The following is a 53,587-nucleotide window of genomic DNA, read 5'->3' as shown; positions in this document are numbered from 1 at the left end:
GCCCACGAGGACGAGCAGCGGCGTGCTCATCGGATCGGCAGCGCGTCGAGGTACGCCTGCGCGTTGCGGCGCGTCTCGGGCACCGAGTCTCCGCCGAACTTCTCCAGCACGGCGTCGGCGAGGACCAGCGCCACCATCGCCTCCATGACGACGCTGCCGCGGGGAACCGCGCACGCGTCGCTGCGCTGGTTGATCGCGACGGCCGGCTCGAGGGTGGCGGTGTCGACGGTCGCCAGCGCGCGCGGCACGGTGGAGATGGGCTTCATCGCCGCGCGCACCCGGAGGACCCCACCGTTGGTCATGCCGCCCTCGATGCCACCGGCCCGGTCGGTGCGCCGTTGCACGCGGTGCTGCCCGTCCGCGATCTCGGCGTAGTCGATCTCGTCATGGGCCACCGAGCCCCGTCGACGGGCGGTCTCCAGCCCGTCGCCGACCTCGACGGACTTGACCGACTGGACGCCCATGAGCGCCCCGGCCAGCCGCGAGTCCAGCCGGCGGTCCCAGTGGACGTGGCTGCCGAGACCCGGCGGCAGGCCGTGGACGACCACCTCGATGACGCCGCCGAGGGTGTCCCCGTTCTTCCGCACGTCGTCGATCTCGGCGATCATCGCCGCGCTGGTCGCCGGGTCGGCGCAGCGGACCGGGTCCTCGTCGATGCGCGCGTTGTCCTGCGGCCCGGGAGCACGCCGTCGGGCACGACGACCGGCCCGATCGCGACGACGTGGCTGACCACCTCGACGTCGAGCACCTGGCGCAGGAACGCCTGGGCGATCGCCCCGAGCGCTACCCGCGCCGCCGTCTCGCGGGCGCTGGCCCGCTCCAGCACCGGGCGGGCGTCGTCGAAGCCGTACTTCTGCATGCCCGCGAGGTCGGCGTGACCGGGGCGGGGGCGGGTGAGGGGGCGTTCCGGGCCTGCCCGGCCAGCACCTCGGGGGCGACCGGATCGGCCGACATCACCGTCGACCACTTGGGCCACTCGGTGTTGCCCACCTGGACGGCGATGGGGCCGCCCTGGGTGCGGCCGTGCCGCACGCCGCCGGTGAGGGTGACCTCGTCCTGCTCGAACGACATCCGGGCGCCGCGGCCGTGCCCGAGCCGCCGGCGGGCGAGCTGCAGGTCGATGTCGGAGGTCTGCACCTGCACCCCCGCGGGAAGACCCTCCAGGATCGCGGTGAGCTGCTGACCGTGCGATTCCCCTGCGGTCAACCAGCGCAACATGCGGCCGATTCTGCCAGCAGCAGGACCTGCCCCTCCCGCGGCCGTCCGCTCAGGTCAGCGAGACGGCGCCCAGGGCGAGGGTCAGCACGGCCCCGGTCAGCAACGGCGGGCCGAACGGGATCGCCGTCCGCCAGCCCGCCCGCCGCGTGGCCAGCAGGAGCAACGACACGAGCGCGCCGGCCACCAGCCCCAGGAAGACCCCGGTGAGGAGGACGCCCCACCCGAACCACCCGAGCACCAGCCCGAGCAGCCCCAGCAGCTTCACGTCACCGAAGCCGAACCCGTCGGGCGACACCGCGGCGGCGCCGGCACCGACGGCGAAGGACACGCCCGCGGCCAGCAGGCTCCGCAGCAGCGCGGTCCAGGTGCCGAGCAGCACCGCGTCGACGAGGAACGCGGCGGCGCACACCACGGCCGCCGGATAGGTCACCCGGTCGGGCAGCCGGTGGCTGAGGAAGTCCACCGCCCCCAGGACGACGGCGGCCCCCGCCGCCCACGCAAGGGCGGCCGTCGCGGGACGCGGGCCGAGGAGGTGGACGCTCCCGACGAGCAGGGCAGCGAGCAGCGCCGTCATCGCCACGACACGGGCCGTCGTCGGCCGGGTCGCGTCCTCCCTGCTCGCCAGTCGTACCGCGATCCGCGCCAGCAACGGCCCGACGACGACGGCGACGACGAGCGCGGCGCCGACGAGCACCGCCCGGGACACCTCCACCGGACCGCCCGTCAGGGGTGGCGAGAGCGGCGTCGAGGGCGGTGCGCATGGCCTCGATCGGGGCCGGGAGCCCGGTCATCAGCTCGACCTGCGCCGTCGCCTGCCAGAACAGCACGTCCAGCCCGCCGGCGACCGTGCCGCCGGCAGCCGCCACATGCGAGGCGAGCGCCGTGGGCCAGGGCGCGTAGAGCACGTCCAGCAGAGTGTGGTCGGGACGCCAGGGCAGCGCGAGCAGCGCGGGCTGCGCGTCGACCGGCACGGTGCTGATGACCAGCGGGGCGTCGAGGGTCGCCCGGGGAATCGGGGTGATGGTGGCCGGCACGTCGAGCGCGGCCAGGACGCGCACGACCTCGCGGGCCCTCGTCGGCTCGCGGACGACGACGTCGACGTGCTCGGCACCCAGCGAGGCGAGCGCCACCGCGGCCGCGGACGCGGTCCCGCCCGCGCCGATGACCACCGCTGCGCCGACCTGGTCGATGCCGGCCAGCTGCAGCGCCATGCCGATCCCGGTGACATCGGTGTTCTCCGCCCGCCACCCTCGGGGGTGCGTACGAGCGTGTTCGCCGCGTGGAGCAGCCGCGGCAGCGGCTCGACCACGTCGGCGACGTCGACCGCCGCCTGCTTGCACGGCATGGTCACCGAGAAACCCCGCCACTCCTCCCCGAGCCCGGCGAGGAGCACCGGCAGGTCCTCCGCGCCGATGTCGAGGGCGTCGTAGGTCCAGTCGCCGAGCCCGAGCGCCGCGTAGGCGGCCCGGTGCAGCGCCGGGGAGAGGGAGTGGCTGACCGGCCGACCGAGGACCGCCGCTCGCATCCCGCTCAACTCATCCCTCGGGGTTCTCCCGCAGCCACTGCCGGAAGAGCTCCACGTTCTGGTCGTGCTCCGCCTTGGTGGCCGCGAACCGGGTGTCGCCGGTGTCCGGGTCGACGACCACGAAGAACCGCCAGTCGCCCGGAGTGGGGTTCAGGACGGCGCGCAGCGCGTCCTCCCCGGGTTGTTGATGGCCCCCGGAGGCAGTCCCGGATAGAGGTAGGTGTTGTACGGCGAGGGGTTGGCCCGGTCGTCGGCCGTCGTGGTGATGCCGCCCTTGTCGTTGGCGTAGTTGACCGTCGTGTCGAGCTGGAGGGCCATGCCGTCGGCCAGCCGGTTCTCGAGCACGCGGGCGACCTTGCCCATGTCCTCGACGTTCCCGGCCTCGGCCTGCACCAGGCTGGCCTTGGTGACCACCGCGAGCCGGTCGGCCTCCGGGATGCCCAGGTTGGTGAGGACCTCGGTGCCGCGGCTGACCATCTGGCGCAGCACGTCGGCCGGCGCGTCGTCGGGCTCGACGTCGTAGGTGGCCGGGAAGAGGAAGCCCTCCAGCTGGCCGTTGGCGTAGGCGGGCAGGCCCAGGGCCGCGGGGTCGGCTGCGGCGGCCTGGAACTCCTCGACCGGTCGCCCGGTCTCCTCGGCGAGGCGGGCCAGGGTGCGCTCGACGGTGAGCCCTCGGGCACCGTCACCCGGGACAGCAACCGTGTGGCGGGGTCGAGCAGGTGGTCGAGGGCCGCCTGCCCGCTCATCTGCAGCCGCATCGCGTAGACGCCCGGTTGGATGCCCACCGAAGCGGCATTGCTCTCCGCCGCCTCGACGAACGGCCCCACCGAGGCCACGACGTCGGCCTCCACCAGGGTGCGGCCGATGGCGCTGAGCGTGTCGCCTTCCTGGACGCGGATCGAGATCTCCCCGGTGCCCTGGCCGGTGTAGTCCTTCGCGGTCGGGTCGATGAGCGCGATCAGCTTCTGTCCGCCGAGCACGATGCCGACGACGATGCCGGCCAGCACGAGCAGCGACCCGATGACCGCCACGGGGTTCCGGCGGCGGCGGGCGCGGCCGGTGCGGGGTCGTACGGCTTGACCGGGATGTCCTCGCCGAACGCCGGATCGTGCACGCGCGCCTCGTCGTCGAGCCCAGCGCCGTCGAGTACGGCCCCTCGGCCGTCGTCGGTGCGCTCCTCGGCCCGTGCCCGGCGGCCACGGCGACCACGGCGGCGGGGGCGTCCTCCTCGACGTGGGCCCCGATGACCTCCAGGCCCCCGGTCTGGTCATCCCAGCCGTGCCCGTCGTCATGACCACCCGGGACGTGCGCGTCCGTGACGCCGTCGTCCTCGGGCTGGTGGCTGCCGCCCACGGGACGGGGAGTCTGCCCGTTCCGCGCCGGCGTGTCGAGGGGGTGCCCGGGAGGAGGGGGTCGCGACGGTCTCGTCGTCGGCCATGTCCTGCCGGGGTGCAGCCGGTCCCACACACCCGTCGGGCGGGGCGGGAGCGGCGCGGAGGGGTGGGTCGCAGGCAGGTCGTCGCCGCCCCTGGCGTCGGAGCTCCAGGAGCTCCAGGCGTCGGGAGCCTGGCTGCCGTCGCCGTGGCGGGCGCTCAGGGGATGGTCGGGGTGGTCGCTCGACGCGTAGGACCACCAGTCGGGCTCGACGAGCGGCCCGGTCCGGTCGTCGGTGTGCTGGGCGCGGCGGTCGAGGACGCCGGGCACCCGGGGGTAGCGGAGGCGGGCCGGCCGGTCGGCTCGAAGCCGCCGGTGACGTACGGCGGCACCTCGTAGCGGGCCGGCTCGTACCGCGGCAGGCTGAATCCGTAGCCGTCCGTCGGGGGCAGGGAACCGCCGGGCGAGGAGTGCCGCCCCCGCCGACGTCCGTCACGAATCCACCTCGCTGGCGCTCGCCGGATCCGTGCCGGTCCGTGCTGTGCCTCCGCGTGACCTCGCAAGCTCGGTCACGTGCGCGGCCGCCGGCTGTCGAGGAACTGTTGCAGGATGACCACGGCGGCCGCCTGGTCGATCACCGCTCGCTGCTTGCGGCTGTCGATGCCGCCCTCGCGCAGGTGACTGGCTGCGGTCACGGTGGAAAGCCTTTCGTCGATCAGGATCACCGGCACATCCGGAATGCGGTCGGCTAGTTCCTGAGCGTAATCGGCAGCGTCCTGCGCCGAAGCGCCCGACGCACCCGACAGGTGCACCGGCTCCCCCACCACCACCTCCGTCACCTCGTGTTCCACCACCAGGGCGGCGAGGCGGTCCAGATCGGACTTGTTCCTGGCCCGGCGCAACGTCTCCAGCGGGCTGGCGAGGGTGCCCGAGGGGTCCGACAGCGCCAGCCCGACGCGCACGGTGCCGACGTCGACACCGAGCACCCGTCCCGCGGCCCGCTGCGCCGACGGGCGGCGCGGCGGCACCTTGAGGTGGTCGGGCCAGCCGCCGCTGAGGTCGATCTCGCTGGTCTCGTTGGAGACCGGCGGGAAGCCGCGGCCGAGGTCGAGCTCCGTCGTCGGGTGGTACTGCGGCTGTGACGGGTTCGTACGAGGCCGCGCCGGTGGCACGGCCGGCAGCTCGCGCCGCCGCCCGCCGACCGGGCCGGTGTCCTCGGGGTTGTACTCGGATCCGGACACGTTGGTCACCTTCCCGTGGCGGTCACGACCGCCTGCTCGCCGGCCTGCAGTGCTGCGGGGATACCCGCGGGGTCCGTGCCGCCGCCCTGGGCGACGTCCGCCTTGCCTCCGCCGCGGCCGCCGACCGGCGCCGCAGCAGCCCGCAGCACGTCGTTGGCCGACAGCCCACGCTCGAGGGCCGCCGGGTTCAGCGCGGCCACCAGTGCCACCTTGCCACCGGACTCCGATGCCAGCAGGACCACGGCCGGCCGGTCGGCGAGTCGACCCCGCACGTCGAGGGCGAGCGTGCGGAGATCGCCCCGCCCAGACCGGCGGGCGAGCCGGTCACCACGGCGACGCCGTCGACGTCCGTCGCGGCGGCGGCCAGCTGACCGGCCGCCGCGACGGACTGCTGCGACCGCAGCTCGGCGAGCTCCTTGTCGGCGTCCCGCAGACGGGCCAGCATCCCGCTGACCCGGTCGACGAGCCCGTCCTGCGGGGACTTGAGCAGGTCCCCCAGCTGGCGGACGAGGTCGCGCTCACGGGCGAGGTAGCGGAAGCCCTCGAGGCCGACGACGGCCTCCACGCGGCGCGCACCCGAGCCGACGGACGACTCGCCGGTCAGCGCCAGCGTGCCGATCTGCGCGCTGCCGCGCACGTGGGTGCCACCGCAGAGCTCGCGCGACCAGGGGCCGCCGATCTCGACGACGCGCACCTGCTCGCCGTAGGTCTCGCCGAAGAGCGCGATCGCGCCGAACGCCTGTGCCTCGGGCAGCGTCATGTACGACGCCGTCACCGTGTGGTCGGCCCGGACGGCCGCGTTGGCGACGTCCTCGATGTCGGTGCGCTGCTGCTGGGTCAGCGCGCCCTGCCAGGCGAAGTCCAGCCGCAGGTAGCCCGGCCGGTTGTAGGAACCGGACTGCAGCGCCTGCGGCCCGAGCACCTGCCGCAGCGCGGCGTGCACGACGTGCGTGCCCGAGTGCGCCTGGCAGGCCGACAGCCGCCACTCGTAGTCCACCTCGGCGGTCAGCTCGGCGCCCTCGCGGAGCTCACCGTCGAGCACCCGCACCTGGTGGGCGACCAGGCCCTTGACCGGCCGCTGGACGTCGAGCACCTCGGCGCGCCCGCCGTCCCAGGTGAGGATCCCGGCGTCGGCGACCTGACCGCCGGACTCGGCGTAGAACGGCGTGCGGTCCAGGACGACGCGGACGAGCTCGCCGGGGCCGGCGACCGCTCCGCCGTCCTCCTCGTCGGCGACGAGCGCCAGGACCCGCGAGTCGGTGCGCAGCGTGTCGTACGCCTGCCAGTCGGTGGGGCCGTGCTCGGCGAGCAGCCGCCGGTAGGCGAGGACGTCGACCGAGCCGGTGCGCTTCGCGCGGGCATCGGCGCGGGCGCGGTCGCGCTGCTCCTTCATGAGCGCGCGGAACCCCTCCTCGTCGACGGTCACGCCCTGCTCGGCGGCCATCTCGAGGGTGACGTCGATCGGGAAGCCGTAGGTGTCGTGCAGGCTGAACGCCTGCTCACCGGAGAGCGCGGGAGTGCCGACCTTCTTGGCCTGGGCGACGGCGGTGTCGAACAGCGTCGTCCCGGAGGTCAGGGTGCGGCGGAAGGCCTCCTCCTCGGCGTACGCGACGGCGGAGATCCGGTCGAAATCGGTGACGAGCTCGGGGTAGCTGGCACCCATCGCGTCACGGGACACCGGGAGCAGCTCGGGGAGGGTCGCCTCGTCGATACCGAGCAGCTTCATCGAGCGGACGGCGCGGCGCAGCAGCCGGCGCAGGATGTAGCCCCGGCCTTCGTTGCCCGGGGTGATCCCGTCGCCGATGAGCATCAGGCCGCTGCGCACGTGGTCGGCCACGACGCGGAGCCGGACGTCGGCCTCGTGATCGCGACCGTAGGTGACGCCGGCCAGCTCGGCGGCGCGGCGCAGCACCGGCGCGACCTCGTCGATCTCGTACATGTTGTCGACGCCCTGCATCAGGTAGGCGACGCGCTCCAGGCCCATGCCGGTGTCGATGTTCTTCTTCGGCAGCTCGCCGAGGACCCGGAACTCCTCCTTGCTGCGGACCTCGTCGAGCTCGTACTGCATGAAGACGAGGTTCCAGATCTCCAGGAACCGGTCACCGGCGAGGTCGACGGCCGGGCCTCCGTCGGGGCCGAACTCCGAACCCCGGTCGACGTAGATCTCCGAGCACGGACCCCCGGGCCGGGGGCGCCGGTGTGCCAGTAGTTGTCCTTCTTGCCCAGCCGCTGGATGCGGTCGGTGGGCAGGCCGGCGATCCGGTGCCAGGCGTCGGCCCCTCGTCGTCGTCCAGGTAGACCGTCGCCCAGATCTGCTCGGGGTCGAAGCCGAGCCCGCCGTCCTCCAGCCGCCCGGTGATCAGCTCCCACGCGTACTGGATCGCCCCTCCTTGAAGTAGTCACCGAAGGAGAAGTTGCCGTTCATCTGGAAGAACGTGCCGTGCCGGGTGGTCTTGCCCACCTCCTCGATGTCGAGGGTGCGGACGCACTTCTGGACGCTGGTCGCGCGCGGGTAGGGCGCGGGCTCCCGCCCCGTCAGGTACGGGATGAACGGGACCATGCCGGCGACGGTGAACAGCAGCGACGGGTCCGGGGACACCAGCGAGGCGCTGGGGACGACGGTGTGCCCGCGCTCGGCGAAGTGCTCGAGGAAGCGGCGGCGGATCTCGGCGGTCTGCATCAGGATCTACTCAGTTCTGCGAATCGGGTGCCCCAGGCGGCGCCCACGGCGGGCGTCAGCTGTCGGCCCTGTCATTCAGCGCTGTGGGCGCCGTGCCGTCCGGGCAGTTGCACCTGGTCGCCGCTGGGCAGGGGTGCATCCAGACCGGTCCCGGCCCGGAGCTCCTGCTCGCGCTCGGCCATCGCGTCCCGGATGTCGGCACCGAAGTCGCCGATCGCATCGGCGAGGTCGCGCAGTCCCTCGGCGATGGAGCCCCGATGCCGGCCGGCGTCATCTTCTCCGCGGCCCGGCTGAGCTTGCGCACGACGAGGGCGCCGATGGTGATGCCCATGGCGAGCCAGAACAGCCGGCGCATCAGGCTGCCCGCCGTGCGGCACGGCGGGCACGGCGCTCGGCCTTGTCCCGCGCCGCTGCGTCGGCCAGTGCTGCGCCCTCGCGCTTCTTCTTCGTCGCGCTGCGCACGCCGTAGCTGAAGGCGGCGACCTTGATCAGCGGGCTGCCCAGGGTGGCGGCGACGACGCTGGTCAGGGCGGCCACGTTGCTGGACACGTTCGCCGCGTTGCCGGTGATGTCGTCGACCCGCTCGAGGTTGCTGTTCACGTGGGCGACCGTGGTGCTGGCCTGGCCCAGGATCGGCGCGCTCTGCTCACGGACCTGCCGGATGGTCAGCGTGGTCTCGTCGAGCGTGCGCCCGAGCTTGAGCAGCGGCACGGCCACCAGCACCACCAGCAGTACGAAGGCGCCGGCTGCGACCAGCCCGGCGATCTCTCCTACGGACACGCGCGCTCCTGTTCTCGGTCTGAAGATCGGCCGGGCTCGGATGTGGGAGTTCGGCCCGGCGGGGTCACAGTAGTCGCGCGGCCGCGGCACCCCGGACCTGTATCGGCAGCCCGCTCAGCGCCCGCGACGGATGATCGCCCGCAGCTTGGCCAGCCGCTCGCCCAGCCGCGCCTCCGCGCCGCGGGAGGTCGGCCGGTAGTAGTCCTTGCCCACCAGCGCGTCGGGCGGGTACTGCTGCGGGACCACGCCGTCGGGATGGGCGTGCGGGTAGACGTAGGTCTGCGCGTTGCCGAGCTTCTTGGCGCCGGCGTAGTGCCCGTCGCGCAGGCCCGGCGGAACCGGGCCGGCCTGGCCGGCGCGGACGTCGGCCACGGACTCCCCATGGCCGCCGTGACGGCATTCGACTTGGGCGCCGTCGCCAGGTGCACCACCGCCTGCGCCAGCGGAAGTGGCCCTCGGGCATCCCGATGAAGGCCACCGCGTCGGCGGCCGCGACCGCGGTGAGCAGCGCCGTCGGGTCGGCCATGCCGATGTCCTCGCTGGCCGAGATGACCAGCCGGCGGGCGATGAACCGCGGGTCCTCCCCGCCTCCACCATGCGGGCCAGGTAGTGCAGGGCGGCGTCCACGTCGCTGCCGCGGATGCTCTTGATCAACGCGCTGGCGACGTCGTAGTGCTGGTCGCCCTGGCGGTCGTAGCGCACCGCGGCCTGGGCGACGGCGGTCTCGAGGGTGGCCAGGTCCAGGACGTCGCTGCCGACCGCCCTCGCCGCCCCCGCGCCGGATTCAAGGGCGGTGAGCGCCTTGCGCGCGTCACCGCCGGCAACCCGCACCAGGTGCAGCTCCGCCTCCTCGGTCAGGGTGACGGCGCCGTCGAGGCCACGCTCGCTGGTCAGCGCACGGTGCAGGACTGCGCGGACGTCGTCGTCGGACAGCGGCTGCAGGGCGAGGACGAGGCTGCGCGACAGCAGCGGGCTGACCACGGAGAAGAACGGGTTCTCGGTGGTGGCGGCGATGAGGCTGACGATGCGGTCCTCCACCGCGCTGAGCAGCGAGTCCTGCTGGGTCTTGGAGAAGCGGTGCACCTCGTCGATGAACAGGACCGTGCGGCGCCCGGCGTAGGTGAGCTCCCGCTTGGCGGCGGTGATGACCGCCCGCACCTCCTTCACGCCGGAGTCCAGGGCCGAGAGCTGGACGAACTGCCGCTTCGTGGCCAGGGAGATGACGTGTGCCAGCGTCGTCTTCCCCGTGCCGGGCGGGCCGTAGAGGACCAGCGACATCGGCTCGTCGGATTCGACCAGCCGGCGCAGCGGTGCCCGGTCGCCCAGCAGGTGCCGCTGACCCACGACCTCGTCGAGCGCACGAGGCCGCATGCGGACCGCCAAGGGGCCCCGGCGTCGACCGCCGCCTCGGCAGCCGCCTCGGCCGGATCGTCGAACAGCGAGCTCATACCGTCAGTTCGCTTCCGCGGCGCGCTCCGCTCCTCACTCGTTCCGTTCCCATGGGTCGCCTCCGCGCTCGCTCCGCTCCTCGCTCGCTGGCGCTCGCTGCGATGCTCACTCGCTGTCGGCTCCCGACGCCGCGATGCTCACGCGCCTGTCCGCTCACGGTTCAGACGCTACCCGCGGGGCACGACACCCTCCGTGCAGCAGCGAAGCATCGGGAACGACACCGTCGGCCGGCTCGACGTCGGGGCCATCGGCCTGGGCGCCATGCCCCTGTCCTCGAAGGAGGACCGGCCGAGACCCGCCGAGGCCGACGCCACCGTCCACGCCGCCCTGGACGCCGGGGTCACCCTCATCGACACCGCGGACGCCTACGCCCACGACGAGAGCGAGTTCGGGCACAACGAAGAACTGGTCGCGCGTGCCCTGCGCAGCTACGGCGACACGTCGTCCGTGCTGGTGGCGACCAAGGGCGGCCACACCCGGGACGGCAGCGCCTGGGGGCTCGACGGGTCGCCGTCCTACCTCAGGAAGGCGTGCGAGGCGTCGCTGCGGCGACTGGGAGTGGAGGCGATCGGGCTCTACCAGTTCCACCGGCCCGACCCTCGACGCCGTGGGAGGTGTCGATGGCCGCGCTGCGCGAGCTGTTCGACGACGGCCTGGTGCGCATGGTGGGCATCTCCAACGCCTCCGTCCCGCAGATCGACTCGGCCCGCGCGGTCCTCGGGGACGCGCTGGTGAGCGTGCAGAACCAGTTCTCCCCGGCTACCGGTCCTCGGCGGTCGAGCTGGCGCACTGCGCGGAGCACGGACTGGCGTGGCTGCCCTGGAGCCCGTTCGGCGGAGTGCCGGCGGCGGGCTCGCTCGACACCGCGGCGCCCGCGTTCGCCGAGGTCGCCGCCGAGCTCGGCGTCTCGGTCCACCAGGTGACGCTCGCCTGGCACCTGGCGCAGGCCGACGTCGTCCTGCCGATCCCGGGCGCCTCCCGGCCCGCATCGATCCGGGACTCCGCCGCCGCGACCCACCTCACCCTCAGCGCCGACCAGCTCGCCCGCCTGAACCCGAGTTGATCATCGTCTGCGTGCACGCAACACGGCAGGGCTCGCCGCTCGGTCGTGCACGCAGCCGATGATCGACGCGGCAGGGTGCCCCATCCACAGGGACGGCGCCCGTCCACCGATGAGCCGGCGACCGGCCGGAGGGCCCGGTCACCGGCGAGCGTCCACCCGTGGACGGAATCCCTCTCGACGAGAGCTACACCTGGGCCGAGGCGCGGGCGCTCGGCGTGACCCGACGGCAGATCTCCTCGGACGGCGTCCGGCTGAACCGCGGGCTGTACGTGTCCCGGTCGGCGGCCCTGGACCTGCCGACACGATGCCGGGCGTGGCGCCGGGTCCTACCGGCCGACGCCGCGTTCGGGCTGCACACCGCCTCGGCGCTCTACGGGTGCGCCGCCTCGAGGGCGGAGGACGTCCACGTCGTCCTGACCCCGCGTCACGTGCTTCCCCAGCACGCGGGGCTGAGGGTGCACACCCGCACCCTGGAGGACCAGGACACATCCGAGATCGAGGGACTGGCCGTCACGTCCGGCGCGCAGACCTTCCTCGACCTGGCAGCCGCGCTGCGGCCGCCGGCTCTCCTGGCGCTCGGCGACGCGCTCGCGCGAGCGGGTCACCTCGACCTCGGAGCGCTGGAGGACAGGCTCACCCGCGCGGCCCGCGTCCGCGGCGTCGTCCGCGCCAGGCGCTGGGCACCCTACGTCGACGGACGCGCCGCCTCCCCGCGGGAGAGCGAACTGCGGTACTGGTTGCTGGCCAGCGACCTGCCCGACCCGCAGCTGCAGATACCCATCCGCGACCGCCGGGGGCGCGAGGTCGCCCACGCCGACCTGGGCTACGAGCAGTGGAAGGTCGCCCTCGAATACGAAGGCCGCCAGCACGCCGAGCACGAACAGTTCGACCGGGACATCGACCGCTACTCGCTCATGTCCGCCGACGGATGGCTGACCCTGCGGTTCGCCAACCGGCACCTCGGCCGGGCCGGTGTCGTAGTGGACCGGACCCGGCGCGCCCTCCAGCAGCGCGGCTGGACGCCAGGCCCCGGTTGATCATCGTCTGCCTGCACGGGACACGGGCCGGCGCGCCGCAGAAACGCGCACGCAGACGATGATCAACGGGTGGTACCGCCTCAGCGGCCGAGGACGTCCTTCAGCGCCGCCAGCACCAGCGCCACCTTGTCGGGCGCGGCGTTGGGTCCCATGAGGCCGATGCGCCAGACCGTCGCCGCGTAGGCCCCGACTCCCCGCCGATCTCGAGGTCGTAGCGCTCCAGCAGCTCCTTGCGGACGGCGGCCGAGTCGACGCCGTCCGGCACCTCCACCGTCGTCAGCTCGGGCAGCCGGTGCCCTCGGAGGCGAACAGCTCCAGCCCCAGCTCGCCGAGCCCCTCGTGCAGCAGCCGGCCGGCCTCGGCGTGGCGGGCGTGTACGGCGTCCAGCCCTCCTCGAGGATCCGGCCGAGTCCGGCGTGCAGCGACACGACCATGCCCGTCGGCGCGGTGTGGTGGTAGGTCCGGCCCGACCCTGCCGCCTCGCCGGCGTAGCCGCCGAGCAGGCCGAGGTCGAGGTACCAGCTCTGCGGCTTCTCGATCCGCCGCTCCCATGCCCGGTCGTTGATCGCGAACGGTGCGAGGCCGGGGGCCACGCCGAGGCACTTCTGCGAGCCTGCGTACGCCAGGTCCACGCCCCAGTCGTCGAGCCGCACCGGGATGCCGCCGAGCGAGGTCACGCAGTCGGCCAGGAGGAGCGCGTCGCCCTTGCCGGCCGCCAGCGGCTCGAGGTCCGAGCGCACGCCGGTCGAGGTCTCCGCGTGGACGGCGGCGATCAGCTTGGGCGCGGGGTGGGCGGCCAGCACGCGGTCGGCGTCGACCGGCCGACCCCACTCGTGCTCGACCGCGACCACCTCGGCCCCGCAGCGCGAGGCGACCTCCACCATCCGCTGCCCGAACAGGCCGTTGACGGCGACCACGACGACGTCGCCGGGGCCCACGGTGTTGACGAACGCCGCCTCCATGCCCGCCGAACCGGTCGCGGACAACGGCAGGGTGCGCCGGTTCGCCGTCCCGAAGACCTGGCGCAGCCGCTCCGACGTCTCGTCCAGGATCCGGAGGAACTCCGGGTCGAGGTGGCCGAGCAGCGGCTGCCCGAGGGCGACGGTGGCCTCCGGGTAGGGGTTGGAGGGACCGGGTCCGAGCAGGGTGCGGGCACGCAGCGGCATGTCGAGCAAACTACCGGCGTGAGCACCGACCAGCCGGGCGACCTGGACCGCCCCGCCGCCCTCGCCATGTGGCGCGAGTACGTCGCCACCCTCCCCGCACCCCCGCTCGAGGAGCCCGCCGTCGAGCGGTTCGGCGACGGCGCCGCGCTCGCCGACGAGCTGATCGGCCTGGTGCTCGCCGGCACGAAGCGGGCGACCGCCGGGCTGGTCGCCGACTTCGCCGCCGAGGGGAGCCGCTCCCCGGATCGGCGGCCACTGGATCCCCTGCGACGGAGCGGGTGCGCCGCGGTGCGTCCTCCGCAGCGTGGAGCTCCGCCTCGGCCGGCTGGACAGCGTCGACGACGCGTTCGCCTGGGACGAGGGCGAGGGCGACCGCACCCGCGCGAGCTGGCTCGAGGAGCACGAGCGCTACTTCCGGCGGACGCAGCCGCGCGGGGCGAGGAGTGGTCAGACGAGCTGGAGGTCGTCTTCGAGCGCCTCCGGGTGGTGTGGCCGCTCGACGTCGCGGACTGAACCGCGCCGTCGATCATCGGCGAGTGGCTGTCCGACACGCCGGTCGGGCCGGCCATCCGCCGATGATCGACTCGGGACAGGACTCAGCGGGCGGAATTCGTCGGGCCGGGAGCGCCGGGCTCGCCGGGGAGCGCCGGCTCCTCCGGCTTCGCGTCGATGCCCGCTTCCTTCCGCTGGGCGTCGGTGACCGGCGTGGGCGCACCGGTCAGCGGGTCGAACCCGGCGCCGGTCTTGGGGAAGGCGATGACCTCGCGGATCGACTCCACCCCGGTGAGCAGCGCTGCGAGCCGGTCCCAGCCGAGCGCGGCACCCGCGTGCGGCGGCGGGCCGTACGCGAAGGCCTCCAGGAAGAAGCCGAACCGCTCGCGGGCCTCCTCCCGGGACATGCCGAGCGTCTCGAACACCCGCTCCTGCAGGTCGGCGTCGTGGATACGGACCGAGCCGCTCATGACCTCGTTGCCGTTGATCACCATGTCGTAGGCGTCCGACAGCGCCGCGCCCTTGTCGTCGGCGAAGGTCTCCCGCCACTCCGGGGTGGGCGAGGTGAACGGGTGGTGCATGAACGTCCAGGAGCCGTCCTCGGTCTCCTCGAACATGGGGAAGTCCACGACGAACAGGAACGACCAGGTGCCCTCCTCGATGAGGTCCAGGCGCTTGGCGATCTCGTTGCGGGCGGCCCCGAGGAGCTCCTGGGCGGAGCGGCGCGCGCCTGCGGCGAAGAAGACGCAGTCGCCCGGCTTCGCCCCGACGGCGTCGACCAGGCCCTCGCGCTCGGCGTCGGAGATGTTCTTGGCGACCGGCCCGCCCAGCGTGCCGTCCTCGCCGACGGTCACGTACGCCAGGCCGCGGTAACCGCGCGACTTGGCCCAGTCCTGCCACGCGTCGAACGCCCGCCGCGGCTGCGACCCGCCACCGGGCATGACGACGGCGCCGACGTAGGGCGCCTGGAAGACACGGAACGGGGTGTCCGAGAAGTACGCCGTCAGCTCGGTCAGCTCGATGCCGAACCGCAGGTCCGGCTTGTCGGAACCGAACCGGTCCATCGCCTCGCGGTAGGTCATCCGCGGGATCTCCGGCACCTCGTAGGACGCCAGCTCGCGCCACAGCGCGCGGACGACGTCCTCGGCGACGGCGAGCACGTCGTCACGGTCGACGAAGCTCATCTCGAAGTCCAGCTGGGTGAACTCCGGCTGCCGGTCGGCGCGGAAGTCCTCGTCCCGGAAGCAGCGGGCGATCTGGTAGTAGCGCTCGAGCCCACCGATCATGAGCAGCTGCTTGAACAGCTGCGGCGACTGGGGCAGGGCGTACCACTTGCCCGGTTGCAGGCGGACCGGGACGACGAAGTCGCGCGCCCCCTCGGGCGTCGACCGGGTGAGGTTCGGCGTCTCCACCTCGGCGAAGCCGTGCCGGTGCATCACCTCGCGGGCCACCCGGCTGATCTCGGAGCGGACCCGCATCGCCCGGGCCGGGCCCTGCCGGCGCAGGTCGAGGTAGCGGTACTTGTAGCGGACGTCGTCCGAGGCGGCCTGCTCGCTCTCGATGGGGAAGGGCAGCGGCGCCGCGGCCGACAGCACCTGCAGCGTCGTCGTCGCCACCTCGATGTCCCCCGTCGGCAGCTCCGGGTTCTCGTTCCCCTCGGGCCGCCGCCGCACCTCCCCGGTCACGAGCACGCAGTACTCGTTGCGGAGGTGGTGGGCCTCCTCCTCGCGGACGACGACCTGCACGTACCCCGAGGCGTCGCGCAGGTCGAGGAAGACCACGCCGCCGTGGTCGCGGCGGCGGGCCACCCAGCCGGCGAGGGTGACGGTGGATCCGGCGTCGGACGCGCGCAGCGTTCCGGCGTCGTGGGAGCGGAGCACGGGTCAGTGCCTTTCGTCGGGAGGAAGGTTCACCAGCGGTCGTGGACGTGCGCGCGGATGCGCTCGTCGTACACCCGCTCGAGGTCGGCGAGCTGGGCGTCGGACGGGGTGCCATCGATGCGGCCGCGACGTTGCCGCGCACCTGCGTGACGTTGCGGGCGCCGGGGATGACCGTGGTGACGCCGGGCTGGTCGATGACCCAGCGCAGCGCGAAGGCGGCCGTGGGGACGCTGTCGCCGGCGATCTCGGCGACCTCCCGGGCCGCGGCGACGCCGACCTCGAACGGCACACCGGCGAAGGTCTCGCCCACGTCGAAGGCCTCGCCGTTGCGGTTGAAGTTCCGGTGGTCGTCGGCCGGGAACTCCGTCGACTCGTCGTACTTGCCGGTCAGCAGCCCGCTGGCCAGGGGCACGCGGGCGAGGATCCCGACGTCGGCACGGCGGGCGGCCGGGAGAAGTTCCTCCAGCGGCTTGCGCCGGAAGACGTTGAGGATGACCTGGATGGTGGCCACCCCCGGGTGCTGCAGGGCGGTGAGGCCCTCCTCGACGGTCTCCACGGAGACGCCGTAGGCAGCGATCGAACCATCGGCCACGAAGCCGTCGAGCGTGTCGTACACCCGCTGGTCGGAGTACACGGCCGGCGGCGGGCAGTGCAGTTGGACGAGGTCGAGCGTCTGGACACCGAGGTTGCGGCGGGACCGGTCGATCCAGGCCCGCAGATTCTCCGGCGTGTACTGCTCCGCCTCGAAGGGGTCGGCGCGGCGGCCGGCCTTGGTGGCGACGAACGGCCGCTCGTCGCGCGCGGCCAGCGCCTTGCGGATCCGCTCCTCCGAGCGCCCGTCGCCGTAGACGTCGGCGGTGTCCAGCAGCGTCACGCCGGCGTCCAGCGCGGCGTCGAGGACCTCGGCGGCGGCGTCGTCGTCGACGTCGCCCCAGTCACCGCCCAGCTGCCAGGTGCCGAGGCCGATCACGCTGACGTCGGCACCGGTTCGCCCGAGTGGTCGCAGTTCCATGCTCATGCCCCCACAGTTCCACGCAGCGTCTCGAACAGCTCTCCCACCGGGACGGGCCGCTGCTCGCCGCTGCGCATGTCCTTCAGCTGGCCCACGCCCTCGGCGAGGTCGCGGTCACCGACGACGACCACATGGGTGGCGCCGGAGCGGTCGGCGGCCTTCATCGACCCCTTGAGCCCGCGATCGCCGTAGACGGTGTCCGCGGAGATCCCGGCCTCCCGCAGCTGCCCGACCAGCCGGACGGCGAGCCGCTTGGCCTCCACCCCCAGCGGGACGACGAACGCCTGCACGCCCGCCTGAGCCCCGAGGTCGAGTCCCTCGGCCTGGACGGCGAGCAGGGTGCGGTCGACGCCGACGGCGTACCCGATGCCCGAGACGTCCGGGCCCCCGAGCGCCGCCGACAGCCCGTCGTAGCGGCCTCCGCCGCCGATGGCCGACTGCGCACCCAGCCCGGAGTGCACGAACTCGAAGGTCGTCTTCGTGTAGTAGTCCAGCCCGCGGACCAGTCGCGGCGCCTCCGTCCAGGTCACCCCGAGGTCGGTGAGGTGCTGGCGGACGGCGTCGTAGTGCGCCCTGGTGGAGTCCGAGAGGTGGTCGACCATCAGCGGCGCGTCGTCGAGCTGGGCCTGCACCTCGGGGCGCTTGTCGTCGAGCACCCGCAGCGGGTTGATCGCCGCGCGCCGCCGGGTCTCCTCGTCGAGGTCGAGCTTGTCCAGGTAGGCGACGAGCAGCTCCCGGTACTGCGGCCGGCAGGTCGCGTCACCCAGCGACGTGAGCAGCAGCTCGAAGTCGGTCAGGCCGAGGTCGCGGAAGCCCCGGACGCCGAGCGCCACCACCTCGGCGTCGAGCGCCGGGTCGTCGGTGCCGAGCGCCTCCATGTCGACCTGGGTGAAGTGCCGGTAGCGGCCGGCCTGCGGGCGCTCGTACCGGAACGCGGAGCCCACCGTCCACAGCTTCACCGGCAGGGCGCCATCGTGCAGCCGGTGCTCGATGAAGGCGCGCATCAGCCCGGCGGTCAGCTCCGGGCGGAGGGTGAGCGAGCGGCCGCCGCGGTCGTCGAAGGTGTACATCTCCTTCGTCACGACGTCGGTCGACTCACCCACCCCGCGGGAGAAGACGGCGGTCTCCTCGAAGACCGGCGTCTCGACGTAGCCGTATCCGGCCCGGCGCAGCGGCGCCGTGAGCGTGTCGCGGACGGCGAGGAAGCGCGCGGAGTCCGGCGGCAGCGTGTCGAAGGTGCCCTTCGGGGCGGTCAGGCCCGAGCTCACAAGCCTCTCCCTTCGGTGCGGCAGCCGCCTCGGCCAGGTACGGGTTCGTGGCCCGCTCCCGCCCGATCGTCGTGGCCGGGCCGTGGCCGGGCAGCACCACCGTCTCGTCGTCCAGCGGCAGGACGACGTCGCGCAGCGAGGTCAGCATGGCGTCCCACGACCCGCCGGGCAGGTCCACCCGGCCGACCGAGCCGGCGAACAGGACGTCACCGGCCAGCAGACCGGGCGCCTCTCCCAGGTCGACGGAGAACATGACCGAGCCCTGCGTGTGGCCGGGCGCATGCCGGACGGTCAGCTCGACGCCCGCGAGGGAGAGCACCGCGCCGTCGTCGAGGGCGCGCACCTCCGACGGGTCGGGCAGCCGCACGCCGGTGATCAGCGGGGCCAGCTGCGGCCCGTGCCACCGCGCGGGGTCGGCGAGCATGCCGTTGTCGGCCGGGTGCAGGTACGCGGGGATGTCGTAGCCGTCGCACACCGGCAGCACCGAGAAGGTGTGGTCCAGGTGCCCGTGGGTGAGGACGACGGCGACCGGCTTGAGCCCGTCGTCGGCCAGCATCCGGGCCAGGGGCTCGACGGCGTCCATGCCGGGATCGACGACGACGCACTCCTGCCCGGGCCCCGAGGCCACGGCGTAGCAGTTGGTGCCGAACGCGCCGGCGGGGAAGGAGCGGATGAGCACCCGTGCAGGTTACGCGGGAGGTTGGCGCGCCCCGGGCGCCGCCAGGGAACCCGCAGCTTCGGCACCTAGACTCGCCGCCGAGCAGCGGGCGAACGGTTCACCGATCGCGCCCGCGCACCGTCCGTCCGAGGAGTACCGAACCCGTGCCCACGAACAAGCAGCGGCGCCAGGCCGCCCAGCGTCACCTGCAGCGCCAGCTGGAGCGCCGTGCCGAGCAGGCCAAGAAGCGCCGCCGCAACCTGGGCATCATCGCCAGCGCGGTCGCCGTCCTCGCGGTGGTCGTCGCCGCGCTGCTGATCACCGGGGTGTTCTCGGACGACGACACCGAGGCCGCGGCCGACCCCACGCCGACCGCGCCCACCAGCGAGACGAGCGCCGCCGCGCCCTCGACGAACGCCGACGGCACCGTCACCTGCACGTACGCGCCCGACGCCTCGGGGAACCCCAACCTCACCGACGTGGGCACGCCGCCCACGCCCGAGTCGACCCCGGCCCAGGGCACCAGCACGCTGCTCATGAGCACCGACCAGGGCGACCTCACCCTGACCCTCGACCGGGCGAAGGCCCCTGCGCCGCCGCCAGCTTCACCTACCTGGCGCAGCAGTCGTTCTTCGACGGCAGCACCTGCCACCGCCTGGTCGTGCAGCCCAGCTTCGGCGTCCTGCAGTGCGGCGACCCGACCGGCACCGGTTCCGGCGGCCCCAGCTACAAGTACGCCGAGGAGGTCACGCCGGAGACGACCTATCCGCGGGGCACCATCGCGATGGCGAAGACCGCGGCGCCCGGCACCACCGGCAGCCAGTTCTTCCTGACCTTCACCGACACCACGCTGCCGCCGGAGTACACCGTCGTCGGCACGGTGGACGAGGCAGGTCTCGCCGTTCTGGACCAGGTCGCAGCCGGCGGCATCGAGGACGTCGGCCCCGAGGGCGACGGCGCCCCGGCGATCCCGGTGACGATCGACTCCCTGTCCGTCCAGAGTTGACCGGGGCATAGGTACCTATACCTGCGTTCCGAGGGCGGGGATGCAGGTATAGGTACCTATGCCGGGGGCGGCGAGGACGTCAGGCGGTGACGCGCTCGACGTCGAAGACGCCGTCCACGTTGCGCACGGTCTGCAGCACGGCGCCCAGGTGGGCCGGGTCGGCGAGCTCGAAGGTGAACCGGCTGACGGCCACCCGGTCGCGGCTGGTCTGCACCGAGGCGGACAGGATGTTGACCCGCTCGTCGGCCAGTGCCTTGGTGACGTCGGACAGCAGCCTGTGCCGGTCGAGCGCCTCGACCTGGATGGCGACCAGGAACACCGAGCCGGGCTGGGACGCCCACTCGACCTCCACCAGCCGCTCCGGCTTGCGCTGCAGGTCGGCCGCGTTGGTGCAGTCGGTGCGGTGCACGCTCACGCCGCCGCCGCGGGTGACGAAGCCGAGGATGTCGTCGCCGGGCACCGGGGTGCAGCACTTGGCCAGCTTGGCCCAGACGTCGCTCATGCCGTGGACGACGACGCCCGGGTCGCCTCCGGCCGCCCGCCGGGGAACCGACCGGCGGGTCGGGATCGCCGTCTCGGCGATGTCCTCGACCGCGCCCTCGCTGCCACCCATCGCGGTGATGAGTTTCTCCACGACCGAAGCGGCCGAGATCTGGTTCTCCCCACCGCCGCGTACAGCGCCGTGACGTCGGCGTAGCGCAGGTCCTTGGCCAGGGTGCTCAGCGCCTCACCGCCGAGCAGCCGCTGGAGCGGCAGGCCGGCCTTGCGCATGGCGCGGGTGAGGGCTTCCTTGCCGGCCTCGACCGCGTCCTCGCGGCGCTCCTTGGTGAACCACTGCCGGATCTTCGTGCGCGCCCGCGACGAGCCGACGAACTGCAGCCAGTCCTGAGAGGGACCGGCCGTCGGTGAGCGGGAGGTGAAGACCTCCACGACGTCGCCGTTGGCGAGCTTGCTGTCCAGCGACACCAGCGAGCCGTTCACCCGGGCACCGATCGTGCGGTAGCCCACCTCGGTGTGCACGGCGAAGGCGAAGTCGACCGGCGTGGACTCCCCGGGCAGGCTGATCACGTCGCCCTTGGGCGTGAAGACGAAGACCTCCTGCGGACCGAGGTCGTAGCGCAGCGTCTCGAGGAACTCGCCGGGCTCCTGCGCCTCCCGCTGCCAGTCCAGCAACTGACGCAGCCACAGCATGTCGTCGGGCGAGCCGACCTTCGGGGGCGCGCCGAACTCGCCGGCGCTCGGCTTGCCGCCGGCCCGCGCGCTCTCCTTGTACTTCCAGTGCGCCGCGATGCCGAAGTCGGCGGTGCGGTGCATGTCGTGGGTGCGGATCTGCAGCTCGACCGGCTTGCCGTGCGGGCCGATCACCGTCGTGTGCAGCGACTGGTACATGTTGAACTTCGGCATCGCCACGAAGTCCTTGAAGCGGCCGGGCAGCGGCTGCCAGTGCGCGTGCATGATGCCGAGTGCGGCGTAGCAGTCGCGTACCGAGTCGACCAGGATCCGGATGCCGACCAGGTCCCAGATGTCGGTGAAGTCGCGGCCGCGGACGATCATCTTCTGGTAGATCGAGTAGTAGTGCTTGGGCCGGCCGGTGACGACGGCGTCGATCTTCGCCGCCTTGAGCTGCTCGCTGACCTGCGAGGTCACCTCGGCCAGGTAGGTGTCCCGCGACGGCGCGCGCTCGGCGACCAGCCGGACGATCTCGTCGTAGCGCTTGGGGTAGAGCGTGGCGAACGCGAGGTCCTCGAGCTCCCACTTGATCGTGTTCATGCCCAGCCGGTGGGCGAGCGGGGCGAGGATCTCCAGCGTCTCGCGCGCCTTCTTCTCCTGCTTCTCGGGCGGGAGGAAGCGCAGCGTGCGCATGTTGTGGAGCCGGTCGGCCAGCTTGATGACGAGGACCCGCGGGTCGCGGGCCATGGCCACGATCATCTTGCGGATGGTCTCGGCCTGGGCGGCGTCGCCCAGCTTCACCTTGTCGATCTTGGTGACGCCGTCGACGAGGTGGGTGACCTCCGAGCCGAAGTCGGCGGTGATCGACTCCAGCGTGACGCCGGTGTCCTCCACCGTGTCGTGCAGCAGGGCGGCGACCAGGGTCGTGGTGTCCATCCCGAGGCCGGCGAGGATCGTGGCGACGGCGAGCGGGTGCGTGATGTAGGGGTCGCCGCTCTTGCGCTTCTGGGCGGCGTGCGCGGCCTCGGCCACGTCGTAGGCCCGCTGCAGCAGCGCCAGGTCCGCCTTCGGATGGCTCTGCCGGTGCAGGGCGGCGAGCGGCTCGAGGACCGGGCGCACGACAGGGGTGCGCGGGCTGGCGACGATGCGGCGGGCCAGCCGGTCGCGAACCCGGCGACGAGGAGCCTCGGTGGCGCCCGGCTCGGACCCCACGTCGTCGGGGCGGCGCACCGCGGGCCGGTCGGGCAGCGGTGGCCGGCGCGGCGGACCGGCCTGGGGGCCGGCCGCCTCGTCGGTGGCGGGCTCGCCCGGCCGCGTGGGAGCCGCGTCTGCGGCTACGTCCGAGGCCACGGCGACTCCTGCCCGACAGAGGAGAGATGACCCGTTCCATGCTAGCGGGACCTGCGGTCACCCGGCGCCGCCCGACCCCGAACGAGGTCGACGTCTCCCCGGTCAGGTAGCCCAGAGCGCGTGCACGGTGTGCGGCGCGAGCCGCTCGCGACCGCCGAGTGCGGTCAGCTCCACGACCACGGAGACGGCGGCCACCACGCCGCCGAGCCGCTCGACCAGCTCGACGGTGGCGCCCAGCGTCCCCCGGTCGCGAGCACGTCGTCGACGACGAGCACCCGCGCGCCCCGGCGGATGGAGTCGGCGTGCAGCTCGAGCGTCGCCGTCCCGTACTCGAGCACGTAGTCGGCGGCGACGCGATCGCGCGGCAGCTTGCCCGCCTTGCGCACCGGTACCACGCCGACCCCGCGGTCGAAGGCGACCGCCGCCGCGAGGAGGAAGCCGCGAGCCTCGACACCGACGACGACGTCGAAGTCCCGGGCCGACGACTCGGCCACGGCTGCCGCCCGTGGATCCGACGATGCCGGTGCGGCGAGCCCTCGACCATCCGGCGGAAGGCGACCCCGTCGGCGAAGACGGGCGTGAGGTCCCGGAACAGGACCCCCGGTTCCGGGTGGTCGGGGACGTCGACGGTCAGCGACGCGATCAGCACGTCCAGCGGCACGTCGCCCTGAGGGGCACCTGACACCGGTGCCGCGCTCACCGGCGCTTCTTGGCGGCGGACCGACCCTTGCCGTCGGGCCGCTGCGGCCGGGCACCGGGACGCGGCGCCGCAGGGGCGCTTCCCGGTTCGCGACGCACCGAGTCCGGCGACTCGACGACGACGTCGGCCTGGACGGAGTCCGGCAGCTCGGCCACCGCGACACCGCCGCGGGCCGGTCGCGCGCGCCGGGCACTGGCCACCGGGCCGGCGGGAGCGGCCGACCGCGCACCGCCCTGACGCGCCGCGGAGGAGCGACGGGCCTGGACGCGCCGGCGCAGGGCCTGCACCTCCGGCTCCCGCTCCTTGAGATCGGCCACGATCGGCGTGGCCAGGATGATCGAGGAGTAGGTCCCCGCCGCGAGGCCGACGAACAGCACCAGGGCGAGGTCCTTGAGCGTGCCGACACCCAGGAGGCCCGCCCCGACGAACAGCAGCCCCGCCACCGGGAGCAGCGCGATCACCGACGTGTTGATCGAGCGCATGAGCGTCTGGTTGACCGCGAGGTTGGCCGCCTCGCTCCAGGTCATGCGGGCGCTGCGCTCGAGGTCCTTCACGTTCTCGTCGACCTTGTCGAAGACGACGACGGTGTCGTAGAGCGAGAACCCCAGGATCGTCAGGAAGCCGATCACCGTCGACGGTGTGACCTCGAAGCCGACAAGGGCGTAGATGCCCGCCGTCACGACGATGTCGTGCGCCAGTGCACCCATCGCACCGATCGCCATCTTCGGCTGGAAGCGCACGGCGAGGAACAGCACCACGGCGACCAGGAAGACCACGAGGGCGATCAGCGCCTGGTCGGTGATGTCCTGGCCCCACTCGGCACTGACCGACTCGGGGCTCACCTGGTTCGGCTCCACCCCGGCCGCCTCGGCGACCGCCTCGACGACGGCCCGTTCGGTGTCGTTGTCGAGGGCGGCGGTGCGCAGTAGCACGGTGTCGCCGCCCACGACCTGGACGGTGGACACGTCCGCACCGGCCGTCTCGGCGGCCTCCCGGACGTCCGTGAGCTGCTGCTCCGTGCCGGGCAGCCGGAGACTGTTGCCGCCGGCGAAGTCGATGCCGAAGTTGAAGCCGCGGAAGACCATCGACAGCAGGCAGAGCAGGATGACCACCGCGGTGATGCGGTAGATGAGCCGGCTGTTGCCGACGACGTCGAGCCCGGCCTCGCCGTTGTAGAGCCGGTGGCCCAGGCCCGCGAACCGGCGCCCCTTCCGGGTGGACGCCCCCGGAGCGGGCCCCACGTCCTGGGACAGCCCGGCGTCGGCGAGGCTCTGCTCGTCCGACGTCTGCTCGACCGGTCCGTCGAGCAGCTCGTCGTCGGGCGTGCGGGTCATGACGTGCTCCTGTCTGCGCTGCCGCCGGACCGGGCGCCGACGAGGTCGCGCTCGACCGCTGCGCCGCTGGACGGCCTCCGGGTGTGCTCGACCCGGCCGAGTCCGGACATCCGGCTGCTCCCGAACGACTTGAACCGGGCGAGGACCACCATCAGCGGGTGGGTGAAGAGGAAGACGACCACGAGGTCGAGCACCGTGGACAGGCCGAGGGTGAAGGCGAAGCCCTTCACGTCACCGATGGCCAGCAGGTACAGGATCGCCGCGGCCAGGAAGCTGACCGCGTCGGCCGACAGGATCGTCCGGCGGGCCCGGACCCAGGCGCGGGGCACCGCCGACCGGAAGCTGCGGCCCTCGCGGATCTCGTCCTTGAGCCGTTCGAAGTACACGACGAACGAGTCGGCCGTGATGCCCAGGGACACGATGAACCCGGCGATGCCGGCGAGGCTGAGCGTGAAGCCGATCTGCCGGCCCAGCAGCACCAGCGCCGCGTAGACCACGACGCCGGACAGGATGAGGCTGGCGATCATCACCAGGCCGAGGAGCCGGTAGTAGATCAGCGAGTAGACGAAGACCAGGGCGACCCCGAGGGCGCCGGCGATGAGGCCGGCACGCAACTGCTCCGCCCCCAGCTCCGTCGAGATCGACTGCGCGGTGGCCTGGGTGAAGCTCAGCGGCAGCGCGCCGTACTTGAGCTGGTTGGCCAGCTCCGTGGCCGACTCCTGGTCGAAGCTGCCCGAGATCTCCGTACCGCCGCCGGGGATGGCGTTGTTGATCGTCGGCGCGGAGATGATCCGGCCGTCGAGGGTGATCCCGACGCTCTGGCCGATGTTGGCGGCGGTGTAGGCCGCCCAGGCCGTCGAGCCCTCGTTGTTGAAGTCGAGGTTGACGACCCACTCGCCGGTACCGGCACGGGTACCGGCGGACGCGTCGGTGACATCGGTGCCCTCGACGACGGCCTGGCCGAGCAGGTACTTGGCCGTGCCGTCCTCGCTGCAGGCGGCGACGAAGTCGTCGGTGCGGTCCACCGTGCCCGCGTCGTCGCCGTCGCAGGTCAGCGTCGCGTACTCCGCGGCCGCCTCCTCCTGCGTCACCGGCGGCCGGGACTCGTCCGTCGCCGGATCGGACACCGCGTCGCCGGACGGAGCGGCCGACTCCGTCGGTGTGGCCGGATCGGTCGGCGCGGCGCTGTCGGTCGCCGCCGCGTCGTCCGTGGGCGCGGCGCTGTCGGTCGCCGGGCTCTCCGAGGCCGGGCTCTCCGACGCGGGGATGACCGGCTCGGGGCCGCCCAGGACGGGACGGAACCGCAGCTGGGCCGTCTGCCCGAGCTCGCGGGCCTGATCGCCGTCGTCACCCGGGACGGAGATGACGATGTTCGATTCGCCCTCGGTCACCACCTCGGCCTCGGCGACGCCGAGACCGTTGACCCGCTGCTCGATGATCTGGCGGGCCAGCTCCAGGTCCTCGGGGGCCGGCGCCTGACCGTCCGGGGTCCGGGCGGTGAGCGTCACCGTCGTACCGCCGCGCAGGTCGAGACCGAGCTGCGGGGTGCGGACGGCCCCCGTGAAGTAGATGAGCCCGTAGAGGATCGCGACGATCAGCAGGAAGGCAGCGAAGTACCGGCCTGCCGGCAGCGAACGGTTGGCCACAGGAGTCCCCGGCTCAGACGGTGCCGTCGGCCGGTCGTCCGCCGGTCGAGCCGGGCGTCCCGGAGTCGGTGCCGTCGTCGTCCACGGTGCCGAGCGGCTTGCGGATCTCCATGATCGCCGGCCGCGCGAAGGTGGCGACGACCCCTGGCGCGATCTCGAGGTCGACGGTCGCGTCGTACAGGGCGGCGACCGTGCCGTGCAGACCGCTCGTGGTCATGACGGGCGTGCCGACGGTCAGGGAGTTCTGCAGCTCCTGCTGCTGGGCCTGCATGCGCTTGCGCTGCCGGGCCGGCAGGACGAACAGCAGGATCGCCAGCAGGGCCAGCATGAGAATGGGAAAGTACTGCTCCACGACAGGTGTGCCTCTCTACCGCGCGTTGCGCTCCGCGGTGGGTGCGGGCCCGGGGCCGGACCCGCTCGAATGCCTCGGTCATCTCTGCTGCACGGCCCACGGGCGACCGGACGGGACGCGCACGGCCGCGGCCGGACGAGTTGCGCGCCAGCGGCTCGTGAGTCTATGCGTCGAACAGGGGCTCTGACGACGGACCCGGGGTCGTCGGTGTGCCGGTTCCCCGCCGAGCACCCCGCCGGCCCCGCTGAGCAGCGCTCCGCCGCGCGGCAGCGGGTGCCCCAGGTGGTGCCACGCGGCCTCGGTCGCCACCCGGCCACGCGGCGTGCGGGCCAGCAGCCCGGCCCGCACGAGGAAGGGCTCGCAGACCTCCTCGACCGTGTTCGGCTCCTCCCCACCGCGACCGCCAAGGTGGCGACGCCGACCGGCCCGCCCCGAACCGCACGACGAGGGCCTCCAGCACGGCCCGGTCGAGCCGGTCCAGGCCCAGCACGTCGACGTCGTAGAGCGCGAGCGCCGCCTGGGCGACGTCACGGGTGACCCGCCCGTCGGCCTCGACCTCGGCGTAGTCACGCACCCGGCGCAGCAGCCGGTTGGCGATGCGGGGCGTGCCACGGGAGCGGCCGGCGATCTCCACGGAGCCGTCCTCGGTGAGGTCGACGCCGAGCAGGTCGGCGCTGCGGCGCAGCACCTGCTGCAGCTCCGCCACGTCGTAGAACTCCATCTGGCCGACGAAACCGAACCGGTCGCGCAGCGGGCCGGTGAGCAGACCGGCCCGGGTGGTGGCGCCGACCAGGGTGAAGGGGCTGATCTCGAGCGGGATGGCCGTCGCGCCGGGCCCCTTGCCGACCACCACGTCGACCCGGAAGTCCTCCATCGCCATGTACAGCAGCTCCTCGGCGGGCCGGGCGATGCGGTGGATCTCGTCGATGAAGAGGACATCACCGGGCGCCAGGTTGGACAGCATCGCGGCGAGGTCGCCGGAGCGCTCGATCGCCGGGCCGCTGGTGATCTTCACCGCGGTGCCCAGCTCGGAGCCGATGATGAGCGCGAGGCTGGTCTTCCCCAGCCCGGGCGGCCCGGACAGCAGCACGTGGTCCGGCGGCCGGCCCCGTCGCTTCGCGCCTTCCAGCACGAGCGCCAGCTGGCGGGAGACCTTGGGCTGGCCGATGAAGTCGTGCAGCGAGTGCGGGCGCAGCGCGGACTCGACCACCCGCTCCTCGTCGCCGGCCAGCGGCGAGACCCCGGCGTCCTGGCCCAGGCTGCCGTCGACCTCCCCGGCCAGCGGCCGGTCGAACGGCGAGCTCATGATCTACCCAGCAGCTGCAGCGCCTGGCGCAGGAGGACCGCGACCTCCACCGAGCCGGTGGCCGCGATCTGCTCGTCGGCGACCGGGGCGAGCTGGGTCAGGGCGGTGTCGGCCTCCCTGCCCGACCAGCCGAGGCCGACCAGGGCCGACGTGAGCTGGTCCCGCCACGGCGCGACCGGCGTCACCGACGGCAGGCCGGACGGCGCGTCGAGGACGGTGTCGGAGGTGAGGAGCCGAGCCGGTCGCGCAGTTCCAGGATCAGCCGTTCGGCGCCCTTCTTGCCGATGCCCGGCACCTGCATCAGCGCCGTGACGTCGGCCATCGAGACCGCACGGCGCACCTCGCGCGGCGGGTGGATGGCCAGGACCGCCTGGGCGAGCCGCGGACCGACCCCGTTGGCGGTCTGCAGCAGCTCGAAGAGCTGGCGCTCGTCGTCGTCGGCGAAGCCGTAGAGGGTGAGCGAGTCCTCCCGGACGACCAGGCTGGTGGACAGGCGGGCGTTCTCCCGACCTGCAGCCGGGCGATGGTGCCCGGCGTGCACTGCACGGCCAGCCCGATGCCGCCGACCTCCACGACAGCGCCGTCCGGGGACACCGCGGCCACCCGGCCGGAGAGCGAGGCGATCATCGTGCGGCCACCCCCGTCCACCGCGGCAGGGTCGTCCGGCGGATCGGCGCCCCGATCCCGCCCGCGAGCGCGGCGGCCCGCAGCCGCTGCTGGGCGGGGCCCCGCCAGGCGTGGCAGACCGCCAGGGCCAGCGCGTCGGCCGCGTCGGCGGGCTTGGGTGCCTCGGTGAGACCCAGCACACGGGTGACCATGAGGGTGACTTGCTCCTTGTCTGCGCGGCCGTTGCCCGAGATGGCCGCCTTGACCTCGCTGGGGGTGTGCCAGGCGACCGGACGGTCGGCCTGCGCGGCGGCGAGCGCCGCCACACCCGCGGCCTGCGCCGTCCCCATGGCGGTGCCCTTGTTGTTCTGGGTGAAGACGCGCTCGATCGCCACCACGTCGGGCCGGTGCTCGCGCAGCAGGGCGGTCACCCCGGTGTGCAGCTCGAGCAGCCGCAGTTCGAGATCGAGTTCGGCCATCGTCCGGAGCACACCGACCCCGACCGCCGTCGGCCGCGCGCCGGGGCGGCCGTCGACGACCCCCACCCGCACCGGGTGAGGCCCGGGTCGATACCGAGCACCCGCATGGAAAGCCTCCCCGCCGACCGAACGCCTGTTCGACCGAGGCTAGCCCGGCCATCCGTCAGCACGGCAGCACGACACGCACCCAGCCGTCGGCCCCTCCAGAGGCTGGCCCCGAGCGTGCGAGGGGTGAGGAGGAGGGGGTCCTATATCTTCTCCAGCACCTCGTCGGACACGTCGTAGTTCGCGTACACGTTCTGCACGTCGTCGAGGTCCTCGAGCGCGTCGATGAGCCGGAAGACCTTGCCCGCGCCGTCCTCGTCGAGCTCGACGGTCACGCTGGGCGCGAACCCGGCCTCGGCCGAGTCGTAGTCGATCCCGGCGTCCTGCAGCGCCGTGCGGACGGCCACCAGGTCGCCGGGCTCGCTGACCACCTCGAAGGTGTCGCCGAGGTCGCGCACCTCCTCGGCGCCGGCGTCCAGGACCGCCATGAGCACGCCGTCCTCGTCGACCCCGTCGGCCTTCGGCACGACCACCACGCCCTTGCGGGAGAAGAGGTAGGAGACCGAGCCGGGGTCGGCCATGTTCCCGCCGTTGCGGGTCATGGCGGTGCGGACCTCCATGGCCGAGCGGTTCTTGTTGTCCGTCAGGCACTCGATGAGGACGGCGACACCGCCCGCGGCGTAGCCCTCGTAGGTGATGCCCTGGTAGTCGACGCCGCCGGCCTCGAGCCCCGCGCCGCGCTTGACGGCGCGGTCGATGTTGTCGTTGGGGACCGAGCTCTTCTTCGCCTTCTGGACCGCGTCGAAGAGCGTCGGGTTCCCGGAGAGGTCACCGCCACCGGTGCGGGCGGCGACCTCGATGTTCTTGATCAGCTTGGCGAAGAGCTTGCCGCGCTTGGCGTCGATCCCGGCCTTCTTGTGCTTCGTCGTCGCCCACTTGGAATGGCCGCTCACGAGTCCTCCTCGCTGGCGCTCGTCGGCCGCGTTCGCGGCCCCGCTGCTCTGCTCATCGCTGAGCTCGCAAGCTCGCTCACGGCTAACCCCTCTCGTCCCCGGCAGCGGTGCCGGCCTGCTCGGCCGGGTGAGCTGCCGCCACCGACGACCTGACGATGTCGACGAACAGCGCGTGCACCCGGCGGTCCCCGGTCAGTTCGGGGTGGAAGCTCGTGGCCACCAGGTTCCCCTGGCGGACCGCGACGATCCTACCGTCGGCCGCTCCGCCCACGACGCGCCCGAGCACCTCGACCCCCTCGCCGGCCTCCTCCACCCACGGCGCGCGGATGAAGACCGCGTGCAGCGGGCCACCGTCGAGCCCGAGGTCGACCACGGACTCGAACGAGTCGATCTGGCGGCCGAAGGCGTTGCGGCGGACGGTCACGTCGATCCCGCCGATCGTCTCCTGGTCCGGCGGTGCGTCGAGGATCCGGTCGGCCAGCAGGATCATCCCGGCGCAGGAGCCGTACGCAGGGAGACCCGAGCGGACGGCGGAACGGAGCGGGCCGAGCAGGCCGGACCGGGCGGCCAGCTTGACGATCGTCGTCGACTCACCACCGGGCAGCACCACCCCGTCGACGGCGGCCAGCTCCTCGGGGCGACGGACCGCGACCGGGTCCGCGCCCAGCTCGAGCAGCGCCGCCAGGTGCTCCCGGACGTCGCCCTGGAGCGCGAGGACCCCGATGACGGGCCGGTCGGTTCCGCTGAGCACGACTGCGCAGGCTACGGCCCGCCTCACACCGCCGGGGACGACGGGGCGAGCCCGGCCGCCCTGCTCGACGTCCAGGTGAGCAGCCACTCCAGCGGTCCGCGGCCCACCGTGCGCCGCCAGACGGTGGCGCCGACCAGCGCGCACAGGGTGAACCACAGCCACGCGACCGGCCCCTGCGCCGTCCCCGGAGCGATGTCCATGAGGACCCGGATGGCCACGACGTGGACGGTGTACACGGTCAGCGCGAGCGCCCCCACCGCGGCGAGCGGCGCGGTGGCCCGCGGCAGCCGCTCCGCCGCCAGCAGGCACGCGACCAGCACCAGGACGGCGAACCCGGTGGAGCCGACCGCCTCGAAGGTCGTGCCGCTGTGCGGTTCGGCGCCGGTCAGCCAGCGGACGCTGAACACGTCCGGGACGGTGAAGCCCGTCTCGGGACCCGCGGACGGCACCCCGTCGGCGAGCAGCCGGGTGCTCAGCCAGCCCCGCCGTAGCCGACGACCGCGGCCGCCGCTCCCGCCGCTGCCAGCCGGCGTCGTACCGCGACGGAGGCCAGGTCCAGGCGCCCCACCGCCAGGCCGACCAGGACGAAGGCGAGCCACAGCAGCGCCGGGTAGTAGCCGGTGACCAGCAGGTCCGCGGCGAGCGCACCGTCCATGTCGGCCACGGTGAGCGCCTGGCCGAGGACCACGAGCAGCGGCGGAACGGCGGCCGCGACGACGGCCGCGGTGACGAGGAGGCGGCGCACCGGCCAGCGCAGGAACGGCAGCACCAGGACGAAGAGCACCCCGTAGACGCCCAGGATCACCGCCACGAACGTGTCGAGCTGCTGCAGGGCCCAGCCGATCGCGAACACCCACAGGGCCCGGATGAAGATCCGCAGCCGCACCCGCGACAGGTCCAGGCCTTCGGGCGGCTCGGCGCGCCCCGAGAGGAGCGCGACCGAGACGCCGGCCAGGGTGGCGAAGACGATCGACGAGCGGCCGTCGACCAGCGCGGACCAGGTCTGCGGATCCGGTCGGAGCTCACCGCCCACGCGCATGTGGGCGGCGAACATGCCGAGGACGGCGAGCCCGCGTGCGACGTCCAGCCCGGGGATGCGGCGCCGGAGGTCCGGGCTCACCAACGGCGGTTCACCACCCGCGGGTGGCGTACCGCTCGCTCTCCGAGAGCGTGGCGACGTTGATGCCGACCATCGGTTCGCCCAGCCCGCGGGAGACCTTGGCGATGACGTCGGGGTCGTCGTGGAACGTGGTCGCCTGCACGATGGCGGCGGCGCGCTGCGCCGGGTCGCCGGACTTGAAGATGCCCGAACCCACGAACACGCCCTCGGCGCCCAGCTGCATCATCATCGCCGCGTCGGCCGGGGTCGCGATGCCGCCGGCGGTGAACAGGACGACCGGCAGCTTGCCCAGCCGCGCCACCTCGGCGACGAGGTCGTACGGCGCGCGCAGCTCCTTGGCCGCCACGAACAGCTCGGTCTCGTCGAGCGTGCCGAGCGCCTTGATGCCGGCGCGGATGGACCGCATGTGCCGGGTGGCCTCGACGACGTTGCCGGTACCCGCCTCGCCCTTCGAGCGGATCATCGCCGCGCCCTCGGAGATGCGGCGCAGGGCCTCACCGAGGTCGGTGGCGCCGCACACGAACGGCACGGTGAACTCGCTCTTGGCGATGTGGTGCGCCTCGTCGGCCGGGGTCAGCACCTCGGACTCGTCGATGTAGTCGACGCCCAGGGCCTGCAGCACCCGCGCCTCGACGAAGTGGCCGATGCGCGCCTTGGCCATCACCGGGATGGAGACCGCCGAGATGATCCCGTCGATCATGTCGGGGTCGCTCATCCGCGAGACCCCGCCCTCGGCGCGGATGTCGGCGGGCACCCGTTCCAGCGCCATGACGGCGACGGCGCCGGCGTCCTCGGCGATCTTCGCCTGCTCGGGGGTGACGACGTCCATGATGACGCCGCCCTTGAGCTGTTCGGCCATGCCGCGCTTGACGCGCTCGGTGCCGGTGGAGGGGTCTGCGCTGACACGGGATGCTGCCTCTGGTCGACGGACGATCGTGGAACAGCGATCTTACGGCGGATCAGGAGCCGTGCTGCCCGGCACCGGCGACCTGCTCCAGTCGGTCGTCGATGTCGAAGTAGCGGGGCAGCGGACGGCGGGCGTGCAGACCGAGCAGCCGGGGCATCCGCTGACCGCGCAGCGCACAGGTGTCGCGCACCGCGTCGTTGTAGAAGCGGCGGGCCAGTCCCACGCGCGTGGCGGTGCCCTCCAGGTCGGTCTGCAGCGCCGCGGGCACCCCGGGCAGGTCGGCCGGCAGCTCGCGCAGCTCCCGGCCCAGGGCGTTCTCCGACAGCTCCCGGTCGCCGTCGAGGGGTTGCGCGCGTCGACCGCGAAGGCGGCGAGGTAGGCGGCCCGGTCCTCCCCACGGCGGCGGGGTAGGTGCGGGCCAGCTCCTCGGCGAGCCCGGCCCGCCGTTGCAGCTGCGTGTCCAGCGCGGTCCACGCGCGGGCCACCCGGGCCTCGAGCCGGCTGAGCCGGCTGAGCGTCCAGGCCACCCAGGCGGTCAGGAACAGCGCGAGGACGCCGCCGAGCAGCAACCAGGCGTCGGGCGTCACGGGGCATCAGGCTAGCGGGACGCCCGTCGCCGTAGGGACGTCCGCACCTGCTTGCGTGCGGGCGGCACCCCGGGAAGTCGTCGTCCTCGGCGGCCAGGACGACGCCGCCGTCGGGCGGCACGACCATCTCGTACACAGCCAGGATGCGGCGGGCGAGGACCTGCCAGTCGTAGGCGGCGGCCGCGCCGGGCCCTCCGGTCGAGAGTGCGGCCAGGCGGTCAGGATCTGCGAGGAGGTCGCAGAGGGCGCGGCCCAGCGCGGCGGCGTCGCCCCGACGCACCAGCACCCCGGCCACGCCGTCCTCGAGCACGCGGGCGAACGCGTCGAGATCGCTGGCGACGATGGGAGCACCCGCGGCGAGGGCCTCGATGAGGATGACGCCGAAGGACTCGCCCAGCAGGTTCGGGGCGCAGTACACGTCGACCGAGCGCAGGAACGCCGCCTTGTCGGTCTCGGAGACCTCGCCGAGCAGGGTGATGTGCGGCCGGAGGTCGTTCCCGACCAGCTGCCACAGATCGTCGGCATCGCCCCGGCCGGCGATCAGGAGGCGGGCTCCGGGGTGCTCCCGGACGACGGTCCGCAGGGCCTCGAGCAGGACGGGCAGCCCCTTCCGCGGCTCCAGGTAGCGGCCGATGAAGCCGATGGTCGGACCGTCGACCCCTCGGCAGAACCCGGGCAGCGGCGGTCCTCGCCGAAGGCGTCCACGTGCACGCCGTTGGGGATGATCACCGCGTCCCCGCCGAGGTGCTCGACCTGCACGCGCCGGGCGAAGTCGGAGACCGCGATCCGGCCGCTGATCCGCTCGAGCCACGGTCGCGCCCACGGGCCGACGACGGCCAGCCACTTCGACCGCGTCGTCGCCGCGTGAAAGGTGGCCACGACGGGACCCTGCGCGATCATGCAGACCAGCAGGGACACCGACGGCGAGGCCGGCTCGTGCACGTGGACGACGTCGAAGTGCCCGTCGCGCAGCCAGCGGCGCACCCGGGCAGCCGACACCGGGCCGAACTGCATGCTCGCCATCGAGCCGTTGTAGGGAACCGGCACGGTGCGGCCGGCGAAGGTCGCATACGGCGGCAGCGTGTCCTCGCGCTCGGCGGGGGTCAGGACCTCGACGTGGTGGCCCAGGCCGAGCAGGGTCTCGGCCAGGTCGCGCACGTGGTACTGGACCCCGCCGGGCACGTCCCAGCGGTAGGGGCAGACGATGCCGATGCGCATCAGCGGCCGGCCGGCGTCGAAGCCGGGCCGGGCAGGTCCGGCGGCACGTCGGTCCAGATCCGGCCCAGCATGTGCCAGTCCTCCGGCCGGTCGGCGATGGAGGCGGCGAACGAGTCGGCGACGGACTGCATGGCAGCTGTCACCCGGTCCTTCAGCCGCCCGGGACCGGCGACGGGCACCTCGGGCGAGAACACCAGCCGCCAGCCGCGCTCGGTGAACTGGCAGACGGTCGGGACCATCGCCGCGCCGGTCTGCGCGGCGAGCAGCGCCGCGCCGCCGGGCAGGGTCGCGGCGCGGCCGAAGAACTCGACCGGGACGCCGCCGGTACCGAGGTTCCGGTCGACCAGCAGGCAGGTGGCACCGCCCTCGCCCAGCCACTCCCTGAGCACCTCCGTGCTGGGCCGGGGGCCGCCGGTCAGCGGCACCACCCGGAAGCCCAGGGACTCCCGGAAGGCCACGAACCGCTCGTAGAGCGACTCGGGCTCGAGCCGCTCCGCGACGGTCATGAACGGACCGCCGAGCCAGTCGATGAACCAGACCCCGGCGGCGTCCCAGTTGCCGCTGTGCGGCAGGGCCATGATCACCGGACGCCCGCCGGCGCGGGCCTTCTCCAGGTGCTCGAGGCCGACGACCTCGGTGCCGGCGACGATGCGCTCGCTGCTCAACGCCGGCAGCCGGAACGCCTCCTGCCAGTAGCGCGCATAGGAGCGCACGGCCCGGGTGGTGAGGGAGGCCAGTTCGGGCTCGCTCAGCCGCCCGCCGGTGACCACACGGAGGTTGGCCCGCAGCTGGCGGGTGCCCTTGCCGTCCCGGCGGGCCGCCCAGCGGCCGGCCCGGTCGAAGAGCCCGCGGGCCACCGGCTCGGGCAGGAGCCGGACGGCGTGCCAACCGGCCGCGAAGCCGGCGTCGGTCAGCCGTGCCGCGAGTCCCCGTTCACGGCGCCGGCGGGGCCGGTGGGACAGGGAGTGGCCGGTCGGCAGCGGCACGGCGGACGGCGAGGAAGCGCTGGGCCACCGTGACCGCGCTGCCGGCCAGCAGGACCCACAGCGCCACGTGCACCGCGTATGGGATGCCGAGCCCGGTGAATCCGGCGCCGACCAGCACCAGGATCAGCCGCTCGGTGCGCTCGACCACGCCGACGTCGCAGGAGAGCCCCACGCCCTCGGCCCGCGCCTTGATGTAGGAGGTGAGGATCCCGAGCACGAGGCAGACGAGCGCGAGCAGGACCAGGAGCCGGTTGTCGCCGTCCCCGGAGTACCACCAGACCAGCGCGCCGAAGATCGCCGCGTCGGCCGCGCGGTCACCGGTGGAGTCGAGGACCGCGCCCCAGACCGAGCCACCGCCGCGGGCGCGGGCCAGCGCGCCGTCGAGCATGTCGAGCAGCACGAAGACGGTGACGGCGAACGAGCCCCAGAAGAGCCACCCGTTCCCGATCAGGACGACCGCGGACGCGACCGCGCCGACGGTTCCGGTGATCGTCACCATGTCCGGGGTCACGCCGACGCGCGCGAGCCGCGCGACGACCGGCGCCCAGAAGCGGGCGACGGCGGGCCGGGCGTTGCTGCCGAGCACCTCAGCCTCCCCGAACCGCGACGGCGTGCTCGATCCACGCGCCGGCGAGGAGCGCCCGCGTCTCCTTGAGCACCTGGGGCAGCACCCGCGTCAGCCCGATGACCGGCATGAAGTTGGTGTCGCCGCCCCAGCGCGGCACGGCGTGCTGGTGCAGGTGGTCAGCGATGCCGGCACCGGCCACCGAGCCCTGGTTCATGCCGATGTTGAAGCCGTGTGCCCCGCTGACCGTCCGCACCGTGCGCATCGCCGTCTGGGTGAAGGCACCGAGTTCGGCGACCTCCTCGTCGGTGAGATCGGTGTAGTCGGGCACGTGGCGGTACGGGACCAGCATCAGGTGCCCGGCGTTGTACGGGTAGAGGTTGAGGACGGCGAACACCGTCGTCCCCGGGCCACGATCAGTCCCTCCTCGTCGTCCATGGTGGGGATGACGCAGAACGGGCAGTCGTGGGCACCGGTCGGCTTGCCCTCGCCGCGGATGTAGGCCATCCGGTAGGGCGTCCAGAGGTGCTCGAAGGCAGCGCCCGGCCCGTCGTCGCTCATCCGGAGGACTCCCCGAGGGATCGAGGTTGGAGCGGGAGGCGACCCACGCGGCGACCTGCTCGACCGCCTCGTCGACCGGGACGCCGTTGCGCTGGCTGCCGTCGCGGTAGCGGAAGGAGACCGCCGATGCCTCCGCGTCGGTGGCGCCGGCGATGAGCACGAAGGGGATCTTCTGCTTGCTCGCGGTGCGGATCTTCTTCTGCATCCGGTCGTCGGAGTCGTCGATCTCCACCCGGATCCCGCGCTGCTTCAGCTTCAGGGCGACGTCGGCCAGGTAGGGCACCTGCTCGTCGGTGATCGGGATGCCGACCACCTGCACCGGTGCCAGCCACGCCGGGAAGGCGCCCGCGTAGTGCTCGGTGAGGACGCCGAAGAACCGCTCGATCGACCCGAACTTCGCGGAGTGGATCATCACCGGCTGCTGCCGTCCACCGTCGGCCGAGGTGTACTCCAGGCCGAACCGGGCGGGCTGGTTGAAGTCGTACTGGATCGTCGACATCTGCCAGGTGCGGCCGATGGCGTCACGGGCCTGCACGGAGATCTTCGGGCCGTAGTAGGCCGCACCGCCCGGATCCGGCACCAGTTCCAGGCCGGTCTCCTTCGCGGCGTCCTCGAGGACGGCGGTGGCGACCGCCCACTCCTGCTCCGACCCGATGAACTTTGCCCACTTCTCCGGGTCGTCCCCCGGGTCGACAGCTCCAGGTAGTAGTCGTCGAGCCCGAAGTCGCTCAGCAGGCCCAGCACGAAGGCCAGCAGGTGCCGGATCTCCCCGGAGCCTGCTCGGGGGTGACGTAGCTGTGCGAGTCGTCCTGGGCGAAGCCGCGCACCCGGGTCAGGCCGTGCACGACGCCGGACTGCTCGTAGCGGTAGACCGAGCCGAACTCGAACAGCCGCAGCGGCAGCTCCCGGTAGGACCGCCCGCGCGACCGGAAGATCAGGTTGTGCATCGGGCAGTTCATGGCCTTGAGGTAGTAGGTCGCGTTGTCCAGGTCCATGCCCGGGAACATGGTCTCCTCGTAGTACGGGAGGTGACCGGAGGTCTCGAACAGCCCGCTCTTGCTGATGTGCGGGGTGCCGACGTAGTCGAAGCCCTCCTCCAGGTGCCGGCGGCGGACGTAGTCCTCCATCTCCCGCTTGATCACCCCGCCCTTGGGGTGGAAGACGGGGAGCCCCGAGCCGATCTCGTCCGGGAAGCTGAAGAGGTCCAGCTCGACGCCGAGCCGGCGGTGGTCGCGGCGCTCGGCCTCGGCCAAATGCTCCAGGTACGCCTTGTGCGCGTCCTTGCTCTCCCAGGCGGTGCCGTAGATGCGCTGCAGCTGCGGGTTCTTCTCGCTGCCGCGCCAGTAGGCGGCGGCGCTGCGGGTGAGGCTGAACGCCGGGATGGTGCTGGTGCGCGGCAGGTGCGGCCCGCGGCAGAGGTCGGTCCAGACCAGATCACCGGTGCGCGGGTCGAGGTTGTCGTACATGGTCAGCTGTGCGCCGCCCACCTCGACGGAGGCGCCCTCGGTGTCGTCCGCGCCGCCCTTCAGGCCGATCAGCTCGAGCTTGTACGGCTCGTGCGCGAGCTCCGCCTGGGCGTCGGCGTCGCTGATCTCCCGCCGGGAGAAGTTCTGCCCGGCGCGGACGATCTCGGTCATCTTCTTCTCGAGGGCGGTGAGGTCCTCGGGGGTGAACGGCCGCTCGGGGTCGAAGTCGTAGTAGAAGCCGTTCTCGACGGGCGGGCCGATGCCCAGCTTCGTGCCCGGGAAGAGCTCCTGCACCGCCTGCGCCAGCACGTGGGCGGCCGAGTGCCGGATGACGGCGCGCCCGTCGGCGCTGGCGGCCGGGACCGGCTCCACGTCGGTGTCCGCCTCGGGCACCCAGGCGAGGTCCTCGAGGTCACCGGAGGTGACGTCGCGGACGACGACGGCGCCGTCGGGGCCCTTGAGCGGGATCCCGGCGTCCTTCAGTGCCTGCATCGCCGTCGTCCCGGCCGGCACCCGGATCGGGGGTACGGCGGTCGGCGAGGGCGGGGTCGACACAAGAACTCCAGGAGGCTCGGTGAAACAGGCCTCCCGAGCCTAGTGCGCGACGACCTCGAGGCCCGCCGCGACGCCGCCCCGACGCCCGAGCACGTCCTCGACGCGGTCGAAGGTCTCCGGGTCCGCCGGCACGACGGTCACCGCGTCGGAGCCGACCTCGATGGCCAGCGGCACCGCCTCCGCCGTCGTCACGGCGAACCGGCCGTCCTCGCCACGGGTGAAGGTGAAGCGGGCCAGCACCGAGTCCTCCGTCGGGTAGCCGCGGGTCGCGTGCTCCGCGACGTGGTTGCCGAGCCCGTAGGCCACCCACTCCCCGCGACCGCCTCGATCGGCTGGACGACGTGGGCGTGGTGGCCGAGCACGAGGTCGACGTCCGGGGAGGCGAGCAACGCCGTCGCCGCGTCGACCTGGTCGTCGGTCGGGTCGTGCCGGTACTCCACGCAGCAGTGCAGGCTCGCGACGACGACCTCGGCTCCCGCCGTCCGCGCCCGGGAGGCCGCCGCGAGCACGCCGTCGACGTCGGGTGCCGGCGCCACGTCCACCGACCACTCCCGCCCCGTGGGCAGCGGCACCCCGTTGAGGCCGAACGTGCCTGCCACGAGCCCGACGGTGACCCCGCCGGCATCGACCAGCGTCGGCTCCAGGGACTCCGCCTCGCTGCGGTAGGTGCCGGCGTGCGCGATCCCGGCGGCGTCGAGGGTGTCCAGCGTCCGGACCAGGCCGGCGGTCCCGTCGTCCAGGGAGTGGTTCGACGCGGTCGTGCAGGCGTCGTACCCCGCGCCGACGAGCGCGTCGACGATCTCGGGCTGCACGGCGAAGCTCGGGTAGCCGCGGTACGGGCCGCCGCGCGGCGCGACCGGTGTCTCCAGGTGGCAGATCGCCAGGTCGGCGGCCTCGATGAGCGGGGCCACCGGCGCGAAGACCGCGGAGAAGTCGTAGGAGCCGTCGGGCTGCTCCGCACCGGCCGTCAGCGCCCGGTCCTGGTGGACGAGCACGTCCCCGGTGGCCACGAGGGTGAAGCTCTCGGGCGGCGGGGGCGAGGACGACGGCGCGGACGACACCGGAGCAGCGACCGGGCCCGCGGAGCAGCCGGCTGCGAGGAGCGCCAGGGCGATGGCCCATGCCCGGGTGCGTCCCACGCCGCGACGTTAGAGGAGGACGACCGCGTCGCCGCTGCGCACCACGCCGGGGGTGACCACGTCGGCGTAGACGCCCAGGCAGTGCTTCGGCGTACGGGTCAGCCGCAGGACGGCCGCGCCGACCCGGACGTCTCGACCGACCCAGGTGCGCTCGTCGCCATCGACGTCGCCGTCGAGGCCGAGCAGCAGGTTGGCGCGCGGATCGTCGGCCGAACACCCTGCGGGCACGTCGCCTCCGGCGGCACGGTCGACCGCCTGCCGCGACACCAGGTGGACCGGCGCCACCCCGGCTGCGGAGGCGACGGCTCGAGGTGCACCGGCCGCCCGACCGTCGCCGAGAGCGACGCGGCGTCGGCGGTGTCCGGCGACAGCCTCGCCAGCCCCGGTGCCTCCTTGGCGCGGATCGGCGCGCCGTCGTCGGCCACCACGCTCGCGGCCCGGTCGCCGGACACGCCGCCGGAACCCACCTCGGCGCTGGTCACCAGCCTGCCAGCCAAGGATTTCACCGGGTAGACCCAGATCTCCTCGACCCGTCCCACCGGCCGCTCCGTCATCACCCCTGGACGGTACCGGCGGTGCTCGGTACGGAGCCGTACCACGGAGCGGCCGGAATCCATGACGGCGCGTGACGAATCACAGGGCTTCGGCGCACCGTCATCACGCACGGTGCATCCGGGACCGCCATGGCCGCCTCCTCCTCGCAACCCTGCACCGTCGACACGGCCGGCGCCCGCCGTCCATTGGCAGAGAGGTTGGAGAACATGCACAGGACGACCGGAACCCGGGCGGCCCGCCGCCTGGCACTGGGCGGCGCGTCGCTCGCGCTGGCGGCCACGATGGTCGCCTGCGGATCGGACGACTCCGGCGGCGAGGACACCCAGACCGCCGCGGAGACCAGCGCGGCGGAGGCCGCCGATCCCGCGCAGTTCTGCGAGGCCGCGGTCGAGGTGGAGGCCGCCTTCGGGATGGGGCCGGACGTCGACTTCGAGACGGCGACCCCCGAGGAGATGCAGGCCGCGCTCGAGGAGTTCGGCGGGCGCGTGGAGCCGCTGCTCAGCCGCGTCGAGGAGACCGCGCCCGACGAGATCGCCGACGACGTGGAGACCGCCGCCTCGCTCGCCCGGGAGGCCATGTCCAGCGGCGACACCGCGGCGCTGGACGGCCCGGAGTTCCAGGAGGCCGACGCCGCGATGGACGAGTACATGCTCGCCGAGTGCGGCTACGAGCAGCTCGAGGCCACCGGCGTCGACTACGAGTACGAGGGCATCCCCGACAGCATCGAGGCCGGCACGGTCGCGGTCACCTTCCACAACGAGGGCGAGGAGCTGCACGAGATCGGCCTGGCGCGGATCAACGACGACGTGACCATGCCGGTCGAGGAGCTGCTGATGCTCCCCGAGGAGGAGGCCATGAGCATGGTCACCTTCACCGGTGCGGCCTTCGCCGAACCGGGAGCGTCGGACACCACCTTCCTGCAGCTCGAGCCGGGCCGGTATGCCGCGGTGTGCTTCGTGCCCGAAGGGACGACCCACGAGCACGAGGGTGAGGGGCCGCCGCACTTCACCCTCGGGATGATGGCGGAGTTCACCGCCGAGTGACCCCGTTCCAGGGTCCGGGTGCGACCCGGCGCCAGTTCCTGGGGCTGACCGCCGCCGCGGGGCTCGCGCTGGTCACCGGCTGCTCGGGCCGCCAGCCGTCGACCGCAGGCCCCTCCTCCGCGGGGGCCTGCGGCTGACGGCCGCGCCGATGCGGATGGACCTGGCCGGCCACGCGGTGCCGACCTGGGGCTACGGCACGGTCCCGGGACCGGAGATCCGGCTCCGGGCCGGGGACACGCTGCGCGTGCAGCTCCAGAACGAGCTGACCGAGGACACCACCGTGCACTGGCACGGGCTGGCGCCGCCGAACGGGATGGACGGCGTCCCCGGGATCACCCAGGACCCGGTGGCGCCGGGCGAGGGCTTCACCTACGAGTTCGAGACACCGATCCCCGGCTCCTTCATGTACCACGCGCACGTCGGCATGCAGCTGGACCGCGGGCTGTACGGCCCGCTGATCGTGGAGCCGCGGACCGAGGAACTCGCCTACGACCGCGAGTACACCCTCATGCTCGACGACTGGCGCGACGGCATCGACGCCCACGCGGCGCACACCCCCACGGCCGAGGAGCCGGCGGAGACGGATGCGGACCCGGGTGACGACGTCTCCTTCGGCGGTCGGGCCTATCCCCTCCTCCTGGTGAACGGCCGCCCGCCCGAGGACCCCGCCGTACTGGAGGCACGGCCCGGCGACCGGGTGCGGCTGCGGGTCATGAACATCGCGGCCGACACCGGCTTCCGGTTCGCGGTCGCCGGGCACCGGCTGACGGTCACCCACACCGACGGGATGCCGGTGGAGCCGACCACCGTCGACGCGCTGCGGCTCGGGATGGGTGAGCGGTACGACGTCCTCGTCGACGCGGCGCCGTCCGGCGGGGTGTGGCAGATCGGCGTGCAGCCGGAGGGCCGGGACGGCTGGGGACGCGCCCTGCTGCGCTGCACGGGCAGCGACGCCACCCCGCCCCACCGGTCGCGGACCGGCCGGCCGAGCTGACCGGACAGCTGCTGGCCTACGACACGCTGCTGGCGCGCGAGCCGCTGGCCCTCCCGGACGGGGCCCCGGACCGCCGGTACGACCTGGTCCTGTCGGGCACGGAGATCGGCGGACAGAGCTATCCCGACGCCGACCCGCTGCCGGTCGCCGAGGGCGAGTGGGTGCGGTTCACGATGCGCAACACCAGCGCCAAGTGGCACCCGATGCACCTGCACGGCCACCACTTCCAGGTGCTGACGACGATTGGACGTGGGCCGGTCAAAGACACCGTCACCGTGCCCGCGCGGGGCGGCGAGGTGACCTTCGACTTCCTCGCGACGAACCCGGGGCGGTGGCTGTTCCACTGCCACAACCACCACCACATGGAGGACGGGATGGTCCGGCTGGTCGAGTACGGACGGCGCTGATCGAACAGAGCGGAAGGCCCGGTCCGCAGCGCGGGCCGGGCCTTCTCCGGGTGGGCGATACTGGGTTCGAACCAGTGACCTCTTCGGTGTGAACGAAGCGCTCTACCACTGAGCCAATCGCCCGGTGCGGCCTTCCGGCCGCGCGATGTGATTGTGCCAGAAGCTCACCGCCAGAGCGGCACCCACCCCGGCATCCAGTCCGGCACCCCCATCACGTGCAGGGTGACGACGAGGACGGCGTAGACGAACACCGCCGTGGCCGCGCCGATGAGCAGCCGCACCCACAGCGGCTGCGCCGTCATCCAGTCGGTCCAGCGCTTGACCCGCCTCTTGGTGAACTCGAGCAGCCGCTCGGCCCACGTGAACTCCGAGGCCAGCACGAACAGGCCGGCGATGACGGTGAGCCAGCCGGGTCCGGGCAGCGGGATCGTGGCCAGGCCGAAGGCCACGATCAGCCCACCCACGATGCCCACGCCTACTCGGTAGCTGTGGTTGAGGGTGCGCCGGGCGGCGATGCGTTGCCGCCAGCGGGTGTCCGCCACCCGCTCGCGCAGGCTGTTCACCTCGTCGGAGTCGTAGCGGTCCCGCCGCTCCTGGGAGCTCTCCCGGTGCGCGGTCTCCGGCGGTGCCGCCGTCCCGTACTCGCTCAGCTGGTCACCTGCCCGGTCGCCACGATCTCCGTCGGTCCGGACGGAGCCTCCTGACCGGGCTCGAGGCTGATGGCGTACTGCGCGAAGTCGTCGATACCGGTCGGCTGGGAGCCTACGGTTCGGAGCTCGATCTGTGACCGCTCCACGTCGAAGGTTCCGAGAGGTTTCGCACCGTCGCTCCCCACGCCCCAGACGACGTACGTCGTGCTCGCGGCGGCGTTGACCGACAGGCCGTGGGTGACCACCTGGATCCCGTCCTCGCGCGGCACCACCGTGGCGACCGGTCGCCCGTCCGCTCCGAGCGGATCGAGCACGACCCGGTCCGGGTCCACCAGCGCGTCGACGACGTCCTGCTGCTGGGCGACGGTGGAGCTCAGCTCGGCGCGCTCCGACCGGAGCCCGACGTTCCACAGGCCCAGGCCGAGGACGGCAGCGACACCGGCCGCCACGAGGGCCAGGGACAGTGCCCGGCGTCGGGACGGGGCGGCCCGCGGTGCGGGCACGGGTGTGGCCGCCGGCGGCCCGGCGCCGTGGGCCGGTGCACCTGCTCGGTCGCCTCCACAGCGGTCCGCAGCCGGGTCCGGAGGCCCTCCGACGGCTCGGCCTGCGGGAGGTCAGCGGCCATCTCGCCCATCACCCCGGTGGTCTCCGCGACGGTCTCCGCGCAGCGGGCGCACCCGCTCAGGTGCCGGGTGAAGTCGGCCTCGTCCTCGGGCTCGAGCGCGTGCAGCGCCCAGCCCACGGCCAGCTCGTCGAACCGGGCATGGTCGGCGTTCATCGCTGCGACCCTCGGCCGACGAGGCGCCGCCCAGGGCACCGCTCGAGGCCGGCCCGCCGAGTTCCTGCTTGAGCCGGCGCATGCCGGCCAGCATGCGGGTCTTGACGGTGCCGAGCGGGGTTCCGGTGAGTGCGGCGACCTCCCGCTGCGTGTAGCCGCCGTAGTAGGCCAGCGTGAGCGCCTCGCGCTGGGGCTGGGAGAGGGCGGCCATCGCCGTCCGCACGTGTTCGCCGACCAACCGCGACCAGGCGTCGTCCTCGACGTCGCGCGTCGCCATGGGCGCGTCCAGCACCATCTCGTCCTCCGCCTGCGCCTGCCGCCGACGCTGGGACTCCTCGCGCCGGACGGCGTCGACCGCCTTGTGGTGCACCACCGCGAGGAGCCAGGACGCCACGCTCCCCGCCCTCGATCGAATGCCGCCGGGTCGCGCCACACGCTCAGGAACACCTCCTGGAGCACGTCCTCGGCGAGCGCGTCGTCGGCCAGGATCCGCCGGGCCAGGGAGTACGCCGGGCGACGGAAGCGCTCGTAGAGGTCGTCGATGGCGGTGCGGTCGCCGGCCCGAATGCGGCGCATGATCTCCGCATCCCCCGAGGCGTCGTCGGGACGGCGCACCGGGGAGGTCACGACTCCCATAATCACACGCATCATTCGGCGACTCCCGCCCCAGCGGTTCATTCCTGGCCTGTCCGGCGGTTCACCGGGCGCCGGTCCGGGCATGTCGGGGGCGACAGCAGCTCGGCCTGCCCCGCCCGTGTGACGGATGTGAAGGAAGTGCAATGCCACGTCACTTCGAGAACCGACGGTCGTTGACCTGACATGCGCAGCGGTTGGACCCCGGGTACACGTCCCCCATCACCCTCCAGCTGGTCGGTCCGCAGTCGTGGACCGAGGTACCGGCTCTGCTCTGCTACGACGCAGCCGACCCGTTCGCCGTCCGGATCGCCTTCGGTGACGTGGGCGACGAGAACGGCGTGGTCGACCTCGACGACGGAGGCATCGCCTGGCTGCTGAGCCGCGAGCTGCTCCAGGCGGGGCTCGACGCCCCCGCGGGCGACGGCGACGTCCGGCTGTGGCCGGCGCACGCGGCGACCGATGTGCTGTTCCTGCACCTGCGCGCCCCTCCGGGGAGGCGCTGTTCGAGCTGTCCCGGGCCACCGTGGCGGCCTTCCTCCGGCACACCGAGGCCCTCGTGCCTTCCGGGACGGAGAGCGAACTGCTCGACCTCGACGACGAGCTTCACGTGCTCCTCTCCAACGGCGGAGCGGATCCCTCGGGCCGCTGACCTGCGGGTTCGACCTCGACGCCGCCTCCAGCCGGGGCGTCGGGACCCCCTGCTTGGACGGCTCGGAGGGGTCGGTTAGAGTTCTCCACGCAACGCGGATGTGGCTCAGTGGTAGAGCATCACCTTGCCAAGGTGAGGGTCGCGGGTTCGAATCCCGTCATCCGCTCGGAACCTCGGGCGCTGGTCGAGAGACTGGCGCCCGCGTGCGGTGGAGTGGCCGAGAGGCGAGGCAACGGCCTGCAAAGCCGTCTACACGGGTTCAAATCCCGTCTCCACCTCGTCTCCTCTGCGGAGCACGAGCGCGGAGGAGGGTCCGGTCGCGAGGCCGGAACGGGCGATTGGCGCAGCGGTAGCGCGCTTCCCTGACACGGAAGAGGTCACTGGTTCGATCCCAGTATCGCCCACAACCGAGCCCCAGGCAGCCGACGCGGCAGCCTGGGACTCTTTCGTCGCGGTGACCCAGCGGACGTTGCGGAACTCGTCGTCGGTGGCGTCACCCTCGCCGGCGACCTCGTCGTAGAGGCAGAACTGCAGGTAGCCGACGCCCTCGGCCAGCGGCTCCTCGACGTTCGACGTCGGCTCTCCGGACCCCCAGACCGGCTCCAGCTGGTCGACCTCGAACCGGTCGACGTGGGTCCTGCCGTCACAGGTGACGGCGTTGCGGTGGCTGTCCGACCAGGCGGCCGAGATGCTGCTGCTGCCCTCGTCGGCGAGTGCGGGGTCGGCGGTGCGGTCCGCCGTCTGCTCGACCGCGACCCGGAGATGGGTCTCGCCGGTGCAGCGGTAACGCGCCTGCACCGTGGCACGCGTCGGGTCCGTCGGATCGAGCAGCACCGTTGGCGATGACCTGGCTGGAGCTCGCGGTCGACGGAACGGCCGAGGCCGTCGTGGGAAGGGCGACGGAGGCGGACGGGACGGCGCGCGGGAGAGCTCCGAACAGGGTCGTGCGCGTCACGTTCTCCTCCTCGGTACTGGCCGACTCCTGCGCCGACCGAGCGTCCACGCTGCGGTTCGGGGAGGGAGTGTCACCAGTACCGCTGCCCGGACACGTGTCGCACGCTGGGCCGTACGCGGGATCCGCCGGGCGCTGACCGTCAGCGCTCGTCGCGCCGCCGGTGCGACCGCCACCACGACAGGGCGATCATCACCTCGAGAGCGGCGACCACGGCGAACAGTCCGTGCACGGCCGGATCGAGGTCGCCGTACAGGAACAGCAGGGCGGCGATCCCGACCGGGACGACCACCAGCGCGACCCAGGTGCCGGCCTGCGCCCGGCGGACCTCCGGCGCCTCGGCGGACTGCGGGCGGGTCATCCGGTCGCCGGCACGACGCGCTCGGCCCAGAACCGGTCGACCTGCTCGGCGAGTTCCTCCGGGGTCCCGCTGTTGTCGAGGACGACGTCGGCCACCGCGCGGCGCTGCTCGTCCGTCGCCTGCGCCGACATGCGCGCCCGGGCGTCCTCGGCCCCGAGGCCCCGCTGGACGAGCCGGCCGATCCGGATGGCGGCATCGGCCTCCACGACCAGGACCAGGTCGTAGGACGACGCCTGGCCGGTCTCGACCAGGAGCGGCACGTCGTGCACGACGACGGCGTCCGACGGGACCGCCGCGGCGAGCTCGATCGCCCGTGCCCGCACCAGCGGGTGCACGATCCCGTCCAGCCGCTGCCGCGCCTCGGGGTCGGCGAACACGATCGAGGCGAGCGCCGGACGGTCGAGGAGCCGTCCTCGGCGAGCACCTGCTCGCCGAACGCCGCGGCGACCGCGGCGAGCCCTGGCGTGCCGGGTTCGAGCACCTCGCGGGCGATCCGGTCGGAGTCGACGATCACCGCGCCCCGCTCGGCGAGCAGGGCGGAGACGGTGCTCTTGCCCGACCCGATCCCCCGGTCAGTCCGATGCGCAGCACGAGTGGACAGTAGTTGCCCGGCTGCGGGCACCCCCGGCCGCAAGGTCACGGCCGGATAACACCCGTCCGTCCCGTCCGGCGCGTCGCACCAGTCACACGCGTCACGCGCATAACGTCCGCCTCGGCGATCTTCCCCCGCCGAGAGAGGCAGGACCCGACATGTCCCGTACCACCGTTGACGCATCCCCTCGACGCGCGCCGCCCGCCGCCAGGGCGCCGGCCGTCACCGCCTGGGCTCGACCACCGGGGTCCGCTGCGCCGACATCCCCGCCGTTCGCGAGCGCATGCAGTTCCAGCGCCCGGTCCCCAGCCGCGGCACCTTCCTCCAGTGGCTCTTCCAGGCGCCGCCCGCCGGTCGGCACACCTGGACGTTCCTCGCCGGGAACGGCGGCCGCCCGCGCACCGCGTTCGCGATCATCCTCAGCCTGTAGAGAAACACCCCGTTCCCCCGCCACTCGCAAGCTCGCGGCGGGGCCCTGAACGGGGCCGGGCCCGTGGACGGACGTCCACGGGCCCTGTGGCGCGCCTGCCCGCGGGGCGGAACCACGGAGGCCCAGAACCGCATGGGTTCTGGGCCTCCGTGGTTCAGGCGTTGCTACTCACTCACCGCCGGCGAGCTTGGCCCGCAACGCGGCCAGGGCCTCGTCGCTGGCCAGCGTGCCGCCACCGGCCGACGACGCCGGCGCGTCCGGGCCGGCAGCGTCGTCGCTGGAGTAGCTGCCACCGGCAGCTGCCTCGGCGTCGGCCTCCTTGGCCGCGGCGATCTGCTTGCGGTGCGCCTCGAAGCGGGCCTGGGCCTCGGCGTACTGCCGCTCCCACTCCTCCCGCTGCGTGTCGAAGCCCTCGCGCCACTCGCCCGTGTCGGCGTCGAAGCCCTCGGGGTAGAGGTAGTTGCCCTCGGCGTCGTAGGACGCGGCCATGCCGTAGGCGGCCGGGTCGAACTGCTCCTCGTCGCCGACGACACCCTCGTTGGCCTGCTTGAGGGACAGCGAGATGCGACGGCGGTCCAGGTCGATGTCGATGACCTTGACCAGGATCTCGTCGCCCACCTGCACGACCTGCTCGGGGATCTCCACGTGGCGCTCGGCCAGCTCGGAGATGTGCACCAGGCCCTCGATGCCCTCGTCGACGCGGACGAACGCACCGAAGGGAACGAGCTTGGTGACCTTGCCCGGGACGACCTGACCGATCTGGTGCGTGCGGGCGAACTGACGCCACGGGTCCTCCTGCGTCGCCTTCAGCGACAGGGAGACCCGCTCGCGGTCGAGGTCGACGTCGAGCACCTCGACGGTGACCTCCTGGCCGACCTCGACGACCTCGGACGGGTGGTCGATGTGCTTCCAGGACAGCTCCGAGACGTGCACCAGGCCGTCGACGCCGCCGAGGTCCACGAACGCACCGAAGTTGACGATCGAGGAGACGACGCCCGTACGGACCTGACCCTTGGCGAGCTTGTTGAGGAACTCGCTGCGGACCTCGGACTGGGTCTGCTCCAGCCACTGGCGACGGGAGAGGACGACGTTGTTGCGGTTCTTGTCGAGCTCGATGATCTTCGCCTCGAGCTCGCGGCCCACGTACGGCTGCAGGTCGCGGACGCGGCGCATCTCGACCAGCGAGGCGGGGAGGAACCCGCGCAGGCCGATGTCGAGGATGAGGCCACCCTTGACGACCTCGATGACGGTGCCGGTGACGACCTCGTCGGCTTCCTTCTTGGCTTCGATCGTGCCCCAGGCGCGCTCGTACTGTGCGCGCTTCTTGGAGAGGATCAGCCGCCCTTCCTTGTCCTCCTTCTGGAGGACCAGGGCTTCCACCTCGTCGCCGACGCTGACGACCTCGTTGGGGTCGACGTCGTGCTTGATGGAGAGCTCGCGCGAGGGGATGACGCCCTCGGTCTTGTAGCCGATGTCCAGCAGCACCTCGTCCCGGTCGACCTTGACGATGACGCCCTCGACGATGTCGCCATCGTTGAAGTACTTGATCGTCTGGTCGATCGCCGCGAGGAAGTCCTCGGCGGAACCGATGTCGTTGATGGCGACCTGGGGAGTGCTGGAAGGACGGACCTGAGTGGAGGTCATGTGGTTGGTTGCTCCGGACGGTTTATGCGTAGGGACAGGACGACCCGCGGCCACACGGCCACGGGGGTGATCAGCGGGGAGAACCGGCGCGGGCCTTCCCTGTGGGGAAGAGCACGACAGACCTCTGGCGCATTCCCCATGGTACGGACGACGAGACCCTCGGGTCCACCTGGGTCCACGCTCGACGGGCACTCCCCGCGTGTCACGATCGGCGCGTCATGAGCGAGCTCCCGTCGTCCCTCCCGCTGGGCAGCGACGGCTATCCGGCCGCAGGCGGCGTCGCCCGCAGGCCCGCCGGCGCCGCGGAGTCCGCACGGGCCAACCGCCGGTGGTGGGACGCGGCAGCCCCGGCGTACCTGGCCGAGCACGGCGGGGACCTCGGGGACGCCGACTTCCTGTGGTGCCCGGAGGGGCTGCGGGAGGCCGAGGCGCATCTGCTCGGCGAGGTCGCCGGTCGCCGGGTGCTGGAGATCGGGTGCGGTTCGGCGCCCTGCTCCCGCTGGCTGCGCACGGCCGGTGCCGACGTCGTCGCGCTGGACCTGTCCGCCGGCATGCTGGCCCGGGCCGCAGAGCTGAACCGCGCCACCGGCATCGACGTCCCGCTGCTGCAGGCCGACGCCGGCGCGCTGCCCGTCGCCGCCGACACCGTGGACGTCGTCTGCTCGGCCTTCGGTGGGCTGCCCTTCGTCGCCGACGTCGAGGGTGCGCTGCGCGAGGTCGCCCGGGTGCTGCGTCCGGGAGGGCGGTTCGTCGCGTCGGTCAACCACCCGATGCGCTGGCCCTTCCCCGACTCCCCGACCCCGACGACCTCCGGGTCGTGTCCTCCTACTTCGACCGGACGCCCTACGTGGAGACCGACGGACACGGGATGACCGTGTACGTCGAGCACCACCGGACGGTCGGCGACTGGGTGCGCGCCGTGGTCGGCGCGGGGCTGGTGCTCGAGGACCTGGTCGAGCCGGAGTGGACGCCCGGCCGGACGCAGGAGTGGGGCCAGTGGTCCCCGGAACGTGGAGTCCTCGTCCCCGGCACACTGATCCTGTGCACCCGATGCCCGAGGTGAGGCGGTCAGCCCCCGGCGATCGGAGGTGAGCCCCGCCGCACCCAGAGCTCGTGGGCGCCGGCGGAGAACGCCGCCGCCAGCGGTACGAACAGCAGCGCACCGGCGATACCCCACAGCAGGCCACCGGTCGTCACCGCAGCGAGCACGGTCACCGCGTTGATCGGCAGCCGCTTCCGCATGACCCACGGCTCGACGACGGAGTTCCCGATCTGCTGGACGACGACGACGAGAGCCACGACGAGCGCCGCGGTGGTGAGCCCGCCCGAGCCGTAGGCCACCACCACTGCCACGGCCCCGGCGACGAAGGCGCCGAGCGTGGGGATGTAGGACGCGAGGAACTGCAACGCGGCGAGGGTCAGCGCCAGCGGCACCCCGAGCAGCACGAGGCCCAGCCCGATGCCCACCGCATCGAAGAGGGCCACGATGGTCAGGCCCCGCACGTAGCCGCCCGCCGTCCGCCACGCCGCCCGGCCGGCGACGTCGACGTCCTCGCGGAGCGGCCCGCCGAACTTGCCGAGGAGCCACTGCCACATCGCCGATCCGCTGGCCAGGAACAGGAAGGCGAAGGCGAGCGTCAGGAAGCCTCCGACCACCACCTCCCCGCGGTGGCGAGGCCCTGCAGCACGCTCCCCGCCGAGCCGCCCGAGCCGCCCCCGGAGCCCGAGCCGCTCCACGGCGGTTGGACGCCGAATTTCTCGGACAGGTCGGACGTGACCTGCTGGAGCTGCTCGCGCAGCTGCGGCAACTGGTCGGCGATGCGCACACCGAGCCCTACGGCAGCGCCGGCCAGCACGGCGAGCAGCAGCAGGACGGCGGCACCCGCGGACAACCACCGCGGGAGCCCCTGCCGTCGGCCCAGCGGACCCACGGATGGGCGACGCCGGCGAGCAGCAACCCGACGGACAGGGCCACCAGCAGAGTCGTCAGTTTCACGGCGACGACCGCGAGGAGCCAGACGAGTGCGGCCAGGACGAGCAGCCGGCCGCCGACCGCTGCCGCGCGGACCAGCCAGGCCGGCGCGGCGGGATCGGGCCGGGACGAGGACTCTGCCTGTGTCATCCCCGCAGGAGATGTCCCTGTGGGAACCGCATGACACATCGATCGTGCAGCGGCCGCTGGTGCGGTCAGTGCGCGGCGTCGTCCCAGGTCCGGCCGAAGCCCACCGAGACCTCCAGGGCGACCGAGAGGTCCGCCGCGCCGGCCATCTCGCGACGCACCAGCTCTTCGAGCTTCTCCTTCTCCCCGGCGCCACCTCGAGCACGAGCTCGTCGTGGACCTGCAACAGCATCCGGGAGCTGAGCCCCGCGGCGGCGATCGCCTTCTCCACGTCGAGCATCGCCACCTTGATGACGTCCGCGGCCGAGCCCTGGATCGGCGCGTTGAGCGCCATCCGCTCGGCCATCTCGCGACGCTGCCGGTTGTCGCTGGTGAGGTCGGGCAGGTAGCGGCGGCGCCCGAGGGTCGTCTCGGTGTAGCCGGTCATGCGCGCCTCGTCGACGACGCCGTCGAGGTAGTCACGGATGCCGCCGAAGCGCTCGAAGTAGGCGTGCATCTGGCCGCGCGCCTCTTCCGGTGTGATGCGCAGCTGCTGGGCCAGGCCATAGGCGGACAGCCCGTAGGCGAGGCCGTAGCTCATCGCCTTGATCCGGCGGCGCATCTCCGGGTCGACGTCCTCGATCGGGATGTCGAACGCCCGCGAGGCGACGAAGGAGTGCAGGTCCTCCCCGGACGTGAACGCCTCGATGAGGCCCTCGTCGCCGGAGAGGTGGGCCATGATCCGCATCTCGATCTGGCTGTAGTCCGCCGTCATCAGGGACTCGTAGCCCTGCCCGACCACGAAGGCCTGGCGGATCCGCCGGCCCTCGGCGGTGCGGATCGGGATGTTCTGCAGGTTCGGGTCGGTCGAGGAGAGCCGGCCGGTCGCCGCGATGGTCTGCTGGTACGTGGTGTGGATGCGGCCGGCGTCGTCGACCATCGGGATCAGCCCGTCGATGACCGTGCGCAGCCGCGTGACGTCGCGGTGCCGGAGCAGGTGCTCGAGGAACGGATGACCGGTCGTCGCCAGCAACGACGTCAGCGCCTCGGCGTCGGTCGTGTACCCGGTCTTGTTCTTCTTCGTCTTGGGCAGGCCCAGTTCGTCGAAGAGCACCGCCTGCAGCTGCTTGGGCGAGCCGAGGTTCACCTCGCGGCCGATGACGGCGTAGCACTCGGCCGCGGCGGCGGCGACGCCCTCGGCGAACTCCTTCTGCAGGTCGTGCAGGAAGTCCGAGTCGGCGGCGATGCCGCGGTACTCCATGGCGGCGAGCACCCGGGTGAGCGGGAGCTCGATGCCGCCGAGGAGGGCGTCGCCGCCGCGCTGGCCGAGGACGGTCTCGAGCGCGTCGGAGAGGTCGTTGACGGCGACGGCCTTGAGGACGTCGGCGTGCGCGGCCTCCTTCGCGACGTCGTCCTCCGTCGGGCCGAGGCCGTCCAGGGTGAGCTGCCCCTCGGGCTCGACCGCGTCCTTGAGCTCTCGCCGCAGGTATCGGACGGCGAGGTCGCCCAGGTCGAAGGACCGCTGGCCGGGCGCCGCCAGGTAGGCGGCCAGGGCGGTGTCGCTGATGACCCCGTCGAGCTCCCAGCCGCGCGCCCAGATGGCGAGCAGCGGGCCCTTGACCTCGTGCACGACCTTGAGCGCGGAGGCGTCGGCCAGCCACGCGGCCAGCGCCTGCTCGTCGGCCGGGTCGAGGTCGGGGCCGACGTCGACGAAGGTGGCGTGGTCGTTGCCCGCGGCCAGCGCCAGGCCGGTCAGCTCCCCGCTCCCCGGCCCCACGTGCCGCGGAAGATGACGCCGGTCCGTCCGGTGGGGGCGTTGGCCTGCAGCCAGTCCCCCAGGCCCCCGGCAGCCACCTCGTCCTCGACGACGTCGAAGCCCCCTCCACCTCCGGCTCCGCGCTGGTGAGGGTGGAGAACAGCCGGTCGCGCAGGACGCGGAACTGCAGGTTGTCGAAGAGGGTGTGCACCTCGTTGCGGTCCCATGGCTGGACGGCGAGGTCGGCCGGGCCGAGGTCGAGGGCACGGCCCGGTCGAGCTCGGTGAGCCGACGGTTCTGCAGCACGGAGGAGAGGTGCTCGCGCAGCTTCTCCCCCACCTTGCCCTTGACGGTGTCGACCTGGTCGACGAGCGCGTCGAGGAGCCGTACTCGCGGA

The 53,587-nt window shown here is 73.0% G+C and carries 61 protein-coding genes, 4 tRNA genes and 14 pseudogenes (2 of these 79 running past the window's edge); 18 read left to right on the top strand and 61 right to left on the bottom strand.

From position 1 onward, the window contains the following. The 8 genes and pseudogenes from U6N30_RS12425 to U6N30_RS12390 all read right to left on the bottom strand — a co-directional run. A pseudogene (locus U6N30_RS12425) lies at nt 1-30 on the bottom strand (shikimate kinase) (it extends 506 nt beyond the left edge of the window). Next, entirely contained in the window at nt 27-608 is a 582-nt protein-coding gene (locus U6N30_RS12420; protein WP_324277524.1) for a chorismate synthase, read from the bottom strand. The pseudogene U6N30_RS12425 and the gene U6N30_RS12420 overlap by 4 nt, the downstream one beginning before the upstream one ends. Continuing rightward, complete coding sequence (locus tag U6N30_RS12415; protein ID WP_324277523.1) at nt 605-859, bottom strand: chorismate synthase; 255 nt, start codon at nt 857-859, stop codon at nt 605-607. The genes U6N30_RS12420 and U6N30_RS12415 overlap by 4 nt, the downstream gene beginning before the upstream one ends. Further along, the gene (locus U6N30_RS12410; protein ID WP_324277522.1) at nt 784-1,218 is read right to left on the bottom strand and encodes a chorismate synthase; all 435 of its coding nucleotides are present in this window, start codon (nt 1,216-1,218) and stop codon (nt 784-786) included. Before U6N30_RS12410 ends, U6N30_RS12415 begins: the two co-directional genes overlap by 76 nt. Before the next feature lie 49 nt (nt 1,219-1,267). Next, a complete protein-coding gene (locus U6N30_RS12405; RefSeq protein WP_324277521.1) occupies nt 1,268-1,930 on the bottom strand; it encodes an A24 family peptidase in 663 nt (220 codons plus the stop codon). A 76-nt stretch (nt 1,931-2,006) separates the two neighbouring features. Then, nucleotides 2,007-2,429 (bottom strand): annotated as a pseudogene (locus U6N30_RS12400) (Rossmann-fold NAD(P)-binding domain-containing protein); the annotation flags it as partial. A gap of 113 nt (nt 2,430-2,542) precedes the next feature. Beyond that, nucleotides 2,543-2,743, bottom strand: a pseudogene (locus tag U6N30_RS12395) (shikimate dehydrogenase); the annotation flags it as partial. 150 nt (nt 2,744-2,893) lie between these two features. Continuing rightward, nucleotides 2,894-3,594 (bottom strand): annotated as a pseudogene (locus U6N30_RS12390) (endolytic transglycosylase MltG). Here U6N30_RS12390 and U6N30_RS12385 point away from each other — a divergent pair. Beyond that, nucleotides 3,521-3,673: a hypothetical protein gene (locus U6N30_RS12385; RefSeq protein ID WP_324278679.1), complete on the top strand. Its 153-nt coding sequence runs from the start codon at nt 3,521-3,523 to the stop codon at nt 3,671-3,673. The pseudogene U6N30_RS12390 and the gene U6N30_RS12385 overlap by 74 nt on opposite strands. 28 nt (nt 3,674-3,701) lie before the next feature. Here the strand turns inward: U6N30_RS12385 and U6N30_RS12380 are convergent, their stop codons facing one another. Next, a complete protein-coding gene (locus tag U6N30_RS12380) occupies nt 3,702-3,857 on the bottom strand; it encodes a hypothetical protein (RefSeq protein WP_324278678.1) in 156 nt (51 codons plus the stop codon). On the opposite strand from U6N30_RS12380, the gene U6N30_RS12375 reads away from it, so the two are divergent. Beyond that, complete coding sequence (locus U6N30_RS12375) at nt 3,852-4,037, top strand: hypothetical protein (protein WP_324277520.1); 186 nt, start codon at nt 3,852-3,854, stop codon at nt 4,035-4,037. The two genes, U6N30_RS12380 and U6N30_RS12375, sit on opposite strands and share 6 nt — an antisense overlap. A 649-nt stretch (nt 4,038-4,686) precedes the next feature. Here U6N30_RS12375 and ruvX read toward each other — a convergent pair. The 9 genes and pseudogenes from ruvX to U6N30_RS12330 form a co-directional block, all read right to left on the bottom strand. Continuing rightward, the gene (gene ruvX / locus U6N30_RS12370; RefSeq protein WP_324277519.1) at nt 4,687-5,367 is read right to left on the bottom strand and encodes a Holliday junction resolvase RuvX; all 681 of its coding nucleotides are present in this window, start codon (nt 5,365-5,367) and stop codon (nt 4,687-4,689) included. After that, nucleotides 5,364-5,600, bottom strand: coding sequence for a DHHA1 domain-containing protein (locus U6N30_RS12365; RefSeq protein WP_324277518.1), 237 nt, complete (start codon nt 5,598-5,600; stop codon nt 5,364-5,366). The genes ruvX and U6N30_RS12365 overlap by 4 nt, the downstream gene beginning before the upstream one ends. Then, the gene (gene alaS / locus U6N30_RS12360; RefSeq protein ID WP_324278270.1) at nt 5,546-7,522 is read right to left on the bottom strand and encodes an alanine--tRNA ligase; all 1,977 of its coding nucleotides are present in this window, start codon (nt 7,520-7,522) and stop codon (nt 5,546-5,548) included. The genes U6N30_RS12365 and alaS overlap by 55 nt, the downstream gene beginning before the upstream one ends. Nucleotides 7,523-7,717: 195 nt before the next feature. Further along, a complete protein-coding gene (locus U6N30_RS12355; RefSeq protein ID WP_324277517.1) occupies nt 7,718-8,038 on the bottom strand; it encodes an alanine--tRNA ligase-related protein in 321 nt (106 codons plus the stop codon). Nucleotides 8,039-8,093: 55 nt separating this feature from the next. After that, nucleotides 8,094-8,393: a hypothetical protein gene (locus U6N30_RS12350; protein ID WP_324277516.1), complete on the bottom strand. Its 300-nt coding sequence runs from the start codon at nt 8,391-8,393 to the stop codon at nt 8,094-8,096. Continuing rightward, nucleotides 8,393-8,818 (bottom strand): DUF948 domain-containing protein, encoded by a 426-nt coding sequence (locus tag U6N30_RS12345; protein ID WP_324277515.1) that lies wholly within the window; start codon nt 8,816-8,818, stop codon nt 8,393-8,395. The genes U6N30_RS12350 and U6N30_RS12345 overlap by 1 nt, the downstream gene beginning before the upstream one ends. A 114-nt stretch (nt 8,819-8,932) precedes the next feature. Further along, a complete protein-coding gene (locus tag U6N30_RS12340; protein ID WP_340371374.1) occupies nt 8,933-9,424 on the bottom strand; it encodes an AAA family ATPase in 492 nt (163 codons plus the stop codon). Next, a pseudogene (locus U6N30_RS12335) lies at nt 9,324-9,602 on the bottom strand (AAA family ATPase); the annotation flags it as partial. The gene U6N30_RS12340 and the pseudogene U6N30_RS12335, both read right to left, overlap by 101 nt. Next, nucleotides 9,515-10,189: pseudogene (locus tag U6N30_RS12330) on the bottom strand (AAA family ATPase); the annotation flags it as partial. The pseudogenes U6N30_RS12330 and U6N30_RS12335, both read right to left, overlap by 88 nt. Before the next feature lie 339 nt (nt 10,190-10,528). On the opposite strand from U6N30_RS12330, the pseudogene U6N30_RS33815 reads away from it, so the two are divergent. The 3 genes and pseudogenes from U6N30_RS33815 to U6N30_RS12310 all read left to right on the top strand — a co-directional run bounded on the left by U6N30_RS33815 (nt 10,529) and on the right by U6N30_RS12310 (nt 12,367). Then, nucleotides 10,529-11,190: pseudogene (locus U6N30_RS33815) on the top strand (aldo/keto reductase). After that, nucleotides 11,106-11,330 carry an aldo/keto reductase gene (locus U6N30_RS12315; protein WP_324277512.1) on the top strand — a complete coding sequence of 75 codons (225 nt, stop codon included), beginning with the start codon at nt 11,106-11,108 and terminating at the stop codon, nt 11,328-11,330. Before U6N30_RS33815 ends, U6N30_RS12315 begins: the two are co-directional and overlap by 85 nt. 158 nt (nt 11,331-11,488) lie before the next feature. Next, entirely contained in the window at nt 11,489-12,367 is an 879-nt protein-coding gene (locus U6N30_RS12310; protein WP_324277511.1) for a DUF559 domain-containing protein, read from the top strand. A gap of 80 nt (nt 12,368-12,447) precedes the next feature. Here U6N30_RS12310 and U6N30_RS12305 read toward each other — a convergent pair whose 3' ends face one another. Continuing rightward, nucleotides 12,448-13,533 (bottom strand): pyridoxal-phosphate-dependent aminotransferase family protein, encoded by a 1,086-nt coding sequence (locus tag U6N30_RS12305; protein ID WP_324277510.1) that lies wholly within the window; start codon nt 13,531-13,533, stop codon nt 12,448-12,450. Nucleotides 13,534-13,551: 18 nt separating this feature from the next. Between U6N30_RS12305 and U6N30_RS12300 the strand changes: the two genes are divergently transcribed. Beyond that, entirely contained in the window at nt 13,552-14,046 is a 495-nt protein-coding gene (locus U6N30_RS12300) for a hypothetical protein (protein ID WP_324277509.1), read from the top strand. 83 nt (nt 14,047-14,129) lie between these two features. On the opposite strand, the gene aspS is transcribed toward U6N30_RS12300, so the two are convergent. The 4 genes and pseudogenes from aspS to U6N30_RS12280 all read right to left on the bottom strand — a co-directional run. Next, a complete protein-coding gene (gene aspS, locus U6N30_RS12295; RefSeq protein ID WP_324277508.1) occupies nt 14,130-15,905 on the bottom strand; it encodes an aspartate--tRNA ligase in 1,776 nt (591 codons plus the stop codon). A gap of 175 nt (nt 15,906-16,080) precedes the next feature. Further along, nucleotides 16,081-16,917, bottom strand: a pseudogene (locus U6N30_RS12290) (aldo/keto reductase); the annotation flags it as partial. Nucleotides 16,918-16,919: 2 nt separating this feature from the next. Continuing rightward, on the bottom strand, nt 16,920-18,185 hold the full coding sequence (gene hisS / locus U6N30_RS12285) for a histidine--tRNA ligase (RefSeq protein WP_324277507.1): 1,266 nt from the start codon (nt 18,183-18,185) through the stop codon (nt 16,920-16,922). A gap of 94 nt (nt 18,186-18,279) precedes the next feature. Beyond that, nucleotides 18,280-18,864 (bottom strand): annotated as a pseudogene (locus tag U6N30_RS12280) (MBL fold metallo-hydrolase); the annotation flags it as partial. Here U6N30_RS12280 and U6N30_RS12275 point away from each other — a divergent pair. After that, the gene (locus tag U6N30_RS12275) at nt 18,857-19,849 is read left to right on the top strand and encodes a peptidylprolyl isomerase (protein WP_324277506.1); all 993 of its coding nucleotides are present in this window, start codon (nt 18,857-18,859) and stop codon (nt 19,847-19,849) included. The pseudogene U6N30_RS12280 and the gene U6N30_RS12275 sit on opposite strands and share 8 nt — an antisense overlap. Before the next feature lie 79 nt (nt 19,850-19,928). Here the strand turns inward: U6N30_RS12275 and U6N30_RS12270 are convergent, their stop codons facing one another. The 27 genes and pseudogenes from U6N30_RS12270 to U6N30_RS12140 all read right to left on the bottom strand — a co-directional run. Further along, on the bottom strand, nt 19,929-20,351 hold the full coding sequence (locus U6N30_RS12270; protein WP_324277505.1) for an ACT domain-containing protein: 423 nt from the start codon (nt 20,349-20,351) through the stop codon (nt 19,929-19,931). After that, a complete protein-coding gene (locus tag U6N30_RS12265) occupies nt 20,348-22,369 on the bottom strand; it encodes a RelA/SpoT family protein (RefSeq protein WP_324277504.1) in 2,022 nt (673 codons plus the stop codon). The genes U6N30_RS12270 and U6N30_RS12265 overlap by 4 nt, the downstream gene beginning before the upstream one ends. A 164-nt stretch (nt 22,370-22,533) precedes the next feature. Continuing rightward, complete coding sequence (locus U6N30_RS12260) at nt 22,534-22,863, bottom strand: phosphoribosyltransferase family protein (RefSeq protein ID WP_324277503.1); 330 nt, start codon at nt 22,861-22,863, stop codon at nt 22,534-22,536. Nucleotides 22,864-23,065: 202 nt separating this feature from the next. Continuing rightward, nucleotides 23,066-24,403, bottom strand: coding sequence for a protein translocase subunit SecF (secF, locus tag U6N30_RS12255; RefSeq protein WP_324277502.1), 1,338 nt, complete (start codon nt 24,401-24,403; stop codon nt 23,066-23,068). Continuing rightward, nucleotides 24,400-26,049 (bottom strand): protein translocase subunit SecD, encoded by a 1,650-nt coding sequence (gene secD, locus U6N30_RS12250; RefSeq protein ID WP_324277501.1) that lies wholly within the window; start codon nt 26,047-26,049, stop codon nt 24,400-24,402. Before secD ends, secF begins: the two co-directional genes overlap by 4 nt. Nucleotides 26,050-26,062: 13 nt before the next feature. Continuing rightward, nucleotides 26,063-26,377: a preprotein translocase subunit YajC gene (yajC, locus tag U6N30_RS12245; protein ID WP_324277500.1), complete on the bottom strand. Its 315-nt coding sequence runs from the start codon at nt 26,375-26,377 to the stop codon at nt 26,063-26,065. A 102-nt stretch (nt 26,378-26,479) separates the two neighbouring features. Next, nucleotides 26,480-26,749, bottom strand: coding sequence for a hypothetical protein (locus U6N30_RS35415; protein WP_324277499.1), 270 nt, complete (start codon nt 26,747-26,749; stop codon nt 26,480-26,482). An 88-nt stretch (nt 26,750-26,837) separates the two neighbouring features. Continuing rightward, a pseudogene (gene ruvB, locus U6N30_RS12235) lies at nt 26,838-27,707 on the bottom strand (Holliday junction branch migration DNA helicase RuvB); the annotation flags it as partial. Continuing rightward, on the bottom strand, nt 27,704-27,892 hold the full coding sequence (locus U6N30_RS12230) for a Holliday junction ATP-dependent DNA helicase RuvA (protein WP_324277498.1): 189 nt from the start codon (nt 27,890-27,892) through the stop codon (nt 27,704-27,706). The pseudogene ruvB and the gene U6N30_RS12230, both read right to left, overlap by 4 nt. After that, nucleotides 27,889-28,248: a Holliday junction branch migration protein RuvA gene (gene ruvA, locus U6N30_RS12225; protein ID WP_324277497.1), complete on the bottom strand. Its 360-nt coding sequence runs from the start codon at nt 28,246-28,248 to the stop codon at nt 27,889-27,891. The genes U6N30_RS12230 and ruvA overlap by 4 nt, the downstream gene beginning before the upstream one ends. Nucleotides 28,249-28,268: 20 nt before the next feature. After that, nucleotides 28,269-28,334 (bottom strand): annotated as a pseudogene (locus U6N30_RS12220) (Holliday junction branch migration protein RuvA); the annotation flags it as partial. Next, complete coding sequence (gene ruvC, locus U6N30_RS12215; protein WP_324277496.1) at nt 28,331-28,864, bottom strand: crossover junction endodeoxyribonuclease RuvC; 534 nt, start codon at nt 28,862-28,864, stop codon at nt 28,331-28,333. The pseudogene U6N30_RS12220 and the gene ruvC, both read right to left, overlap by 4 nt. Nucleotides 28,865-29,040: 176 nt before the next feature. Then, on the bottom strand, nt 29,041-29,790 hold the full coding sequence (locus U6N30_RS12210; RefSeq protein WP_324277495.1) for a YebC/PmpR family DNA-binding transcriptional regulator: 750 nt from the start codon (nt 29,788-29,790) through the stop codon (nt 29,041-29,043). 82 nt (nt 29,791-29,872) lie between these two features. Beyond that, complete coding sequence (gene pdxT / locus U6N30_RS12205) at nt 29,873-30,541, bottom strand: pyridoxal 5'-phosphate synthase glutaminase subunit PdxT (protein WP_324277494.1); 669 nt, start codon at nt 30,539-30,541, stop codon at nt 29,873-29,875. Nucleotides 30,542-30,564: 23 nt separating this feature from the next. After that, nucleotides 30,565-30,990 carry a DUF418 domain-containing protein gene (locus U6N30_RS12200; protein ID WP_324277493.1) on the bottom strand — a complete coding sequence of 142 codons (426 nt, stop codon included), beginning with the start codon at nt 30,988-30,990 and terminating at the stop codon, nt 30,565-30,567. Nucleotides 30,991-31,013: 23 nt separating this feature from the next. Continuing rightward, entirely contained in the window at nt 31,014-31,661 is a 648-nt protein-coding gene (locus U6N30_RS12195) for a heparan-alpha-glucosaminide N-acetyltransferase domain-containing protein (protein WP_324277492.1), read from the bottom strand. Between the two features lie 10 nt (nt 31,662-31,671). Beyond that, a complete protein-coding gene (gene pdxS / locus U6N30_RS12190) occupies nt 31,672-32,595 on the bottom strand; it encodes a pyridoxal 5'-phosphate synthase lyase subunit PdxS (RefSeq protein WP_324278268.1) in 924 nt (307 codons plus the stop codon). Nucleotides 32,596-32,610: 15 nt separating this feature from the next. Further along, nucleotides 32,611-33,750, bottom strand: a complete 1,140-nt coding sequence (locus tag U6N30_RS12185; protein ID WP_324278267.1) for a glycosyltransferase family 4 protein — start codon at nt 33,748-33,750, stop codon at nt 32,611-32,613. Next, a complete protein-coding gene (locus tag U6N30_RS12180) occupies nt 33,696-34,373 on the bottom strand; it encodes a glycosyltransferase family 4 protein (protein ID WP_324277491.1) in 678 nt (225 codons plus the stop codon). The genes U6N30_RS12185 and U6N30_RS12180 overlap by 55 nt, the downstream gene beginning before the upstream one ends. Next, nucleotides 34,373-35,359 carry a phosphatidylinositol mannoside acyltransferase gene (locus tag U6N30_RS12175; protein WP_324277490.1) on the bottom strand — a complete coding sequence of 329 codons (987 nt, stop codon included), beginning with the start codon at nt 35,357-35,359 and terminating at the stop codon, nt 34,373-34,375. The genes U6N30_RS12180 and U6N30_RS12175 overlap by 1 nt, the downstream gene beginning before the upstream one ends. Next, a complete protein-coding gene (gene pgsA / locus U6N30_RS12170; RefSeq protein WP_324277489.1) occupies nt 35,307-35,945 on the bottom strand; it encodes a phosphatidylinositol phosphate synthase in 639 nt (212 codons plus the stop codon). Before pgsA ends, U6N30_RS12175 begins: the two co-directional genes overlap by 53 nt. A gap of 1 nt (nt 35,946) precedes the next feature. After that, nucleotides 35,947-37,065, bottom strand: a complete 1,119-nt coding sequence (locus U6N30_RS12165; RefSeq protein WP_324277488.1) for a His/Gly/Thr/Pro-type tRNA ligase C-terminal domain-containing protein — start codon at nt 37,063-37,065, stop codon at nt 35,947-35,949. 148 nt (nt 37,066-37,213) lie between these two features. Beyond that, nucleotides 37,214-38,506, bottom strand: coding sequence for a threonine--tRNA ligase (locus U6N30_RS12160; protein WP_324277487.1), 1,293 nt, complete (start codon nt 38,504-38,506; stop codon nt 37,214-37,216). A 39-nt stretch (nt 38,507-38,545) separates the two neighbouring features. Then, entirely contained in the window at nt 38,546-38,746 is a 201-nt protein-coding gene (locus tag U6N30_RS12155; protein ID WP_324277486.1) for a hypothetical protein, read from the bottom strand. Beyond that, nucleotides 38,695-39,645 (bottom strand): CapA family protein, encoded by a 951-nt coding sequence (locus U6N30_RS12150; protein ID WP_324277485.1) that lies wholly within the window; start codon nt 39,643-39,645, stop codon nt 38,695-38,697. The genes U6N30_RS12155 and U6N30_RS12150 overlap by 52 nt, the downstream gene beginning before the upstream one ends. Before the next feature lie 9 nt (nt 39,646-39,654). Further along, nucleotides 39,655-39,912, bottom strand: a complete 258-nt coding sequence (locus U6N30_RS12145; RefSeq protein WP_324278677.1) for a hypothetical protein — start codon at nt 39,910-39,912, stop codon at nt 39,655-39,657. Nucleotides 39,913-40,034: 122 nt separating this feature from the next. Continuing rightward, nucleotides 40,035-40,199, bottom strand: a pseudogene (locus tag U6N30_RS12140) (MOSC N-terminal beta barrel domain-containing protein); the annotation flags it as partial. A gap of 207 nt (nt 40,200-40,406) precedes the next feature. On the opposite strand from U6N30_RS12140, the gene U6N30_RS12135 reads away from it, so the two are divergent. From U6N30_RS12135 to U6N30_RS12125, 4 genes are read left to right on the top strand one after another with little or no spacing between them, the layout of a single operon-like run. Then, nucleotides 40,407-41,243 (top strand): hypothetical protein, encoded by an 837-nt coding sequence (locus U6N30_RS12135; RefSeq protein ID WP_324277484.1) that lies wholly within the window; start codon nt 40,407-40,409, stop codon nt 41,241-41,243. Continuing rightward, entirely contained in the window at nt 41,240-41,380 is a 141-nt protein-coding gene (locus U6N30_RS33810; protein ID WP_422678066.1) for a twin-arginine translocation signal domain-containing protein, read from the top strand. The genes U6N30_RS12135 and U6N30_RS33810 overlap by 4 nt, the downstream gene beginning before the upstream one ends. A gap of 11 nt (nt 41,381-41,391) precedes the next feature. Then, a complete protein-coding gene (locus U6N30_RS12130) occupies nt 41,392-42,237 on the top strand; it encodes a multicopper oxidase family protein (RefSeq protein WP_324277483.1) in 846 nt (281 codons plus the stop codon). Further along, nucleotides 42,123-42,644: a multicopper oxidase domain-containing protein gene (locus U6N30_RS12125; RefSeq protein ID WP_324277482.1), complete on the top strand. Its 522-nt coding sequence runs from the start codon at nt 42,123-42,125 to the stop codon at nt 42,642-42,644. The genes U6N30_RS12130 and U6N30_RS12125 overlap by 115 nt, the downstream gene beginning before the upstream one ends. Before the next feature lie 51 nt (nt 42,645-42,695). Here U6N30_RS12125 and U6N30_RS12120 read toward each other — a convergent pair. The 5 genes and pseudogenes from U6N30_RS12120 to U6N30_RS12100 all read right to left on the bottom strand — a co-directional run. Beyond that, nucleotides 42,696-42,767: transfer RNA gene (locus tag U6N30_RS12120), tRNA-Val, on the bottom strand. A 41-nt stretch (nt 42,768-42,808) separates the two neighbouring features. Then, nucleotides 42,809-43,207, bottom strand: a complete 399-nt coding sequence (locus tag U6N30_RS12115; protein ID WP_324277481.1) for a TIGR02611 family protein — start codon at nt 43,205-43,207, stop codon at nt 42,809-42,811. An 83-nt stretch (nt 43,208-43,290) separates the two neighbouring features. Next, entirely contained in the window at nt 43,291-43,797 is a 507-nt protein-coding gene (locus U6N30_RS12110) for an anti-sigma factor (RefSeq protein WP_324277480.1), read from the bottom strand. Between the two features lie 111 nt (nt 43,798-43,908). After that, entirely contained in the window at nt 43,909-44,466 is a 558-nt protein-coding gene (locus tag U6N30_RS12105) for a sigma-70 family RNA polymerase sigma factor (protein WP_324277479.1), read from the bottom strand. Between the two features lie 62 nt (nt 44,467-44,528). After that, a pseudogene (locus tag U6N30_RS12100) lies at nt 44,529-44,648 on the bottom strand (RNA polymerase subunit sigma-24); the annotation flags it as partial. A 254-nt stretch (nt 44,649-44,902) separates the two neighbouring features. Between U6N30_RS12100 and U6N30_RS12095 the strand changes: the two are divergent. The 4 genes from U6N30_RS12095 (at nt 44,903) to U6N30_RS12080 (ending at nt 45,761) form a co-directional block, all read left to right on the top strand. Continuing rightward, nucleotides 44,903-45,436 carry an SsgA family sporulation/cell division regulator gene (locus U6N30_RS12095; RefSeq protein WP_324277478.1) on the top strand — a complete coding sequence of 178 codons (534 nt, stop codon included), beginning with the start codon at nt 44,903-44,905 and terminating at the stop codon, nt 45,434-45,436. A gap of 15 nt (nt 45,437-45,451) precedes the next feature. After that, a tRNA-Gly gene (locus U6N30_RS12090) sits at nt 45,452-45,523 on the top strand. 41 nt (nt 45,524-45,564) lie between these two features. Then, nucleotides 45,565-45,635, top strand: a tRNA-Cys gene (locus U6N30_RS12085). 54 nt (nt 45,636-45,689) lie between these two features. Further along, nucleotides 45,690-45,761: transfer RNA gene (locus U6N30_RS12080), tRNA-Val, on the top strand. Nucleotides 45,762-46,451: 690 nt separating this feature from the next. On the opposite strand, the gene U6N30_RS12075 is transcribed toward U6N30_RS12080, so the two are convergent. Together U6N30_RS12075 and coaE are read right to left on the bottom strand one after the other, a co-directional pair. Next, nucleotides 46,452-46,670 carry a hypothetical protein gene (locus U6N30_RS12075; protein WP_324277477.1) on the bottom strand — a complete coding sequence of 73 codons (219 nt, stop codon included), beginning with the start codon at nt 46,668-46,670 and terminating at the stop codon, nt 46,452-46,454. Then, nucleotides 46,667-47,445 (bottom strand): annotated as a pseudogene (gene coaE, locus U6N30_RS12070) (dephospho-CoA kinase). Before coaE ends, U6N30_RS12075 begins: the two are co-directional and overlap by 4 nt. A gap of 100 nt (nt 47,446-47,545) precedes the next feature. On the opposite strand from coaE, the gene U6N30_RS12065 reads away from it, so the two are divergent. Next, the gene (locus U6N30_RS12065; RefSeq protein ID WP_324277476.1) at nt 47,546-47,692 is read left to right on the top strand and encodes a hypothetical protein; all 147 of its coding nucleotides are present in this window, start codon (nt 47,546-47,548) and stop codon (nt 47,690-47,692) included. A gap of 168 nt (nt 47,693-47,860) precedes the next feature. Here the strand turns inward: U6N30_RS12065 and rpsA are convergent, their stop codons facing one another. After that, entirely contained in the window at nt 47,861-49,336 is a 1,476-nt protein-coding gene (gene rpsA / locus U6N30_RS12060; protein WP_324277475.1) for a 30S ribosomal protein S1, read from the bottom strand. Between the two features lie 218 nt (nt 49,337-49,554). Here rpsA and U6N30_RS12055 point away from each other — a divergent pair, with 218 nt between their 5' ends. Next, nucleotides 49,555-50,208, top strand: coding sequence for a class I SAM-dependent methyltransferase (locus U6N30_RS12055; RefSeq protein WP_324277474.1), 654 nt, complete (start codon nt 49,555-49,557; stop codon nt 50,206-50,208). After that, a complete protein-coding gene (locus U6N30_RS12050) occupies nt 50,205-50,399 on the top strand; it encodes a hypothetical protein (RefSeq protein ID WP_324277473.1) in 195 nt (64 codons plus the stop codon). The genes U6N30_RS12055 and U6N30_RS12050 overlap by 4 nt, the downstream gene beginning before the upstream one ends. Before the next feature lie 5 nt (nt 50,400-50,404). Here the strand turns inward: U6N30_RS12050 and U6N30_RS12045 are convergent, their stop codons facing one another. The 3 genes in view from U6N30_RS12045 to U6N30_RS12035 are tightly spaced (each overlapping or abutting the next) and all read right to left on the bottom strand, a layout consistent with a single transcriptional unit that may run on beyond the window. Further along, nucleotides 50,405-50,992 (bottom strand): AI-2E family transporter, encoded by a 588-nt coding sequence (locus U6N30_RS12045; protein ID WP_324277472.1) that lies wholly within the window; start codon nt 50,990-50,992, stop codon nt 50,405-50,407. Beyond that, nucleotides 50,974-53,211: a DNA polymerase gene (locus U6N30_RS12040; RefSeq protein WP_324277471.1), complete on the bottom strand. Its 2,238-nt coding sequence runs from the start codon at nt 53,209-53,211 to the stop codon at nt 50,974-50,976. The genes U6N30_RS12045 and U6N30_RS12040 overlap by 19 nt, the downstream gene beginning before the upstream one ends. After that, nucleotides 53,187-53,587: the final stretch of a 5'-3' exonuclease gene (locus U6N30_RS12035; RefSeq protein WP_324277470.1), read on the bottom strand. Its footprint extends 679 nt past the window's final position; the window shows 401 of its 1,080 coding nt (coding positions 680-1,080); its start codon lies beyond the right edge, outside the window; its stop codon occupies nt 53,187-53,189. The genes U6N30_RS12040 and U6N30_RS12035 overlap by 25 nt, the downstream gene beginning before the upstream one ends.

It is taken from the genome of Blastococcus brunescens (genome assembly GCF_035320885.1).
Taxonomy (GTDB): domain Bacteria; phylum Actinomycetota; class Actinomycetes; order Mycobacteriales; family Geodermatophilaceae; genus Blastococcus_B; species Blastococcus_B brunescens.
This window is presented reverse-complemented; position numbering and strand designations above follow the sequence as displayed.

Excerpts from the sequence above, each read along its gene's own strand:
- U6N30_RS12420 (WP_324277524.1), bottom strand. The coding sequence starts at position 608 with ATGATCGCCGAGATCGACGACGTGCGGAAGAACGGGGACACCCTCGGC.
- U6N30_RS12415 (WP_324277523.1), bottom strand. The coding sequence starts at position 859 with ATGCAGAAGTACGGCTTCGACGACGCCCGCCCGGTGCTGGAGCGGGCC.
- U6N30_RS12410 (WP_324277522.1), bottom strand. The coding sequence starts at position 1,218 with ATGTTGCGCTGGTTGACCGCAGGGGAATCGCACGGTCAGCAGCTCACC.
- U6N30_RS12385 (WP_324278679.1), top strand. The coding sequence starts at position 3,521 with ATGCCCACCGAAGCGGCATTGCTCTCCGCCGCCTCGACGAACGGCCCC.
- U6N30_RS12355 (WP_324277517.1), bottom strand. The coding sequence starts at position 8,038 with ATGCAGACCGCCGAGATCCGCCGCCGCTTCCTCGAGCACTTCGCCGAG.
- U6N30_RS12350 (WP_324277516.1), bottom strand. The coding sequence starts at position 8,393 with ATGCGCCGGCTGTTCTGGCTCGCCATGGGCATCACCATCGGCGCCCTC.
- U6N30_RS12305 (WP_324277510.1), bottom strand. The coding sequence starts at position 13,533 with ATGCCGCTGCGTGCCCGCACCCTGCTCGGACCCGGTCCCTCCAACCCC.
- U6N30_RS12275 (WP_324277506.1), top strand. The coding sequence starts at position 18,857 with ATGAGCACCCGTGCAGGTTACGCGGGAGGTTGGCGCGCCCCGGGCGCC.
- U6N30_RS12270 (WP_324277505.1), bottom strand. The coding sequence starts at position 20,351 with ATGAGCGACGTCTGGGCCAAGCTGGCCAAGTGCTGCACCCCGGTGCCC.
- secF (WP_324277502.1), bottom strand. The coding sequence starts at position 24,403 with ATGACCCGCACGCCCGACGACGAGCTGCTCGACGGACCGGTCGAGCAG.
- yajC (WP_324277500.1), bottom strand. The coding sequence starts at position 26,377 with ATGCTGGCCCTGCTGGCGATCCTGCTGTTCGTCCTGCCGGCCCGGCAG.
- U6N30_RS12180 (WP_324277491.1), bottom strand. The coding sequence starts at position 34,373 with ATGCGCATCGGCATCGTCTGCCCCTACCGCTGGGACGTGCCCGGCGGG.
- U6N30_RS12135 (WP_324277484.1), top strand. The coding sequence starts at position 40,407 with ATGCACAGGACGACCGGAACCCGGGCGGCCCGCCGCCTGGCACTGGGC.
- U6N30_RS12130 (WP_324277483.1), top strand. The coding sequence starts at position 41,392 with ATGCGGATGGACCTGGCCGGCCACGCGGTGCCGACCTGGGGCTACGGC.
- U6N30_RS12075 (WP_324277477.1), bottom strand. The coding sequence starts at position 46,670 with ATGACCCGCCCGCAGTCCGCCGAGGCGCCGGAGGTCCGCCGGGCGCAG.
- U6N30_RS12065 (WP_324277476.1), top strand. The coding sequence starts at position 47,546 with ATGCAGTTCCAGCGCCCGGTCCCCAGCCGCGGCACCTTCCTCCAGTGG.
- rpsA (WP_324277475.1), bottom strand. The coding sequence starts at position 49,336 with ATGACCTCCACTCAGGTCCGTCCTTCCAGCACTCCCCAGGTCGCCATC.
- U6N30_RS12055 (WP_324277474.1), top strand. The coding sequence starts at position 49,555 with ATGAGCGAGCTCCCGTCGTCCCTCCCGCTGGGCAGCGACGGCTATCCG.
- U6N30_RS12050 (WP_324277473.1), top strand. The coding sequence starts at position 50,205 with ATGACCGTGTACGTCGAGCACCACCGGACGGTCGGCGACTGGGTGCGC.